Here is a 55,333-nt window from a genome sequence, read left to right on the forward strand (position 1 = left end):
GGCCCAGGGAGATGTGTCCCATGATCGCGCCGGCGATCGAGCCCACGAAGGGCAGCACCCAGATGAACCCGACGATCGAGAGGATCATCGACGCGACCGCGAGTCCGTTCGTCCGCCTCGCCGGTGCGTAGCCGCCGTACCCGTAGGGCATGACGGGCGGGGCCCCGGGCGTGGTCTGCACCGGTTGAGCACCGTACCCGCTCGCGCCGTAGTTCGAGGCGCCGTAGGCCGGCGCACCGTAGGTGGGGGCGCCGTACGTCGGTGCGCCGTAGGTGGGCGCTTCGGCCGCCGGCGGGTAGGGGGTCGTGTCGTACGACAGCGCGGGCGGCGCGACATACGGCGACGCGTCGTAAGCCGGCGGAGCCGGGGGCACGGGCGCAACGGCGTCGCCGGTCTGTCCGGAGTTCTCGGGGGCGTTGGGGTCGGTCACGGGGGGCTCCTCTCGCCGCATATCAGCCTAGTCGGATCGACGCCGCCGACTAGGCTGGTGCGGTCCTCACCAGATCGGAGCACCATGTCCAGCGACAGAGTCGTCCTCGTCACCGGCGGAAACCGCGGCATCGGCCGCGCGATCGCCGAGCGTTTCGTCGCCGCCGGCTACAAGACCGCGGTCACCGCGCGGTCGGGTGAGGGCCCTGCGGGCACACTCACGGTACGTGCCGACGTGACGGATGCCGCGTCGCTGGATGCCGCTTTCACCGAGGTCGAGCAGCAGCTCGGACCCGTCGAGGTCGTCGTCGCGAACGCGGGCATCACGAAGGACACGCTGCTGCTGCGGATGACCGAGGACGACTTCGACTCGGTCGTCGCGACGAACCTTGGTGGCACCTTCCGGGTCGTCAAGCGGGCCTCCAAGGGCATGCTGCGCGCCAAGTGGGGCCGTGTCATCCTCATCTCCAGCGTCGTCGGCCTGTATGGGTCGGCGGGGCAGATCAACTACTCGTCGTCGAAGGCTGCGCTGGTCGGCTTCGCGCGCTCGCTCACGCGCGAGCTCGGCGGCCGCGGCATCACCGCCAACGTCGTGGCCCCCGGTTTCATCGAGACCGACATGACGGCCGAACTGCCCGAGGACACGCAGGCCGAGTACAAGCGCAACATCCCGGCGGGGCGGTTCGCGACGGCCGACGAGGTCGCCGGGGTCGTGACGTGGCTGGCATCCGACGACGCCGCCTACATCTCGGGCGCCGTCATCCCCGTCGACGGCGGCCTCGGGATGGGGCACTGAAGCCTCAGGGAAGTATCAGGGCAGCAGCGGGATGACCTGCCGCAGGTCGACCGGCCCGATCACCATATCGGCCTGAGCGCGCACGGCGGGCTTCGCGTTGAACGCGAGCCCGAGCCCGGCTGCGGCCATCATCTGAAGGTCGTTCGCTCCGTCGCCGATCGCGATGGTGCGCGTCAGCGGGGCGCCCGACGCGGCAGCCCATTCCCGCAGGGCGGATGCCTTGCCCGCGGCATCCACGATCGTTCCGTCGACCTCGCCGGTGAGCGCATCGTCAGCGGCGACGAGCCGGTTGGCCCGCCACATGTCGACGCCGAGGGCGGGCGCGACGGTGTCGAGCACTTCGTGGAAGCCTCCCGACACGACGGCGGTGACGCCGCCGCGCGCGTGGATCGCTTCGATCAGCTCCACGGCGCCGGGCGTCGGCTCGACACGGGCGAGCACGCGGGCGAACGCCGACAGCGGCACACCGCGCAGCGCCTGCACGCGCGAGCGCAGACTCGTCGCGAAGTCGACCTCTCCGCGCATGGCCACCTCGGTCGCGGCGGCGACCTCTGCGCCGCGACCGGCTTCGTCGGCGATGAGCTCGATCACCTCATTGCGCAGCAGCGTGGAGTCGGCATCGAACACGACGAGGAAGCGGGCGTCAGGCACCCGTCCAACCTACCGGCCGCGCCGCTCAGCGCGGGACGCGTGCGTTCTTGCCGACCACCGTGATGCCGCTGTCGGTCACCGTGAACCCGCGCGCGATGTCGAGCGCACGGTCGACGCCCACGGTGGCACCCGGCTCGAGCACGACGTTCTTGTCGAGGATCGCCCGATGCACGCGCGCCCCGGCGCCGACGTCGACGTGGTCGAACAGCACCGAATCGGTGATCGTCGAACCACCCGCCGCGAGGGTCCAGGGGCCGACGACCGACCGCTCCAGATGCGTTCCCGACAGCACCGAGCCCAGCGAGACGATCGAATCGATCGCGTTGCCGATGCGGCCGACGCCGTCGCGGACGAACTTCGCCGGCGGCGAGTTGACCGCCTGCGAGTGGATCGGCCAGTCCATGTTGTACAGGTTGAAGATCGGCAGCGTGGAGATCAGATCCATGTGCGCGTCGAAGAACGAGTCGATCGTGCCCACGTCGCGCCAGTAGTCGCGGTCGCGCACGGTCGATGCGGGCACGTCGTTGCGGATGAAGTCGTAGACGGCGGCCTCGCCGCGTCCGACGAAATAGGGGATGATGTCGCCGCCCATGTCGTGGCTCGAGGTGGGCAGTTCGCCGTCCGTCTCGACGGCTTCGATCAGCGCATCGGTGTCGAAGATGTAATTGCCCATCGAAGCGAGCACTTCGCCGGGGCTGTCCGGTAGCCCCGTCGGGTTCTGCGGCTTCTCGAGGAACTCGCGGATCCGTACGCTGTCGGCCGGGTCGAGGTCGATGACGCCGAACTGGTTCGCCAGTTCGATCGGCTGGCGGATGCCCGCGACCGTCGCCTTGGCGCCGGAGGCGATGTGCGCCTCGAGCATCTGCTCGAAGTCCATGCGGTAGACGTGGTCGGCGCCGATCACGACGACGATGTCGGGCTTCTCATCGTGGATGAGGTTCAGCGACTGCAGGATCGCATCGGCCGAGCCGGAGAACCAGCGCTTGCCGAGTCGCTGTTGCGCAGGGACCGATGCCACGTACGAGTCCAGCAGAGCCGACAGCCGCCAGGTCTGCGAGACGTGGCGGTCGAGACTGTGCGACTTGTACTGCGTCAGAACGACGATCTGGCGCAATCCCGAGTTGATGAGATTGGAGATCGCGAAGTCGATCAGGCGGTATTGTCCGCCGAAGGGCACAGCGGGCTTCGCGCGGTCCTCCGTCAGAGGCATCAGGCGCTTGCCCTCGCCCCCGGCGAGGATGATTCCGAAAACCTTCGGCGCTGCAGGCATGGCACCACACTATGCCCTCCGCGCGGCGTTGTACTAGCGTTCAGGGCATGCGCGTCGACATCGTCACGAAGGAGTATCCGCCGGAGATCTACGGGGGAGCGGGCGTCCATGTGACCGAGCTCGTCAAGGCACTCCGCGAGAGCGTCGACGTCGAGGTGCGCGCCTTCGGCGCCGACCGCGCCGAACCCGCGACGACCTCCTACGACGTGCCGGCGGAACTGGCCACGGCCAACGCCGCCGTGCAGACGCTCGGGGTCGACCTCGAGATCGTCGGCGACGTCGCCGGGGCCGACGTCGTGCACTCGCACACCTGGTACGCGAACTTCGCCGGGCACCTGGCATCCCTGCTGCACGGCATCCCGCACGTCATCACGGCCCACTCGCTCGAGCCGCTGCGGCCGTGGAAGGCCGAGCAGCTCGGCGGTGGGTACGCCGTGTCGAGCTACATCGAGAAGACGGCGTACGAGCACGCGGCGGCGGTCGTCGCGGTCAGCGACGGCATGCGCCGCGACATCCTGCGCAGCTACCCCGACCTCGATCCCGCGAAGGTGCGGGTCATCTACAACGGCATCGACGTCGAGGCGTGGCAGCCGCGCAGCGACGACGCGCTGCTGGAGCGATTCGGCATCGACGCGCACCGCCCGTCCGTCGTCTTCGTCGGGCGCATCACGCGGCAGAAGGGGCTGCCGTACTTCCTGCGCGCGGCGGCGCTTCTGCCTGCCGATGTGCAGATCGTGCTGTGCGCGGGGGCTCCCGACACGCCGCAGATCATGGCTGAGGTCGAGGGACTTGTGCGCGATCTGCAGACCACGCGCGACGGCGTCGTGTGGATCGACGAGTTCCTGCAGCGCGACGAGCTGTGCGCGATCCTGACGTCGGCGACGACGTTCGTGTGCCCGAGCGTGTACGAGCCGCTCGGCATCGTGAACCTCGAGGCCATGGCATGCGGCGCCGCCGTCGTCGGCACGGCGACGGGAGGCATCCCCGAAGTCGTCGTCGACGGTGTCACGGGCCGGCTCGTTCCGATCGAGCAGGTGCAGGACGGCACGGGCACCCCGACCGATCCCGACCGATTCGTCGCCGACCTGGCAGCCACCCTCACCGAGGTCGTGTCCGATCCCGAGCGTGCCAAGGCCTATGGTCAGGCGGGGCGCGAGCGGGCCGCGACGGCGTTCAGCTGGCAGGCGATCGCCGACGCCACGGAGGCTCTCTACCGCGAGGTCACCGCCGACGCCCGATAGGCTGGAGCACATGCCCCAGGTGCTCGAACTCGCCGATGTCGTCGTCCGCCGCAACGCCCGCAACATCGTCGATCGGGTGACCTGGAGCGTCGATGACGATCAGCGCTGGGTGGTCCTCGGGCCCAACGGTGCCGGAAAGACGACGATCCTGCAGTTGGCGGCGACCCTCGTGCATCCGTCCGAAGGCACCGTGACGGTGCTCGACGAACGTCTCGGTCGCACCGATGTCTTCGACCTGCGCCCGCGCATCGGATTCGCCTCGTCGGCGATGGCGCGGCGCGTGCCGCAGGACGAGACGGTGCTCGACGTCGTGCTCACCGCGGCGTTCTCGGTGCTCGGGCGCTGGAACGAGGAGTACGAGCAGATCGACGAGCGTCGCGCGCGCCGAGTGCTGTCGGAATGGAAGCTCGACCACCTCGCCGAGCGCACGTTCGGCACGCTGTCGGACGGCGAGCAGAAGCGGGTGCAGATCGCGCGCGCGGTGATGACCGACCCCGAGGTGCTGCTGCTCGATGAGCCGACGGCGAGTCTCGACCTCGGCGCACGCGAAGAGCTACTCGGCCTGCTCAGCGGATACGCCCAGGCGCCGACGACGCCGGCGATGATCATGGTGACGCACCACGTCGAGGAGATCCCGGTCGGGTTCACCCACGTGCTGCTGCTGCGGGAGGGCGGGATCGTGGCATCCGGCCCGATCGATGAGACCCTGACGGCGCAGAATCTGTCGGACACGTTCGGGATGCCGATCGCCTTGAGCACCGAGGACGGCCGGTTCGCGGCGCGGGCCACCGCCTGATAGAATCGCTCTTTGGTGCATTCTCCCTATGGGATGCGCCGCAGACTTCCCTCGCACTGGCAAAATCCAGCGCATCACGTAAGGAATCCCATGAAGACTGACATCCACCCCGAGTACAAGGCGGTTGTGTTCCGCGACCTCGGTTCCGGCGACACGTTCCTGACCCGTTCGACGGTCACGAGCGACAAGACGATCGAGCTGGACGGTGAGACCTACCCGGTCATCGACGTCGAGATCTCGTCCGCTTCGCACCCGTTCTACACGGGCAAGCAGCGCATCATGGACTCGGCCGGTCGCGTCGAGAAGTTCAACCAGCGCTTCAAGAACTTCGGCGGCTCGTCCAAGTAAGCTTCCGCACCTCGAAAGCCCCGCTTCGGCGGGGCTTTCGTCGTCTGTGGGGTACCTCAGCGAATGGGCCAGCTGCCGTCGATGCGGTCTTCGGGGTCGAGGCGACCGATGCGGATGAAGTAGTCGGTGAGGCTGTCGGCCTGTGTCCGCGCCCAGCCGATCTGCTGTGCGTGCAACTCGGCGACGGGGCCGTTGAGCTCGTAGCGGCGTGCGAGCGCTTGCGCGACGCGGCCCGCGGCGACGGCATCCGCCATCGCGTCGTGGGCACCCTCGAGCGTGACGGCGTAGTGCGCCGCGACGACCTCGAGCGTGCGCTTGCCCTTGCGGAAGCGGTCGTGCGCCTTGTCGAGCACGAGCGGGTCGATCACCGGCGACGGATCGGTGATCGGCGGGATGCCGTGGCGCAGAGCCTCGTACTTGAGCAGCGAGAAGTCGTACGGTGCGTTGTAGGCGACCACGGGGATGCCGGCATCGAAGAGTTCCTGAAGGGCTGCGACGACTTCACCGACCACGTGCGCGGCGGGGCGGCCATGCTCACGTGCATGTGCCGTCGTGATGCCGTGCACGGCCGTCGCGCCCTCGGGAATCTCGACGCCGGGGTCGGCGAGCCAGCCGCGCGACTGCAGCACGGCACCGCCGGGCCCGAGCAGCCCGACGTGCGCCGTGACGACGCGATCGCGCTCGACGTCGACGCCCGTCGTCTCGAGGTCGAACACGCCGACGGCATCCGCCCATGTCGCGGTGGCGACCGGCGCCGCAGCGGCAGCAGACACCTCCGCCTCGGCGGGCTCGGGGTCGTCCTCCCACAGCGGGAGCGGCTGCCAGTTATCCATGCCTTCGACCGTACGGGGAGCCTCCGACAGTCCCGCGGCGCCACGCTGGCTCACAGCGGCAGACTCGTAGACTCGACGGGTGCCTGTGACCTCCCCGTACGCCGCCCGACTCGCCGCGATGCCGGTGGAACGTCACGAGGTCGAGTTGCCCGGCGGGACGACTGCGTACTGGGTCTACGGCGAGCCGGATGCCCCGGTGACCCTCGTCGCGGTCCATGGCTACCGCGGCGAGCACCACGGGCTCGAGCCTGTCGTCGCGTACCTCGACGGCATCCGCGTCATCTCACCCGACCTTCCCGGTTTCGGTGAGACGCCGCCGCTGCGGGCGGCGGGCGCCGCAGAAGCCGACGGCGCGTACGCCGCACACACGATCGAGGCCTACGCCGACTGGCTCACCGGCTTCGTCACCGCGGTCGCGCCCGGGGCGGTGATCCTGGGGCACTCGTTCGGCTCGATCGTCGTGTCGGCTGCCGTCGCGCGCGGGCTACAGACGCCGCGCGTGGTCCTCGTCAACCCGATTGGCGCGCCGGCGCTCGAGGGGCCGCGGGGCATCCTGACGCGACTTGCCGTCTTCTACTACTGGGCAGGGGCGAAGCTGCCTCGGCGCATCGGCGACGGGCTGCTGCGCAACCGCGTCATCGTGCGCGTCATGAGCATTGCGATGGCCAAGACGAAGGACAAGCAGCTGCTCGCCTTCATCCACGATCAGCACGACACCTACTTCTCGCGGTTCGCCGACCGCGACATCCTGCACGAGGGCTTCGTGACGTCGGTCTCCAACGACGTGCGCCGGTTCGCTCCTGAGATCGCCCAGCCGGTGCTGCTGATCGCCGCCGACAAGGACGACATCACCCCGATCGAAGCCGAGCGGCACCTGCAGACGCTGTTCCCGCACGCCGAACTGGTCGAGATCGCCGGCGTCGGGCACCTCATCCACTACGAGAAGCCGCGCGAAGCGGCCTCCGCCATCACACGCTTTCTTCGGCCTTCCGTCGACGGTACGCGATGACGTTCATGCGGTTGCCGCAGTTGCCGGTGTCGCAGTAGCGCTTCGAGCCGTTCTTCGAGAAGTCGACGTAGACGGCGTCGCAGTCGTCCGCGGCACAGATGCGTACGCGGTCCCACTGGTCTGAGCGGATGATGTCGACGAAGGCCATCGCGGCCTCGACGAGCATGCGGACCGAAAGCGCGGCATCCGGCTCGGTCGCGTGGATGTGCCAGTCGAAGGTGTCGTGGATGACGAGCTGGGGGAGGGCCCGCCCGTCGCGCAGCATCGCGTTGACAAGCGGTACCGCGCCGTCGCGATCGACGTTCCACAACTCGCGCAGGCGCGGCCGATTAGCCCGCACCGCAGCGAGTTCTTCGTCGTCGCGGTGGAAGGTGCCGGTGTAGGCGTACTCGTCGAGATAGGCGTCGAAATCGGCCTGCGTGACGAGACGGTCAGCGGCGTCGGGGCCCGTGACGGGGAGGGTGTTCACGAGGGCCGCGGCGGCCCGCAACGACATCTCCGTGTCATGGATGAAGACCACATTGACTCCTGACGTTTCGGGGCGCTACTGTCACCAGTGTAAACAACGGTCGCTCATGACAGCTCGCTGTCCCGTTTCCCGCGAAGGACCGCCGGTGACGCACACCGCTCCGCTTCAGATCGTCGCCCCCGCAGCACTCGCGCCCGCTGCGGCGGCACCCGCTGCGCCCGCGGGCGCTGCGCCCCGCCATCGCACGGCCGGCATCGTCATGGCGGTGTTCTCGGCACTCGCGTTCTCGTCGAGTGGGCCGCTGGTCAAACCGCTGCTCGAGGCCGGCTGGTCGCTGTCGGCGGCCCTCATCATCCGGATGGGGCTCGCCGGTCTCATCCTTTCGCCCGCGTTGGTGGCAGCCATCCGTCGCGAGCACTCCTTCCTGCGCCGGCACTGGCGGTCGCTCGTGGCGTTCGGGCTCATTCCGGTGGCCGGATGCCAGCTGCTGTTCTTCTCGGCGATGCAGCGGATGCCCGTGGCCGTGGCCCTGCTCATCCAGTACCTCGCGCCTGTGCTGCTCGTCGGGTTCGTGTGGCTGCGCACGCGCCGCGCGCCGTCGCGGCTCGTGATCGTCGGCTCGATCGTCGCGATCGTGGGGCTCGTGCTGGTCGTGGACATCTCGGGGGCGCGCTTCGACTTGCTCGGCACGATCCTCGCGCTCGGCGCCGCCGTCACTGTCTGCGTGTACTTCGTCATGAGCGAGCGCACGGGTGACGACCTGCCGCCACTCGCCTTGGCCTCCGGCGGCCTGCTCGTCGGCGCGCTGGCGATGGGCGTGGTCGCCGTCACCGGTGCGATCGGGTTCGCCGCACCCGCCGTGACGGTGACCTTCCGCGGCATCGACGTGCCGGGCATCCTGCCGATCCTCTGGGTCGGCGGTGTCGCGACGACACTCGGCTACGCGCTGGGCGTCATGGCCGTGCCGCGCATCGGCTCGCGCCTGGCATCGTTCATCGGACTCAGCGAAGTGCTCTGCGCGCTCGGCTTCGCGTGGTTGCTGCTGGGCGAGACCCCCGCGCCGATCCAGTTCTTCGGCGGTGCCGTGCTGCTCGTCGGCGTCGTGCTGGTGCGGATGGATGCCGCGCAGGTCGACGCGGTCAGCGTTCCGATCGAGCCGATTCCAGGATCGGTCGCACCCGATAGCCGATGACCTCGCCCATCACCAGTGAGGTCTCGGTGCGCTCGACGCCATCGATAGCCAGGATGCGGCCGTCCACGTCGAACAGGTGTTGCGTGTCGCGCGCGGCGACGCGCACCAGCAGATCGACCTGACCGCTCAGTCCGTGCGCCTGGATGACCTCGGGGATCTCGGCGAGATCGGCCGTGATGCGCGGAATGTCGGCCTGGCGCACGACGACGCTGATCATCGCCTCGATCGGCAGCCCGAGCGCCGCCGGTGACATCGCGCGCTCGAACGACTGGAACACGCCTGACCTCTCCAGCCGCAGCATGCGCGCCTGGACGGTGTTGCGCGAGAGGCCGAGTCGGTCTGCCAGAGCGACGACGGTCGCACGGTGATCGTCGGCGAGCGCACTGAGCAGCTCGAGATCAATGCGGTCGAGGGACGTCATAGTGACCAACCGTAGCAGTGACACGTGGGTTCAGATGCGCAACATGCTCAAGCGCAGCGCGGATGCTTGAGCGAGGTGCGATGTCGACGTACGCTCAAAGCAGTCGGCGACGAGGCCGGCACCGGAAGCGCTGGAGTCCACAAGACCCCGCCGCGCGACCCGAAGGGATGACGATGATGTACACCCTCACGACCCAGACAGCGCACGGCGCCGACACCGGCGAGGTCTCGCGCCTGCTGACTCCCGATGGCGAGCGCGTCGCGGACCCGGTCTTGGACCTCTGGGCGGCGGACCTCGACGTACAGACGCTGCGCACGCTCTACCGCGACATGGCGATCACTCGGCGCATCGATGCCGAGGGTGTCGCGCTGCAGCGCCAGGGGCAGTTGGGTCTGTGGGCCCCCGCGCAGGGCCAGGAGGCGATCCAGGCCGCCAGCGCCCGCGCCTGCCGCGACGACGACTTCCTCTTCCCGAGCTATCGCGAGCTCGGCGTGCTCGTCGTGCGCGGCGCGCGTCCGGCCGACCTCGTCCTCGGTTGGCGCGGCGAGGTGCACGGCACGTTCGATCCGTACGCGCTGAACGTCGCGACGCCGCAGATCATCATCGGTGCGCAGGCGCTGCACGCAACTGGCTACGCCATGGGCATCCAGCGTGATGGCACCGATCAGGTTGCTGTCGCCTACTTCGGCGACGGGGCGACGAGCCAGGGCGACGTGAACGAGGCGATGGTGTTCGCCTCGTCGTTCGGGGCGCCGGTGGTCTTCGTGTGCTCCAACAATCAATGGGCGATCTCTGAGCCCGTGACGGTGCAGTCGCACTTCCCGATCGCCGGTCGCGCACCGGGCTTCGGCATCCCGAGCATCCGCGTCGACGGCAACGACGCGATCGCGTGCGCCGCCGCGATGCGGTGGGCACTCGACCAGGCGCGCTCGGGCCGCGGCCCCGCCTTCATCGAGGCGGTCACCTACCGGATGGGGCCGCACACCACCTCGGATGACCCGACGCGCTACCGCGACAAGGACGAGGTCGAGCTGTGGCGGGGCCGCGACCCGCTCACGCGCCTCGAAGCGCACCTGCGGCACCTCGGCGCCTTCGACGACGCCTTCGCCACCGAGGTCGCAGCCGCCGGCGACGCGTTCGCCGCGGGCATGCGCGAAGCGGCGCTGACCGCGCGCACGCGTCCGGCGATCGAGGTGCTCGACGATGTGTACGCCGAGCCACACTCGGGCATCGATCGGCAGCGCGAGCGATTCGCCGCGTATCTGTCGGGCTTCGACGGCGAGGAGGCGGCGCGATGACCGCCCTCACGATGAGCAAGGCCCTCACCGCGGGGCTTCGCAGTGCTATGACCCGCGACGACCGCGTCGTCGTGATGGGGGAGGACATCGGCAAGCTAGGCGGGGTGTTCCGCATCACCGACGGGCTGCTCGGCGAGTTCGGCCCGCAGCGCGTGATCGACACACCATTGGCCGAATCGGGCATCGTCGGCACCGCCGTGGGCCTTGCGTACCGCGGCTTCCGGCCCGTGGTCGAGATCCAGTTCGACGGCTTCGTGTACCCCGCGTTCGACCAGATCGTGTGTCAGGTCGCGAAGCTGCACTATCGCACGCGCGGCCAGGTGAAGATGCCGATCACGATCCGCATTCCGTGGGCGGGCGGGGTCGGCGCGGCCGAGCACCACTCCGAATCGCCCGAGGCCTACTTCGTGCACACGGCCGGGCTGCGTGTCGTCGCGGTGTCCAATCCGAAGGATGCCTACACCGTGCTGCAGCAGGCGATCGCGTGCGACGATCCGGTTGTCTTCTTCGAGCCCAAGCGGCTCTACCACCACCGCTTCGACGGGGCCGAGGGCGACATCGACCTGTCGGCGGACATCTCCGACGCCCCGCCCATGGGCCTCGCCCGTGTCGTGCGCGAGGGGACCGATGTCACCCTCGTCACGTACGGCGCGCAAGTGCTGACGGCGCTGGATGCCGCGACAGCGGCCGAGGACGACGGCGTCTCGATCGAGGTGATCGACCTGCGCTCGCTCTCGCCCGTCGACTACCGCACGGTCGCGGCGTCGGTCCGCAAGACCGGGCGCGTCGTGGTCACGCACGAAGCCGGCGGTGAGGCCGGGGTCGGCGCCGAAGTGATCGCGAGCATCACGGAGCAGTGCTTCCACTATCTGGAGGCACCGCCGCTGCGGGTGACCGGCCACGACATCCCGTATCCGCCGGCGAAGCTCGAGAAGCACCACATCCCCGACCTCGACCGGATCCTCGACGCGGTCGACCGTGTGCTCGACCGGCCGAACAGCCTGTCGGAGGTGACGCTGTGATGAGCGAGTTCCTGTTGCCTGACCTGGGCGAGGGGCTGCCCGAAGCCGAGCTCGTGCAGTGGCTCGTGGCCGTCGGTGACGAGGTCACGCTCAACCAGCCGATCGCCGAGGTCGAGACGGCGAAGGCGGTCGTCGAACTGCCCTCGCCGTACGCCGGCACGGTGCGGCAACTGCACGCCGCCGCGGGCGACGTCATCGCGGTCGGCGGAGCGCTCATCGCGATCGATGTCGCGGGGGAGTCCGCGGCCCAGCCCGAACCTGTGGCTGCCCCTGAGGCGGCTGCGGCGGCCGCTGAGCTGCCGGCTGCGGATGCCGCGGCCGTGCCGAACCTCGTCGGCTACGGCGCGCAGCCTCGCGCGGCGGGGCGTCCGCAGCGTCGCGCGCGCCACGGGCACGCCAACTCCGGCGCGGCCGCAGACACCGCTGTGCTCGAAGCCGCACCGCACGACGCGGTGGTCGACACGCCCGACGAAGTGCGGCACGAGCGACCGCGGTCGACGCCGCCGGTGCGCCAGCTCGCGAAGCGGCTCGGGGTTGACCTCGCCCTCGTCGAGGCATCCGGCGTCACAGGCGTGATCGGCCGCGACGACGTCGAGCGCTTCGCGGCGCAGCTCTCCAGCGCCACCACGACGGCGCCGGCAGTGGCGCCCACAGTCGCGACGCCGCCCGACGAGCGCGAGACACGCACGCCGATCCGCGGCGTGCGCAAGGCGACGGCCGCGGCGATGGTGCGCAGCGCATTCTCGGCACCGCACGTGACGTGCTTCCTCGACGTCGATGTCACCGAGACGATGCGCCTGATCGCCACGTTGCGGGCCGATCCCCGTCTGCAGGATCACCGCATCGGCCTGCTCGCGGTCGTGGCGAAAGCCGTGTGCCTCGCGCTGCGGGCGGAACCCGTGCTCAACTCGAGTTGGGACGAGGATGCTGGGGAGATCGTCGCGCACCACTATGTCAGCCTCGGGATCGCCGCGGCGACCGAGCGAGGGCTGCTCGTCCCGCACATCTCCGACGCTGACGCACTCAGCCTGCCCGAACTGGCCGAGGCGATCCGCGAGCTGACGAGCACGGTGCGCTCGGGCCGCGCCACGCCCGCGTCGCTGTCTGACGGGACGTTCTCGATCACGAACTTCGGCGTCTTCGGCGTCGATGCCGGCACCCCCATCCTCAATCCGCCCGAAGCGGGCATCCTCGGACTCGGCACCGTGCGGCGCCGTCCGTGGGAGTTCGAGGGCGACATCGCGCTGCGCGAGGTCGTCACGCTGAGCCTGTCGTTCGATCACCGTGTCGTCGACGGCGAGCAGGGCGGCCGATTCCTCGCGACGGTCGGCGACATGCTGCGTGAGCCGGCGCGCGCGCTGCTGCTGGTGTGAGGCGCTGCCCGTCGGGGCACCGGTCAGCGCGCGGTCAGCGCGGCGTAGGCCATGTCGGCGAGGATGTCGTGCACCGTGTCGGCGTGCACGGGGGTGGCGGGTGCGAGCGCACGCACCGAGTACGGCGTCGAGTTGAGCAGTCCGAAGCCCGCATGCGCGCGCACCCGCAGGTCTTCGCGTGGGCGATCGGGGTGCAGGCGGGAGAGCACGCCCACCCACAGGTCGACATACTCGCGCTGCAGGCGGCGGACGCGATGCCGATCCTCATCACCGAGCTGTGCGAGCTCGCCGTCCTGCACGCGGATGACATCGGCATCGGCCAACGCGAACTCGGCATGGAAATCGATGAGCTCACGCAACTGCGCCGCGGGGTCGTGAGTGGTGGCGGTCACCCGCTGGCCACCGGCGAGCAGATCGTCGCTGGCGCGCAGCAGAATCGCACCGAGCAGGGCCCGTTTGCTCGCGAAGTGGCGGTAGACGGCAGGCCCCGTGATGCCAACGGCGGCTCCGAGATCCTCGAGGCTCACGCCGTCGAACCCGTGCGCCGCGAACAGCCGCGCCGCGGCGCGCAGCAGCGCGTCGTGCCGCTCGGCCTTGGCGCGACCGCGCACGGTGGACGTCATTGCCATTCCAGTTAATCCTCGCTAACCTGGAGACACTCGGTTAGGGAACACTAACCCGACGGCGCGCATGCGAGCCAGCGTCGGATGGGTGCTGTGACCGGATCGTGACCGCAACCGCATCGAAGGGGATGCCATGGGCGTGCTGGACCTGTCCGCGTACGAGTTGACGGACGAACACCGGGAACTGGCATCCTTCGTCCGTGCCTTCGCCGACGAGCGCGTGGCGCCGCAGGCCTACGAAGCCGACCGCACGAAGACCCTGCCGCTGGACATCGTCGCCGAGATGGGCGAGATGGGCCTGTTCGGCCTGCCGTTCCCGGAGGATTACGGCGGTCAGGGCGGCGACTACGTCGCGCTGGGGCTTGCGATCGAGGCTCTCGGCCGCGTCGATCAGTCGATCGCCATCACGCTCGAGGCCGGAGTGAGCCTCGGCGCGATGCCGGTGTTCCGGTTCGGCACAGACGAGCAACGCGCGCAGCTGCTGCCCGACCTGCTGGCAGGACGTGCCCTCGCCGGCTTCGGTCTCACCGAACCGGAAGCGGGGTCGGATGCCGGTGGCACCCGCACGACGGCGCGCCGCGACGGCGACGACTGGGTCATCAACGGCGCGAAGCAGTTCATCACGAACTCAGGCACGGCGATCACACGATTCGTGACCGTGACCGCCGTGACGGGGGAGCGGGACGGTCGCAAGGAAATCTCCACGATCATCGTGCCCGCCGGCACGCCGGGCTTCACGGTGGGCCCCGCGTACGACAAAGTCGGCTGGCACGCGTCCGACACCCACCCGCTGACCTTCACGGATGCCCGGGTTCCCGCGGCGAACCTGCTGGGCGAGCGTGGACGCGGGTACGCGAACTTCCTCAGCATCCTCGACGAGGGGCGGGTCGCGATCGCGGCGCTGTCGACGGGCGCCGCGGAGGGATGCCTGGAAGCGGCCGTCGACTATGCACAGACCCGCCAGGTGTTCGGCAACCGGCTCGGGTCGCGGCAGGCGATCCAATTCATGCTCGCGCGTATGCAGCTGCGCGTCCACAATGCGCGGCTCGCGTGGCTGCACGCCGCACGACTGCACGACGCGGGGCAGCCGTTCGGCACGGCGGCGTCGATCGCGAAGCTGACGGCATCGGATGCCGCGATGGACAACGCACGCGATGCGACGCAGATCTTCGGCGGCAACGGCTTCATGAACGAGTACCCGGTCGCGCGGCACTATCGCGACGCGAAGATCCTGGAGATCGGTGAGGGCACGACGGAAGTGCAGCTGCTCGTCATCGCACGTGCGCTGGGCCTGGCGGGATAGCGTGGGGTCATGACAGAGATCGTCGAGCGGGGCCTCTACGTCGAGGAGTTCGAGGTCGGTGCGCGCTACGTGCACCGACCGGGTCGCACCGTGACCGAGGCCGACAACGTCGTGTTCTCGGCGCTCACGATGAACACCCAGGCGCTGCACCTCGATGCCGCGTTCTCGGCGTCGCAGCCGTTCGGCCAGCGGCTGATGAACTCGATGTGGACGCTCGCGACGATGGTCGGCGCGTCGGTGCAGCAGCTCACGCAGGGAACGCTCGTCGCGCAGCTCGGGCTATCGGACATCACCTTCCCGCACCCGCTGTTCCACGGCGACACGCTCTACACCGAGACCACGATCGAGTCGGTGCGGCCTTCGAACTCGCGCCCCGGGCAGGGCATCGTGACGATGCGCCACACCGGTCGCAATCAGGACGGCGAGATCGTCGCCCACGCCACGCGCGCGCTACTGATGTGGTGCGCGCCGAAGGAGCAATCGTGAGCTTTGACCTCGGGCCCGCGCTGCTGTTCTGCCCCGCCGACCGGCCCGACCGTTACGCCACCGCGCTGCAGCGAGCGGATGCCGTCATCCTCGACCTCGAGGACGCCGTCGCGCCCTCCCGGCGCGCCGCGGCGCGCGGTGCGCTGATCGACGCGGAACTCGACCCGGCCCGCGTGATCGTGCGCGTCAACCCCGTCGGCACGCCCGATTTCGAAGCCGACCTGGCGACGCTGTCGCAGACCGACCTGCGGCTCGTGATGGTCGCCAAGGCCGAATCGCCGAAGCGCATCGCCCGCATCGATCCGCGCTTCTCCGTCATCGCGCTGTGTGAGACGGCGCGCGGCGTCGTCGCGTGCGAGAAGATCGCCGCGCTGGACAACGTCACCGCCCTCATGTGGGGCGCCGATGACCTCGTCGCCTCGCTCGGCGGTACCGCGAGCCGCCGTCCCGGGGCGGGTGCGGGCTACCGCGATGTCGCCCGATACGCCCGCGCACGCGTGCTGCTCGCGGCGGGCGCTCGGCGCATCGCCGCGATCGACGCCGTGCACCTCGACATCGCCGACGAGCGCGGCCTGCGCGCCGAGGCCGAGGATGCTGCGGCGAGCGGCTTCGCGGCATCCGCCTGCATCCACCCGCGTCAGGTCGAGACGATCCGCGCGGCGTACCGACCCGATGATGAGACGGTGCGCTGGGCGCGCGGAGTGCTGGCTGCCGCCGAGAGCGAGGGCGGCGTCTTCGCGTTCGAGGGTCGGATGATCGACGAGCCGCTGCTGCGCCAGGCGCGCACGGCGCTCGCGCGCGCTGCGCGCTGAGCCGGCGGGGTCAGCCGATCGGGACGGCGGCGTAGGAGAGCACGCCGATGCGGTCGCGTTCGACGAGGAACGTGTGCGTCGAGGCGTTCGCGAGTCGTTCCCCCGGACGCGGCAAGGTGTCACCGCTCGCGTGCCGCAGCAACTGCCCGATGAGGGCACCGTGCGAGACCGCGATCACCGGGACATCCTGCGGGGCGTGCAGACGCCGGGCGTCCCGCACGACACGGCGGGCGGCGCCCAGCGCACGCGTGCGCAGGTGCTCGGGCGTCTCGGCGCCCTCGACGATCACGCGGTCCCAGTCGCCGAAGCGCTCGTGGTACTCGGTGATGGTGAGTCCCTCCGCGATGCCGTAGGCGCGCTCACGCAGCTGCGGATACGTGCGCTGCAGCTCGACGCCGAGCGCGCCGGCGATGATCTCCGCGGTCTCGCGTGCCCGTGCCAGGTCGCTGGCGACCACGACGGGGCGGACGCCGGCGAACTGCGCGGCGAGCGTCGCGGCGGTCTCTTGCGCTTGGGCACGGCCCGTGTCGTTGAGCGGGATGTCGGTGGACCCCTGAATGCGGTGGGCCGCGTTCCAGTCGGTCTCGCCGTGTCGTACAAGCAGGAGGGTCGTCACGCTACGAGCCTACGCGGCCGCGAGAGGCCCGCCGCCCGGGTCAGACCAGCGCGGGTCAGGCCAGACCGGGCAGCACCGTGGCGAAGTGCTGCAGCACCTCGGTCGTGCCGGCATCGATCTTGACCGTCGCACGCGCATCACCGCGCGTCTCACCACGGTTGACGATCACGACCGGAAGGCGGCGCCGCCGGGCACGCTCGAGCAAGCGGATGCCGGAGTTGACGACGAGCGACGAGCCGGCGATCACGAGCGCATCGCTTGCCCCGAGCAGCTGCTCGGCCTCGCGGAACTTCGTCATCGGGATGTACTCGCCGAAGAACACGACGTCGGGCTTGAGCATGCCGCCGCAGACGCTGCACGCGGGGATCACGAAGGCATCGCTCGAGGCGGGCAGCACGTCGCCGTCGGGGCCGAGCTCGACGGCATCCGGCACCGTGAGCCACGGGTTGTCGCGCTCAACACGCTCGGCGAGGTCGCGCCGATCGAAGACCTGCCCGCAGTGCGTGCACAGCACGCGCCGCATCGTGCCGTGCAGTTCGACGACGCGGCGGCTGCCCGCGCGCACATGCAGCCCGTCGACGTTCTGCGTCACGACGCCCGTCGCGATGCCGTCCCGCTCGAGGGCCGCGAGCGCTTCGTGGCCACCGTTCGGCTGCGCGGCGGCGAAGGCCCGCCAGCCGAGGTGGCTGCCCACCCAGTAGCGGCGGCGCGCCGCTTCGCTGCCGAGGAACTGCTGCACCGTCATGGGCGTGCGCACGGGGGCACCCTTGCCGCGGTAGTCGGGGATGCCCGAATCTGTCGACATCCCGGCGCCAGTCAGCACCGCGATGCGGCGCCCCGCGAGTGCCTCCACGGCGTGCCCGATCGAGGTCGCGGTCTGCGCATCGAACTCCAGCACCGTGGTCATGGCACCCCCTCGCGCCTGCAGACTACGCCCGTTGGTTTTCCGGGATGTTACAAGCGCCCCGCGAAGTGCGATGACGGCCCGTGACACGATGGATCGATGCAGACGCCCGCCGGATCCGACGCACGCCTCGTGCGCATCGACGACCCCGCCGATCCGCGCCTCGCGGACTACCGTGACCTCACCGATGTCGCGCTGCGTCGGCGCACCGAGCCGGCGCAAGGGCTCTACATCGCCGAGTCGGCGAAGGTCATCGCGCGGGCCGTGGCCGCGGGCCACCGCCCGCGGTCGGTTCTCGTGCAGGAGAAGTGGCTCGCGGATGCAGAGGCGCTCACGGAGGATGCCCCGATCTACATCGTGACGGATGCCGTCGCCGAGCAGCTCACCGGCTATGTCGTGCACCGCGGGGCTCTCGCCGCGATGCAACGGCCGGTGCTGCGGTCGGTCGCCGATACGGTCGCGGGCGCGCGGCTCGTGCTGGTGCTCGAGGACATCGTCGACCACACCAACGTCGGTGCGGCGTTCCGCGCAGCGGCGGGACTCGGGGCGGATGCCGTGCTCGTGACGCCGCGCTGCGCAGATCCGCTGTACCGCCGCAGCGTGCGGGTGAGCATGGGTACGGTCTTCCAGGTGCCGTGGACGCGGCTGCCGGAAGACGCGGACGGCAGCTGGACGTCCGCGCGCGAAGCGCTGCGCGAAGCGGGGCTGCACGTGGCGGCGCTCGCGTTGGCCGATGACGCGGTGCCGCTCGACGTGTTCGCCGCGGCCCGACCCGCGCAGGTCGCGCTCGTGCTCGGCGCGGAAGGGGACGGCCTGTCGGCGCGCGCGCTGGCATCCGCCGACACCATCGTCACGATCCCGATGGCCGGGGGAGTGGACTCGCTCAACGTCGCGTCGGCCGCCGCCGTCGCGATGTGGGCGCTGCGCTGACTTCAGGCCGGCTGGCGCTCAGACGGGCTGACCGGGGCCCGCTGTGCGGTCCCTCGCGGGTGCCTCGGTGACCACGGGCAGCGCATCGGGCCGCTTCGCGGTGACGTGGTCGCCGGAGGACTGGTGCCGCAGACGCCGCAGCACCCACGGCACGAGGTGGGCGCGCGCCCACGTGAGGTCGCCGATCCGGGCCTCGCGCCACGTGAGCGTCGGCAGCGGGTCGGGCTGCATCGGCTGCAGATCGTTCGGGACGTTGAGGGCGCGCAGCACCATGCGGGCGACCTCGTGGTGGCCGAGCGCGTTGTAGTGCAGGCGGTCGTCGTCGAAGAAGCGCGGGTCCTGCACCTCTTTGAGGGCCCACTGATCGGCGACGATACAGTCATAGCGGTCGGCGATCGCGCGGATGTTCTCGTTGTAGATCGCGACGCGGCCGCGGATGCCGCGGAAGACGGGCGTGAAGTCGGTGTCGATGCCCGTGAACACGACGACCGTCGCACCCTGCGAGCCGAGGCGTGCGACGGCATCCTCGAACTGCGCCGCGACGGCGTCGGGGTCGCCACCCGGGCGGATCACGTCGTTGCCGCCCGCCGAGAACGTGATGAGGTCGGGGTTGAGCGCGAGGGCAGGCTCGACCTGGTCGGCCACGATCTGGCCGATAAGCTTGCCGCGCACCGCGAGGTTCGCGTACGCGAAGTCGTCCACCTGTGCGCCGAGGACCTCCGCGACGCGGTCGGCCCACCCACGGTGGCCGTCCTCGGTGCCCGGGATCGGGTCGCCGATTCCCTCCGTGAACGAATCGCCGATCGACACCATGCGACGCCACGGGTGCGCGCTCTCGTTCGGGACGTACGGCGAGCGGTGCTCGTCCGGGGTGGACTCGTTCTTGCGCATGGCATCCTCCTGACGTGTGACCCTCACCGAGGCTACCGGGCTGGGCGGACATGTCGGCGGGGTCGTTTAGGGTGGTCAGTCGTGAACGAGGAACAGGACGGTGAGTTGCAGGAGCATTTCGGCAGCTTCGCCGCCGAGCACCTGTCGCCCTCGTTCCCGCAGCGGGCGCCGTGGGGAACCGCGCAGAACCTGCGTGCGTGGCAGGCCGAAGCACTCGAGGCGTACTTCGGTGCCGACGGGCCGGACGGCGAGGGCAAGGGCCCCCGGGACTTCCTCGCGGCGGCGACCCCGGGCGCCGGCAAGACGACGTTCGCGCTCCGCCTCGCCTCCGAATTGCTGCGCCGTGGCGTCGTCGAGCGCATCGTCGTCGTCGCGCCGACCGAACACCTGAAGACGCAGTGGGCGGATGCCGCGGCACGCGTCGGCATCCGGCTCGATCCGCGGTTCAGCAACCGGCAGCACACGCACGCCCGGCAGTACCACGGCGTCGCTGTCACGTATGCGCAGGTCGCGGTCAAGGCATCCGTGCACCGTCGCCTGGTCGAGGAGAAGCGCACGCTCGTGATCCTCGATGAGGTGCACCACGGTGGCGACGCGCTGAGCTGGGGTGACGCCCTGCGCGAGTCGTACGGCCGCGCGACGCGGCGGCTGCTGCTGAGCGGCACGCCGTTCCGCAGCGACACCGCTCCGATCCCGTTCGTCGAGTACCACCCGAACGAGAAGGGCATTCGCCTCTCCCGCACGGACTACGACTACGGGTACGGGCGTGCTCTCGCCGACGGTGTCGTGCGGCCCGTGCTGTTCCTCGTGTACGCCGGCAAGATGCGCTGGCGCACGAAGGCCGGCGACGAGTACGAAGCGCACCTCGGTCAGGACAACACGAAGGACATCACGGCGCAGGCGTGGCGCACCGCCCTCGACCCCGAGGGAGACTGGATCCCCGCTGTGCTGCGCAGCGCCGACCGCCGACTCACCGAGGTGCGTCAGGATGTGCCGGATGCCGGGGGCCTCGTCATCGCGACCGATCAGACGGCGGCGCGCGCGTACGCCGCGATCCTGCGCGAGATCACCGGAGAGATGCCCGCGGTCGTGCTGTCGGACGACAAGGCCGCGTCGGGGCGGATCGAGACGTTCGCCCAGTCGACGACCCGGTGGATGGTGGCCGTCCGCATGGTGTCCGAGGGCGTCGACGTGCCGCGCCTCGCCGTCGGGGTGTATGCGACGAGCGCGTCGACGCCGCTGTTCTTCGCACAGGCGATCGGCCGCTTCGTGCGCGCGCGGCGGCGCGGTGAAGCGGCATCCGTCTTCTTGCCCAACGTGCCCGTGCTGCTGGGACTCGCCGGTGAGATGGAGCGCCAGCGCGATCACGCCCTCGACCGTGAGAGCGGCGACGACGACGGCTTGGAAGACACGTTGCTCGCCGAAGCCGAGCGTGAAGAGAAGGCCTCCGACGAGCTCGAGCAGGAGTTCTCGTACCAGGCCCTCGGCTCGGTCGCGCACTTCGACCGGGTACTGTTCGACGGCCGCGAATTCGGTCAGCTGGCGGTACCGGGCACGCCCGAAGAGGAGGAGTTCCTGGGGCTGCCGGGACTGCTTGAACCCGAGCACGTGCACGAGCTGCTCATGCAGCGCCAGGCGCGGCAGAGTCGGCACCGGCGGGTGCGCGAAGCGCGCGAGGGCGTCGGTGACGCTGTTGTAGGGGCGGCGGGCCTGGGATCGCCGGCGTCGGGCGCGCCGGAGGCCGGGGGAGTCGACCCAGGCCTGCCGCCCGCGCTGCACCGCACCCTGCGCGAGCAGCGTCAGCTGCTGAACAGCCTCGTCGGGCTTTACGCGCGACAGAGCGGTGAGCCGCACGGCTCCGTGCACGCCGATCTGCGCCGCATCTGCGGAGGCCCCGAAGTCGCGCGCGCGACCGTCGCGCAACTGCAGGCGCGCATCGAGGTGCTCCGCCGCCGCGTGCACTCCTGAGGCGCCGCCGCGCGGCGTACACTCGCGGCCATGCGGCACGCGTACGCCTTCACGTCGCGGTGGCACATCGCCGCGACGCGCGAGCAGTGCTGGGCGGGGTTGGCGGATGCCCTGCACACCGGGCCGATCTCGTGGTGGCCAGCCGTGCGGGTTGCCACGGCGCCCGCAGAGATCACGCCGGGCGCGGTGGTGGTGCTCGAGGTGCGCAGCCCCCTCGGCTACCGCCTGCGCGTGCGGCTGACCATCGTCGCTGTCGATCCGCCGACGCGGCTCGAGGCGACCAGTTCGGGTGATCTCGCAGGCATTGGCATCCTCACCCTCACCGACGTCCCCGGCGCCACGACGCTCACCTGGACGTGGCAGGTCGAAGTCCGCCGCCGTTGGATGCGCGCCACCGGCGCCGTGCTGCGTCCCGCGTTCGCAGCCGCCCACCGGGCTGTCATGCGCCGCGGCGAGCAGGGCTTCGCGGCATACGTCGCGGCGGCCGCACCGGCGTAGCCGAGGCATCCGGCAGACGCCTGTTCGGATGCCCGAAATGCTGGCAATCCCGCGCTTTCGGCCGGCGCAGCGGTGGGCCGTGGGTAACGTGTCTGCGTACTGAGGAGGCACGGTGGAGCAGACCGCCATGAACGAACCGACGGCCGCCGACCGGCGTCGCTGGGCACGCTATCTCGTCGAGGAGCGTGCCGAGGCGCGGGTCTATCGCGAGCTGGCGGGTCGCCGCGACGGCGAAGAGCGCGATATCCTGCTCGCCCTCGCCGAGGCCGAAGGGCGGCACGAGGCGCACTGGCTCGACCTGCTCGGCGCCGAGCCGCAGCGCCTGCCGGCGCCGAGCGTCGGCTCGCGCGCGCTCGGCTGGATGGCCCGCCGCTTCGGGTCGATCTTCGTACTCGCCCTCGCCCAGAACGCCGAAGGTCGCTCACCCTACGCGGACGATCCGCATGCGACCGCCCAGATGGCCGCCGACGAGCGCGTGCACCGCGAAGTCGTGCGCGGACTCGCCGCGCGGGGGCGCCGGCGCCTGTCGGGCACCTTCCGCGCGGCCGTCTTCGGCGCGAACGACGGACTGGTGTCGAACCTCGCGCTCGTGATGGGCATCGGCGCGACCGGTGTCGCCCCGCAGTTCGTGCTGTTCAGCGGCATCGCGGGGTTGCTCGCCGGCGCACTGTCGATGGGGGCGGGGGAGTACGTTTCGGTGCGCTCACAGCGCGAACTGCTGGATGCCACCGAGCCGAGCGACTACGCCGATGCGGTGCTACCCGACCTTGACCTCAATGCCAACGAACTCGCGCTCGTCTACCGCACGCGTGGCATGAGCGAGGCGGATGCCGCGGTGCGGGCTCGCCGCGTCATCGAGGCATCCCATCGGTCTGAACCCGCCCCGATCACGGGGCCGATCGAGGCGAGCGGCGCCGACCACGAGGTCGTGGGCAGCGCCGTCGGTGCGGCGACGTCGAGCTTCCTGTTCTTCGCGTCGGGCGCGATCATTCCCGTGCTGCCGTGGATCTTCGGGCTCAGCGGCATCGCCGCGGTCGTAGTCGCGCTCACGCTCGTCGGCCTCGCGCTGCTCGCGACCGGGGCGATGGTCGGACTGCTCTCGGGTGCGCCGCCGCTGCGCCGGGGACTGCGCCAGCTCGCGATCGGCTTCGGCGCGGCCGCGGTGACCTACGTGCTCGGGCTGCTGTTCCAGGTGTGAGCGGCGACGCCGCACGCCCGGGCCACGATTCCTTCTTCCGCGCCGGACGTGGTAATGTCGATCCTCGGTTGCGAAAGCACCGAAACCACTCTGCGCGGGTGGCGGAATAGGTAGACGCGCTAGCTTGAGGTGCTAGTGCCCGTATAGGGCGTGGGGGTTCAAGTCCCCCCTCGCGCACAGAGCGAAAACAGCCCCTCACCAGGGATCTCATGATCCGGGTGAGGGGCTCTTCGATTGCTATGGGGTGAGATGTCGGGCAATCACCCTCGTTCGCCCCATCGCTGGTTCAGATTCCGGCGAGGCGGCCCGCGGCCTGTTCTGCGGCGGCCTCCTTGGCAAGTTACCTTGTGGCAAGTAAACTTGTGACATGGAGTCGGACCCGATCATCCTGGACAGTGCCCACCGGCACGGTGTCTCGAATGCGGCGATGCTCCATGCGCTCCGTTTCCCTGTCCGGCACTTCGTGCAACACGATGCGATGACCATGTTCATCGGCCCCGACGAGACCGGCACCCTGGTCGAAGTCGGTGTCATTGAATGGCACGGTGTGGTCGCCATCGCCCACGCGATGCGTCCGGCCCGACCCAAGTATCTGAGGTGAACATCATGGCTCCACGCTCTATCGACGACATCAAGGCCCGCGCCGACGAGTTCGCGGACGCGTTCGAGAACTACGACCCCCAACCCGGCGACCAGGACGCCCCGGTCCCGCCTGCGATGGCAGTCAAGCTCGCGGCCTGGCGGCGCGACACTGCCGAACGCGAGCTCGCAGACGCCGTGCGCGCGGCCCGGGAGCAGCGGCTGTCGTGGCGGGAGGTTGGTGAGGCAATCGGCACCAGCGGGGAGGCTGCGCGCCAGCGATACAGTGCGTCCGCGTAGCCACGGGACACCGCTGCCGCTCTCGGCGGGTTTTGGAACGCCGGGGAGGGGGTCCGTATTAGCGGGTACACGAGACCGCGGATCGAGTCGCTCGAGTTCCGGGACGATGAGGGCAACATCATCGACTACGGCAACCGTTGGGCGAGCCGTGGGGGCACTCCGCCCGAAGACAGCTACTCAGTGGACGACCACCCGGAACGCTTCGCTCCGCTGCATGCGGTCGCGGCAGCGCTCATCGACTATCTCGTCGGCCACTACGACGTCGAAGTCGACGAAGGGCATCACGTCATGGCCGACGTGCTGCACGCGCCGACCGCCGAGGAGACTGTGCGCGCGGTGCGACTCACGCCGCGCAGTGATGTGTGCGCTCCGCTCGTGTTCATGCTGACGAGCTATCCCGCTCTGCGGGTGCACGCCGGAGCGTTTTTCACGGAGTTCTATCCGTCGTGCGGTTGCAACGCCTGCGATGAGCGATGGGACGATGTCGCAGACGAACTTGAATGGCAGGTGTTCGCGATCGTCGGCGGTGGCTTCGGCGAAGAGGTGAGCGAACCCCGGCGCGCGAAGTGGAGCTACGACCGAGGTCGCGGCCTCGTGCAGGGCATGGGGCAGACCGTCTCCTACCGCCTTCGGGCGCTCGACGGCGGTAGCCAGCGGAGCGGCCAGTCGCGCGCCGAAGACGTGCCACCCGAGGTACTTGCGCGCGCCCGCGCCACACTCGATTCGGTGGCCGCAGCGAGCGCCGAGGGAAACTGGCTGCCCTGGCCGGCCACACCGCTCGGTCGCTGACCAACGCCCGCGAGGCCGCGCACGGTCAGAACGGCGGGGTATCGGGCAGGAGTGGGTTCCGCTCGAAGCCGTCGCAAGAACTCCTGCGCGGCTCGTGTTTCCTCCCGCGCGGGCGCGGTCGTTCCGAAGCCTGTGGGTGAGATCAGCTGAACCGTGCCGTCTTTCCGGCGCCGGTAGCGGAAGCGTGACTTCTCCTTGAACTGATTCTCGGCGGAGCAGAACGGATGCAGATTGCCGATCTCGGTCGGGCCGCGGGTGGATCCGTGGAACGCGTCCCAGTGGTCGACGTCGGTGTCGGCTGCGGGATGTCGGCATCCATCGCGGGTGCAGGTGCCGTGGACCAGCAGCAGCCACTCGCGCTGCTGGCGGGTCGCGGCACGAAAGCGGCGATCCATGTCGAGCGCGACGCCCGTCACGGGATCGGTGACGACACGCGTGAACTTCCCGGCTTCGAGCAGCATCCGCACCGCCGTCACTCTGTCGACGGGCTCGCCGGTATCCAACCTCGGGCACTCGTTCAGGTCGGGCGCGCCGTCAGGCACCGGCAAGTCACGTCGCACCGAGGCCTGTGCGGCGGGGGAGAGCACATCCAAAGGGACAGTGGCGAACACTTTGACCTTGGCCGCAGTTGGTGTACCGGTACCACGAAGCCATGCCGTCGCGATGTCCGCGCGAATCTGGTCGCGCGTCCGACCCGCGCGGTCCCGGCGGGACGTGTGCTTCGCCGTCGACGTCAGGCGACGGAAGATCGCGCGTGCCTCGGCGGCATCCGTCAGCAGATGCACCCAGGCCATGCCGGCCTGCTCAGGCTGCAGGCAGACCGTACGCTTCTCGCGTGCCCGCGCGTGCTCAGTGGCGGGATCGCTGGGCGCGAGGCGCTCGGCCAGCCGCCGGGCCCTCGAGCGGAATGCGCCCGACGTGAGCTCACCGGCGATGGCGGCGAGCTTCGCATCGAAGGCGGCAACTGCCTTCACCGAATCCGCGGTGAATCGGGGCAGGAGATCGATGGCTGACTCGACCTGGGCGAGGGTCGCGAGACCTTCCCGCGCGCATTCCCAAAGCTGAGGCAGTCGTGCGGATGCCTCATCGGCGAGGAACACGAGGTTGCGTACGGCGTTCTCGGAGAGCTGGAATCGCGCCGCCGCCTCCATGACCGCACAGCGCTCCGCCGTCGCTACAGGGTCGTCATCGTTCGGGAGAGCATAGATATGCGGGGCTCGGCGTGCGAACCCGATCGCGTCAGCAAGGGCGACCGCCCGTTGCGCCGCCTCACGGTTCAGAACGTACTGAGAGCGCGTGACCGCACCGAAGAGCAGACCGAGAGCGGCCGTCAGGAGCGTCATCTCAGCGAAGTCTTAGAGCTGGCACCGGTAGCGTGGACAGCATGACCGACGGCTCTGTGACCGACGCCCTCCCCGAAGTCGTGCGTGTCGCCCGCGACCTGATCCGCTTCGATACGACGAACTACGGCGAGGGCCGCGCGCACGGCGAGCGCGAAGCCGCCGAGTACGTCGGTGCGTACCTGCAGGCACTCGGGCTCACACCGGAGTACTACGAGCCCATCCCGCGCCGCACCAACGTGATGGCGCGGGTCCCGGGACGCAACAAGAGCAAGCCCGCACTCGTCGTGCACGGCCACCTCGATGTCGTCCCGGCTGTGGCGGACGACTGGAGCGTTGACCCCTTCGCCGGCGAGATCCGCGACGGCATGCTTTGGGGGCGCGGAGCCGTCGACATGAAGGACATGGATGCCATGATCCTGACCTCCGTCGCCGACCTGCTGCGCGCGGGGGAGCAGCCCGAGCGCGACCTCGTCCTCGCGTTCTTCGCCGACGAGGAGAACGGCGGCGTCGAGGGTTCGCAGCTGGTCGTGCGCGACCGGCCGGAGTGGTTCGCCGGAGCCACCGAAGCGATCAGCGAAGTCGGCGGCTACTCGATCGGCGTGGGCGAGCGCCGCGCGTACCTGCTACAGGTGGGCGAAAAGGCCCTCATCTGGCTGCGCCTGCGCGCCCGCGGGACGGCCGGTCACGGCAGCCGTTTCCACCCCGACAACGCCGTCACGCGGCTCGCCGAGGCTGTGTCGGCTCTGGGCCGCAGCGCCTGGCCGCTCGAGCTGACGGAGACGACGCGGCAGACCGTCGAGGGGCTCGCAGCACTGTGCGGGGTGGATGCCTCTGACCCTGACGCCGTCGCGGCGGAGACCGGCCCGGCATCCGGGTTCCTGCGGTCGACCTTCCGCACCACGACCAACCCCACGGGCCTGACCGCCGGCTACAAGCACAACGTGATCCCGGACGCGGCCGTCGCGACGATCGACGTGCGCACCCTGCCCGGGCAGGAAGACCGCGTGCTCGCGGAGATCCAGCGCATCGTCGGCGATGACGTCGTCGTCGAGATCAGCCACCGCGACATCGGCCTGGAGGTGCCCTTCGCCGGCGAACTGGTCGAAGCCATGGTCGGTGCACTCGACCGGCACGACCCCGGAGTGCCCGTCGTGCCGTACCTGATGGGCGGCGGCACCGACAACAAGGCCCTCGCCGAGCTGGGAATTGCCGGATACGGCTTCGCTCCGTTGCGCCTGCCGGCAGACCTGGACTTCACCGGTATGTTCCATGGAGTCGACGAGCGTGTTCCGCTCGACGCCCTCGTCTTCGGGCAGCGCGTACTGACCGATCTGCTCCGCACCTACTGACCCGCCGCTGGAAAGGCCCCCATGCTGTTCGACGCGATCATCCTCGGCATCGTGCAGGGACTCACCGAGTTCCTGCCGATCTCTTCGAGCGCGCACCTGCGCATCGTCGGCGAGTTCCTGCCCTCCGCAGTGGACCCCGGGGCGACCTTCACCGCGATCACCCAGATCGGCACCGAACTGGCGGTGCTCGTCTACTTCTGGAAGCGGATCGTCCGCATCATCGGGCGCTGGTTCCGCTCCCTGACCGGCTCGGTGCCGCGCAACGACCCCGACGCCCGGATGGGCTGGATCGTCATCATCGGAACGATCCCGATCGGCATCCTGGGTTTCCTCTTCCAGGACGTCATCCGCGACACGTTCCGAAACCTCTGGCTCGTCGCCATCGTGCTGATCGGGTTCGGCCTCATCCTCGGCGCAGCGGATGCCCTCGGACGCCGCACGCGCAACGAGGAAGACCTCACGTACCGCCACGGCCTCGCGCTCGGGCTCGCGCAGTCCCTGGCCCTCATCCCGGGCGTCTCCCGCTCCGGCGCCACGACGACGATGGGTCTCGCCCTCGGCTACACGCGTCCCGCAGCGGCCGAGGTAGCGTTCCTGCTCGCCGTGCCCGCGGTCTTCGGCAGCGGCGTCTACGAGCTGTACCACGCCATCTCGAACCCCGGCGAGGCGGTCTTCACGGGTGTCGAGACCGCCGTCGCGACGGGCATCGCCTTCGTCGTGGGCCTCGCCGTGATCGCGTTCCTGATGCAGTACCTCAAGCGCGGCAGCTTCCTGCCGTTCGTGATCTACCGCGTCGTCCTCGGCATCGTGCTCATCATCCTGCTGAGCCTGGGCGTGCTGCAGGCGTACTGACGCCGCCAGCGGCTACTGACGGCGCGGGCTGTCGGGACCCTTCGAACCGGGGCCCTCGCCGCCGCGGCGGAGGTACCGCTCGAACTCCTGCGCGATCGCGTCGCCCGACGCTTCGGGGGAGTCCCACGTGTCGCGGGTCTGCTCGAGCTGGTGGATGTACTCCGTCATCTCCTCGTCGTCCGAGGCGGCGGCGTCGATCGAGGCCTCCCAGGCCAGCGACTCGGCCGGCAGCTCGCCGCGGGGGATGACGGCGCCGGTGAGCTCGGTCAGTCGGTCGAGAAGCGCGAGCGTCGCCTTGGGCGACGGCGTGTGCCCGGCGACATAGTGCGGAACGCTCGCCCAGAGCGCGGCACACGGGATGCCCGCGGCTTCGGCCGCCGCGGAGACGACCGTGAGGATGCCCGCGGGGCCTTCGTAGGTGGGCTTCTCGAGGCCCAGCGCCGCGCGCAGCTTGTCGTTCTCGCTGCCCGCGAAGACCGAGATCGGCCGCGTGTGCGGCACATCCGACATCATCGAGCCGAGCGCGATGAGACCCGTGATGTCTTCGCGCAGTGCCGCGTCGATCAGTTCGGCCGCGAAAGCCTGCCACGCTCGCGCCGGCTCGACGCCCGACAGCAGCCACAGCCGGGTGCCGTCACTCGGGTGCAGCGGGCGCCACAGCGTGGCATCCGGCCAGACCAGTCGGCGCGAGCCGTCGGCATCCAACCGCACCTGCGGCCGCGTGTACTGGTAGTCGAAGTAGAGCTCGGGATCGACGGCGAACACCTCGCGGTACGCGCCGGATTCACGCAGGTGCGCGATGGCCGCCGATGCCGCTTCGCCGGCATCGTTCCAGCCGTCGAAAGCGACCACGAGCACCCGCTGACCCAGTTCTTCCACATCTCTCCTCTGGTGCGCGAACCGTTCCCTACACGATACGCGTCGACCGCCGCGCGCGGGCCGCGCCTCCGGAGACGCCCGGGCGACCCGTGGCCGCGCCCCTCGACGCCGTAGCATGGAACGATGTCCTCCTCCGGCCTCGCGCCCGACTCCGCGCCCGCCGCCGCTCCCGTCCTGCCCGCGGCCGTGTTGTGGGACATGGACGGCACGATCGTCGACACGGAGCCGTTCTGGATGGCCGCCGAGGGTGACCTGGTCACGAGCTTCGGCGGCACCTGGACGCACGAGCAGGCGCTCACCCTTGTCGGGCAGGGTCTGGAGACCTCCGCGGCGATCCTGCAGGAGGCAGGCGTGCGCATGTCCGTCCCCGAGATCATCGACACCCTCACTGCCCGCGTGCAGGAGATCCTCGATGAGAAGGGACCGCCGCTGCGCCCCGGGGCCGTCGAGCTGCTGACCGCACTGAGCGAAGCGGGCGTGCGCTGCGCCCTCGTGACGATGTCGCTGCGGCGCATGGCGGAGCAGGTCGTATCGGCGCTGCCGAGCGGCCTGTTCGAGCTCATCGTCGGAGGCGACCAGGTCACGCGGCCAAAGCCGTTCCCGGATGCCTACCTGCAGGCCTGCGCGGGCCTGGACATCGACCCCGCCACCGCCGTCGCGATCGAGGATTCGCCCACGGGGGTGCGCGCCGCCGTTGCCGCCGGCATCCCGACGATCGGCGTGCCCCTGTTGGTCTCGCTCGTCGGCACCGGTGCGCACGCGGTCTGGCCGACGCTCGCGGGCCGCACTCCTGATGACATCGCCGCCTTCCACGCGGCGCACGGCGCGAAAGGCCGCGAATGACCACTGACCTCACCCCAGGCGACCCGGGCACCGACCTGCGACCGAGCGGCCCGTTCCGACTCGGCGACCGCGTGCAGCTGACCGGCCCGAAGGGGCGCCTGCACACCGTGACCCTGCGCGAGGGCGGCGAGCTGCACACGCACCACGGCGTCCTCAAGCACGAGCAGATCATCGGCCAGCCCGACGGGTCGGTGCACACCAACTCCGGCGGCCACGAGTACCTCGCACTGCGCCCGCTGCTACGCGACTTCGTCATGTCGATGCCGCGCGGCGCGGCCATCGTGTACCCGAAGGATGCCGCGCAGATCCTGGCATCCGCCGACATCTTCCCCGGCGCGACGGTCGTCGAAGCCGGTGTCGGCTCGGGCGCGCTGTCGATGTGGCTGCTGCGCGCGATCGGACCGAGCGGACGGCTCGTGTCGTTCGAGCGCCGCGATGAGTTCGCGCAGGTCGCCCAGGCCAACGTCGAGACGTTCCTCGGCCACTACCCGGACGCGTGGCAGGTCGTCGTCGGCGACCTCGTCGAGCAGCTGCCGACCGTCACCGAGCCCGGATCGGTCGACCGCGTCGTCCTCGACATGCTGGCGCCGTGGGAGTGCATCGACGCCGTCGCCGACGTGCTGACTCCCGGCGGCGTCGTGCTCTGCTACATCGCGACAGCCACCCAGCTCAGTCGCGTCGCGGAGTACATCCGCGGCACGGGTCTGTTCACCGAGCCGGAGGCGACCGAGACGATGGTGCGCGGCTGGCACGTCGAGGGTCTCGCCGTGCGACCCGACCACCGCATGGTCGCGCACACCGGGTTCCTGATCACGGCACGCCGGCTCGCGCCGGGCGCGGTGCCGCCCGATGTGCGCAAGCGCGCGCTCAAGAAGCCCAGCTACGCCGACTCGGACGTCGAGGTGTGGACCCCCGGCGCCGTCGGCGACCGCGAGATCACCGACAAGAACCTCCGCAAGCGCGTACGTGAAGCGCAGCGCGCCGTCGACGGCGCGCGCGTGGCATCCGGCACCGGGGCGACCGACGACGAGGACGGCGCACTCGGCGACGTAGACTGATCCGGTGCATCGGATCCCTGCTGTCCTCGCCGTTCTCGGCCTGTCCGCGCTGACCCTCGTCGCCTGCTCGTCAGGGCCGGCCGTCGCGTCGTGCGAGCGGGCCACGTCCGACGCCTCGGTGCTCGACTTCGCGCAGGCCTCGGGCGACTTCGGATCGCCCGCGCTGACGCTTGAGGCCCCCGTCTACGTCGACGAGACGACGTTCACCGACCAGGTCGTCGGCGACGGGATGCGCGTCACGAGCGACGCGCAGGATGTCGTGTTCAGCGTCTCGTTCGTCAACGGTGCGACGGGGGCGGCGATCCTCTCGTCGGGCACGCAGGTGCAGGCTCTCTCGACGTGGCGCGACAACTACGACGGCCTCGCGCAGATGATGTCGTGCGCGACCGAGGGCTCGCGCGTGGTCGGTGCGATCCCCGCGTCCGACGTCTCCGAGGCGGCCGCCACGCAGCTGGGCATTACGGCCGACCAGTCGGTCGTCGTCGTCCTCGACCTGCAGAAGGTGTATCTGGCCGCGGCTGACGGCACGCCGCAGTACAACGACCGCCGCGGGATGCCCTCGGTCGTCCTCGCGCCCGACGGACGCCCGGGCGTCATCGTGCCCGACTCGGCTGCACCGAGCGAGCTGGCCGTCGAGGTGCTCAAGAAGGGCGACGGCACCCAGATCACCGATGCCGACACGGTCCGCGTGCACGTGACCGCGGTCAACTGGAACACGCGCGAAGTCATCTCCTCGACGTGGGAGGACGGCGCCACTCAGGCGGTCACCGCGTCGTCCAGCACGCCCTACGCGCCGGAACTCGTCGGTGAGACGGTCGGCTCACAGCTGCTCGTCGTCTCACCCGGCGCCACCGACACCGACGCGGCCACGGTCTACGTCGTGGACATCATCGGCATCGACACGCCGACCGCGCAGTAGTCCGGCGCGGGCGCGGGCCCGACGCACGTGCCTGACCATAGGATGGGCGGGTGGCTACCGAGACGACTCGCACCGCTCCCGAAGAGCGGCTGGTCAACCTCGTCGTCGCCCTCATGGCGACCGAGCCGGGGCTGACGAAGGACACGATCCTCTCGTCGGTCGCGGGCTACCGCGAGCAGAGCTCGGCGGGTGCCTCGAAGGACGCGCTGGAGAAGATGTTCGAGCGCGACAAGCAGACGCTGCGCTCCCTCGGCATCCAGGTCGAGACGATCGGCGACTATGCCGACCCCGATGACCTGCGCGAAGCCCGGTACCGCATCCCGACGGCGGAGTACGAGCTGCCCGCCGACATCGAGTTCACGCCCGCCGAACTCGCGGTGCTGAACCTGGCCGGCGGTGTCTGGAGCGAGAGCTCGATGTCGGCCGATGCACGCAGTGGGCTGCGCAAGATCCGCGCCCTCGGCATCGACGTCGACGCGCCCATCATCGGCTACTCGCCGCGCATCAACCTGCGCGACAGCGCGTTCGTGCCGCTGCAGCGGGCGATCGAGCAGGGGCGCGTCGTGTCGTTCGCGTACCTGAAGGCGGGGGAGGATGCCTCGAAGCGCCGCCGCATCCGGCCCCTCGCCCTCGTCGACTACGAAGCGCGCTGGCACGTGTACGGCTTCGATCTGGAGCAGGATGCCCCGCGCACCTTTCTGCTGTCGCGCATCGTCTCTGACATCGAGATCACCAAGACCGCGTTCGACCTCGCCGAGCGCGAGGGAGCGGGGGAGCGGGCCCTGGCTGGGCTGGCGGAGGTCGCGGCACGGCAGCAGGCGCTGCTCGAGGTCGAACCCGGCACCGAGGCCGCCCTTCGGCTCAGCCGTCGTGCGGCGCCCGCCGAGCAGGGCATCCGCGTGCCGTACGTCGATCTGCACATCTTCGCCGATGAACTCGCGTCGTACGGACCGGAAGTCCGCGTGGTCGAGCCCGCCGACCTGCGGGGTGCCGTGATCGCGCGGCTGCAGCGGGTTCTCGACGCGCACGGAGGACACGCATGACCCGGCCGCTCGTCGCCACCGATCGCGCAGCGCTGATTCTGCAGCTCGTGCCGTATCTGATCGGCAAGGGCGAAGTCTCCGTCGCCGAAGCAGCGGCAGACTTCGACGTGTCCGTCGATCAGATGCGCGGCATGGTCGAGAAGCTCACCGTCATCGGCTTGCCCGGTGACGGCGGCTTCTGGCAGATGGCCAACGACCTGTTCGACATCGACTGGGACCTCCTCGACGAGCAGGACCTCATCGTCATCACCAACGCCGTCGGGCTCGAGCGCACGCCGCGGCTCAGCGCGCGCGAAGCCGCCGCACTGCTCGCGGGACTGCAGGTCGCCGCGTCGTTGCCCGGTGTCGGCGACAGCGGCATCGTGCAGGGGCTGCTCGCCAAGCTCGCCCGCGGTGCCTCGAGTGCCCCGGCCGACGTCATCGTGGCCCCCGAAGCGGTCGACGAGGTGCGCGTCGCCGTCGCCGATGCCCTGCAGCGCGGTGTCGCCCTTTCGTTCACGTACCGCGCCCCGGATGCCGCGGCCACGACCCGCACCGTCGACCCGGTGAAGGTGCACATCGCGAACGGCCAGTGGTACCTGCAGGGCTGGTGCCACCTGCGTGACGCGATGCGCACGTTCCACCTCGATCGTGTGTCAGACGTGCGGCTGACCGACGTCGCCATCACGCACGCGGCCGAGACCGTGCCTGACCTCTTCGAATCGGCGCCGTCAGACGTCGAGGTCGAGGTGCGCTACCGCGTCGGGGCGGCACCCCTGCTCGCGGACTACATCGTGGTGGATGCCACGGAGCACGATGGCGTGCGCAGCGGCGGCATCCGGCTCGGCGACGCGCGCAGCCTCAAGCGCATCGCCGCGCGCCTCGGCGGCGAACTCGAGGTCGTCGGCCCCGCCGACGTGCGCGAGGCGACCGCCGCATGGGCGCGCGCGGGTCTCGAACTCTATCGCTGACGCGCCACGCGCGCACTGCCGTGACCGTGCGAGGCGGCGGGTAGACTTGTCGCAAGCTTTCCGACAAAGGGGACACAATGCCCAGCAACCTGCTCGCCGGTCCGCACCTGTGGATCCTCCTGATCGTGATCCTGCTGTTGTTCGGTGCGGCCAAGCTTCCGGCTCTCGCGAAGAGCATGGGTCAGTCGGCCCGTATCTTCAAGGGCGAGATGAAGGCCATGAAGGACGATGACTCGCCCGCTGCGACGACCGAGTCGACGGCGGCGCCCGCCGACACGACCGGTGTGCAGCAGGCGACGGCAGCACCTGCCGACCCGGCGAAGCCGGGCGCGACAGACGCCTCCTGACCGCGTCCGTGGCTACGGCCGAACACCCGCCGCTCCCTGCAGGGGAGGCTCCGCGCGGCGACAAGCGGATGTCGCTCGGACAGCACCTGGGTGAACTGCGCCGCCGCGTCATCATCGCGGCGATCGCGCTCGTCGTCGGGATGGTCGTCGCCTACTTCCTGACCGACTGGATCATCGCCGCGATGACCGAGCCGATCCGCATCGTCGCGGAGCGCCGTGGTGACGACCCCGACGCGATCGTGCGGCTCATGTACTCGACGATCACGGGACCGTTCGACATGCGTCTGCGCATCTCGTTCGTCGTCGGCATCATCCTGTCTGCACCCGTGTGGCTCTGGCAGCTGTGGGCGTTCCTCATGCCGGGCCTGACCCGTAAGGAGATCCGCTACACGATCGGGTTCGTCTCGGCGGCCGTTCCGCTCTTCTTCGCCGGGTGTTATGTCGGCTGGTGGATCATGCCGCACATCGTCGAGCTGATGGCGACGTTCTCGGCCGAGGGATCGGTCAACCTGTACGAGGCGAAGTACTACTACGACTTCGTGTTCAAGCTCATCCTCGTCGTCGGCATCTCGTTCGTCGTCCCGGTGTTCCTGGTGGCACTCAACCTCGCCGGCATCATGAGTGGCAAGGCGATCCTGCGCTCGTGGCGGGTCGCCGTGATCATCGCGGTCGCCTTCGCGGGCCTTGCGCCCCCCGCCGCTGAGCTGGTCAGCATGCTGCTGCTCGCAGGCATCCTCATCGTCCTGTTCTTCGCGGCCGCGGGCCTGTCCATGCTGTTCGACTACCGCCGCAGCAAGCGTGCGGCCGCCGAGCTCGGACCGCTCGCGTGAGCGACCCCGCCGCGCGGTACGCGGCCGCGCAGTCGGCGCGCGCGCACCCGATCACCGCCGCGTTCGCGGCCGCGCAGCGCTTCGACCTCGACCCGTTCCAGACCGCCGGATGCCACGCGCTCGAAGACGGTCGCAGCGTGCTCGTGGCCGCCCCCACCGGCGCGGGCAAGACGATTGTGGGCGAGTTCGCGATCCACCTCGCCATGCTCACCGCCGACGAGAAGGCCTTCTACACAACGCCGATGAAGGCGCTGTCGAATCAGAAGTTCCGCGAGCTGCAGGAGGTCTACGGCGAAGACCAGGTCGGCCTGCTCACCGGCGACACCAACATCAACGGCAACGCGCGCGTCGTCGTCATGACGACCGAAGTGCTGCGCAACATGCTGTACGCCGACTCTTCGGCACTGCGGGGTCTGCGTTACGTCGTGATGGACGAGGTGCACTACCTCGCCGACCGGTTCCGCGGCGCCGTGTGGGAAGAGGTCATCATCCACCTGCCGCCGGATGTGCGGCTGATCTCGCTGTCGGCGACGGTCTCCAACGCCGAAGAGTTCGGCGACTGGCTCGACACCGTCCGCGGCGACACCGAGGTCATCGTCTCTGAGACCCGCCCGGTGCCGCTCGAGCAGCACGTCCTCGTGCGCGGCGACCTGCTGCCGCTGTTCGACGACCGTGCCGGCATCGCGACGGCGCAGGTCAATCAAGAGCTCATGCGCATCCGCGGCGGCAGCGGCGCCCGTTACGAGAACAACCGGCAGGCGCAGCAGTCGCGTGCGCACGGTGTGCGGGATGCCGCGCGGCGCCCCCACCGGGGCGGCAGTCGGCCCGTACGGTCGGCGAACATGCAGCGCATCGAGCGGCTCGACCGGCCCCAGGTCGTGGAGCTACTCGAGCGCGCCAACCTGCTGCCGGCGATCTTCTTCATCTTCAGCCGTGCCGGCTGCGACGGGGCGGTGCAGCAGGTGCGCCGTTCGGGCCTGCGCCTGACGACGCGCGAAGAACGCGATGAGATCCGTCAGATCATCGATGAGCGCATGCGCACGATGCCCGACGACGATCTCGACGTGCTGGGCTTCGGCGAGTGGCGCGACAACCTCGAGCGCGGCGTCGCTGCGCACCACGCGGGGCTGCTGCCGGCGTTCAAAGAAGTCGTCGAAGAGCTGTTCCGCCGCAAGCTCGTGAAGGCCGTCTTCGCGACCGAGACGCTCGCACTCGGCATCAACATGCCCGCCCGCACCGTCGTGCTCGAAAAGCTCGAGAAGTTCAACGGCGAGGCGCGTGTCGCGATCACCTCGGGGGAGTACACCCAGCTCACCGGACGGGCCGGGCGTCGCGGCATCGACGTCGAGGGGCACGCCGTCATCCAGTGGACCGAGTCGCTCGATCCGCAGGCGGTCGCTGCTCTGGCATCCCGCCGCACGTATCCGCTGAACTCGAGCTTCCGCCCGACGTACAACATGGCAGTGAACCTCATCGACCAGTTCGGCCGCGAGCGGGCGCGCGAGATCTTGGAGTCGTCGTTCGCGCAGTTCCAGGCCGACCGCGCCGTCGTGGGCCTCGCCCGCGAGGTGAAGGATGCCGAGGAGTCCCTCGCCGGCTACGCGAAGGCGATGGCCTGCGACCGCGGCGACTTCGTCGAGTATGCGGGGCTGCGCGCGGAGCTCAGCGAGGTCGAGAAGCTCAATCGCGCCGACCGCACGGCGCCCGCCCGCATCAGGGCGCAGCGCCAGAACGACATCCAGTCGCTGCGCCGGAGACTGCAGCGCCACGCCTGTCATTCGTGCCCCGACCGTGAGGCTCACGCGCGCTGGGGCGAGCGTTACGCGAAACTGCAGCGGCGCGTCGACAAGGTGCGGCGTCAGATCGAGGCCCGCACGGGGACGGTCGCGCGCGTGTTCGACCGCGTCGTCGACGTGCTCGTGAGCCTGGACTACGTCCGCATCGCGGGCGACGAGACGGCGACACTGACACCGGCCGGCAAGACGATGAAGCGGATCTACGGCGAGCGCGACCTGCTCGTCGCCGAGTCGCTGCGGCAGGGCCTGTGGACGTCGCTGGATGCCCCGGGCCTGGCCGCCCTCGCCTGCTGCCTCGTCTACGAGCCGCGGCGCGATTCGGATGGTCCTGGCGAGCACGGGCTGCCGCGTGGGCCGTTCCGCCAGGCGCTGACGGCGACGCAGGAGCTGTGGGCACGGCTCGACGACCTCGAGCGCGATCACTTCCTTCCCGGAAGCGAGCCCGTCGCGACGGGGCTCGCGACCGCGATGCACTCGTGGGCCCGCGGCGCGACGCTCGATCGTGCACTCGACGAGGCAGATCTCGCCGCGGGCGACTTCGTCCGATGGGCGAAGCAGACGATCGATCTGCTCGATCAGCTGTCGATCGTCGCGGACGGGCCCGTCGCGGTCACCGCGCGCAAGGCACTCGAAGCGGTCCGACGCGGCATCGTCGTGTACGGGTCGCTGTGAGCGCGGCCGCTGTGAACGAGGCCGCTGCGAACGAGGCCCCTGCGAACGAGCCCCGGCCGCTGCTGCCGCTGTGGGGAGCCGTACTCGCCGCAGCCGCGGGCGGGCTGGTGCTCACGCTCGCGTTCCCCGCCGTCTCGTGGTGGCCGGTCGTGTTCGTCGCGGTGCCGCTCGCGCTCGTGAGCCTCATCGGCCGCCGCGCGTGGGGAGCCGTGCTCGTCGGCTTCGTCTTCGGTGCCGCGCTGTTCTTCGTCAACCTGTCGTTCACGGCGCGCTACCTGGGGCCGGTCCCGTGGATCGCCCTGTCGACGCTCGAGGCGCTGCTCACGGCGGCGATGGCGGTGCCGATCACGCTGGCGTACCGCTGGCTGCCGCGCATCGCACCCGGCGCGTGGGGACGCCTGCTCGCATTGCCCGCGCTCGTCGCGGGCCTGTGGGTCTCGCGCGAGGAGCTTCTCGGCACCTTCCCGTACGGCGGGTTCCCTTGGGCGCGACTGGGCGTCACGCAGGCATCCTCGCCCCTCGCCGACGTGGCGTCGTGGACCGGCATGAGCGGGCTCTCGTTCCTGATCGCGTTCGCCTGTGCTGCCGGGCTCGAGTTCGCGCGGCGCCGCCACCGGCGCGACGTGCGCGACCTGCGCGGCGTGATCCCGGCGGTGGCGGCGCTGGCGATCCTGTTCGCCCTGCCGCAGTTCCCGACGACGGATGCCGGGACGATCCGCGTCGGCGCCGTGCAGGGCAACGGTCCGGCGGGCTACTTCGACGAGCGCCAGCCGTACGACGTCCTGCGCGCACAACTTGCCGCGACGGAGCCCATCGAGGACGAGAACCTCGACGTGCTGCTGTGGCCCGAGGGCGGCGTCGACGCCGACCCGACGCAGAACGAGTCGGTCGCACGCACGCTCGATCAGCTCAGCGCCCGCATCGATGCGCCGCTGCTGATCAGCGCCGTCACTCAGCGCGGCGAGGACTACTTCAACTCGTCACTGGTCTGGGAAGCCGGCGCCGAGAACCCGACGCAGACGTACGACAAGCGGCATCCGGTGCCCTTCGGCGAGTACGTTCCCGACCGGTGGCTCTGGCGGCAGTTCGCGCCAGATCTGATCGATCTCATCCAGCGCGAGTACACGCCGGGCACCGCCGTGCCGTTCGTCGACATCAATGGTGTGGGGGTCGGCCTCGCGATCTGCTTCGACGTGATCTACGACGACGTCATCCGCGACGGCGCGCTCGCGGGCGCGCAGGTCTACATGTTCCAGACCAACAACGCCGACTTCCGCGGCACCGACGAGAATCTGCAGCAGCTCGCCTTCGCCCGCATGCGTGCGATCGAGTCGGGGCGCGCCGTGGTGAACCTCTCGACCGTCGGCACAAGCCAGGTCATCGCGCCCGACGGCAGCACGCTCGACACGTTGCCCGCCGATGAGGCCGGTGCGATGGTCACCGACGTGCCGCTGCACACGGGGCTCACACCCGCGATGATCGCGGGCCCGGCCGTACAGACGACGCTGGGGTGGGGGAGTGTGCTCGCCCTCGCCGTGATCGGCCTCCTCACGCGGCGGCGCGGGCGAGTTCCGGGTACGACGAAGACGTCGGCCCCCGAATAGTTCGGGAACCGACGTCCGGGGGATCGTCGACGCGGGTGCGGACTCAGGCCGTGAGGCGAGTGTCGCCGGCGCCACGACGGGCGCGCAGCAGAGCGAGACGCTCTTCGAGGAGTTCCTCGAGCTCGGGAACGGTGCGGCGCTCCAGGAGCATGTCCCAGTGGGTGCGGGCGACCTTGTCGCCGGAGTGGTCGACCTCGACGACGGTGTCGCCGATGCGGCGCACGGCCTCGGCGCCGCACGTGCGGCACTCCCAGGCCTCGGGCACCTCTGCGTCGGCGGCGAATGTCATGGTGGTCTCACGTCCGCACTGCGTGCAGACGTACGTGTGGTTGGCGCGCTCATGGAACACGACGCCTTCTTCGCTCTGTAGGCTGGAAGCGCCGAGTCGGATGCCGCGCAGGCTGCGATCTGCCATTGTGTGGTCCTCTCGTCCGTACAGGTATAACGCGCTCACCTGTGTGCATCATCCGAACGGATGCCGCGTCGCGCCCTTTCACAGCCGATGCTCAGCGCCCGGCCCGGTGTTTCAGGCGGCCCGGTGGTTCAGGATCCGCGGTGCGCGGCGATCGCCGCCAGGGCGAGGTCGGCGCGGTCGGTCACGAGACCGTCGACGCCCAGAGCGAGCAGACGATCCATGTCGGCGCGCTCGTTGATCGTCCACACGTGCACCTCGGTGCCTGCGGCATGCGCTGCGCGCACGAGCCGCGGTGTCACGACACGCAGGGCGCCCGCGCGCTCGGGGATCTGCAGCGCGTCGATACCGCGCAGCGCACGGCGCACCAGCGCGTGCGACCCCGTCGCCACGGCGGCGAGCACGCGTGCGACGGTCGCCTGTCCGGCGGAGGTGGCGGGCGTGCCGCCCGCGGCGTGCGCGGCCTCCATGGCGGCGCGGCGGCGGGCATCCGAGAAGCTCGTCAGCAGCACGCGATCCGCGTTGCGCCCGGCGAGGCGGCCCAGGGGGAGGGCGGCGCCGGCGGCTTTGACATCGAAGTTGAACCTCAGCGTCGGGAACGCGCTCAGCGCTTCCGCAGCCGTGACAAGCTCGCCGCGATCGGCCATGATGTGGCGCAGATCCGCGAGGCGCACGTCGGCGATGGCGCGCGAATCACCCGCGACGCGCGTCAGGTCGTCGTCGTGGAACAGCACCACGACGCCGTCTGCGGTCAGATGACAGTCCGACTCGACGTAGCTCGCCCCCGCGGCATGGGCGGCAGCGAAGGCCGCGAGCGTGTTCTCGACAACGTCGGTCGCTCCGGGTGGGACGAACCCGCGATGCGCCAGCACGCGCGGCGCACGCGCGTGGAACCACGGGTGCGTCACGGCAGCGTCGGGGGTGCCGCCGGCGGTTCCTGCTCTGCCGGCGGGCTCTGGCGCACACGCGTCGCCGGCGGCGCCGTGACCGTCGAAGCCGCGTTCGCTGTGGCACCCGCACCCGCGGCGAACGCCGAGCCGAGGCCCTTCATCGCCTCGGTGAACTCGCTCGGGATGATCCACATCTTGTTCGACGAGCCTTCACTGATCTTCGGCAGCGTCTGCAGGTACTGGTAGGCGAGCAGCTTGTCGTCGGGGCGGCCCTGATGGATCGCCTCGAACACGTTCTGGATCGCGGCAGCCTCACCCTCGGCACGCAGGATCGCGGCCTGCTTCTCACCCTCGGCGCGCAGGATGTCGGCCTGGCGGCGCCCCTCGGCCTCGAGGATCTGCGACTGCTTCGAGCCCTCGGCGGTCAGGATCGTCGCACGACGCTCGCGCTCGGCGCGCATCTGCTTCTCCATCGAGTCCTGGATAGAGTGCGGCGGATCGATCGCCTTGAGCTCGACCCGCGAGACGCGCAGGCCCCACTTGCCGGTCGCCTCATCGAGCACGACCCGCAGCTGTCCGTTGATCTCGTCGCGGCTCGTGAGGGCCTCTTCGAGGTTGAGGCCGCCGACCACGTTGCGCAGCGTCGTCGTGGTCAGCTGCTCGACGGCACCGAGGTAGTTGGCGATCTCGTAGGTTGCGGCACGGGCATCCGTCACCTGGAAGTACACGACGGTGTCGATCGACACGACGAGGTTGTCTTCGGTGATCACCGGCTGCGGCGGGAAGGACACGACCTGCTCGCGCATGTCGACGAGCGGGCGCAGCCGGTCGATGAACGGCACGAGCAGGTTCAGGCCGGGGGAGAGGGTGCGCTGGTAGCGGCCGAGTCGCTCGACGATGCCTGCGTACGCCTGCGGAATGATCCGGATCGAGCGGAAGATCACGACGATCACGAAGATCGCGATGACGATGAGCAGGATGATCACGAAGATCTGTCCCGCGAAGGCTCCGATGTCGACCATCAGTCGGTGCTCCTGTCGGTGGATGCGTCGGGTGTGTCGGCTGCGGCAGCCGGTTCGTGGATGACTTCGACCATCGCTCCGCGCACGGCGGTGACCACAACGCGGTCGCCGACGGCGAGGTCGTCGCTGCCTGGCGAACGGGTCACCGACCAGAGCTCGCCGTTGTCGAGGCGCACCGAGGCGACGTCGTCGGTGAACGGCGCGATCAGGCGCCCGCCGAGGCCGTAAATGGCATCGACATTGGTCGGGTGCAGCGCGCTCGAGCGGTGCAGGGCACGCAGCAGCAGCGGGCGGATCGTGAACAGCAGCAGAGCTGAGACGGATGCCGCTGCCAGCACCTGCAGCCACCACACGCCGCCGAGCAGGTTCACGCCGAGGCCGCCGATGAGGGTGCCGGCGGCGAGCATGAGGAAGGTGAACTCGAGGGTCAGCAGCTCGATGATCACGAACAGCAACGCCAGAACCAGCCATGCGATCCACATGTACTGGGTCAGATCCGGCAACATCTTGACGCTCCTTCGGCGCTTCTTTCTGCACCCTAACACCGCGGTGCGCGCGTGCCGGGCTGGCGGCGCCGTGGTTGCCATGTCGGCGGCGCCCTGGTTGATAGTGTCGATGCGTCGCCCGGATGCCCCGGGAACCCCCTCACGCACTGCAGGAGTACCCATGTCTCAGCCCCTCGCCGCCGGCTCGCTCACCGGAAAGACCGCCCTCGTCACGGGCTCGTCGCGGGGCGTGGGCGCCGACACGGTGACCTACCTCGCGCAGGCGGGCGCGAACGTCGTCATCAACTTCCGCAACAAGGCCCCGCGGGCAGAGAAGCTCGCCGCACAGTTGCGCGAACTGGGTGTCGAAGCGCTCGTCGTCGGCGCCGATCTCACCGACCCGGCATCCGTCGCCGACATGATGACGCAGATCCACGACACGTTCGGCGGGCTCGACCTTCTGGTACTCAACGCCTCGGGTGGCATGGAGAGCGGCATGGCCGAGGACTACGCGCTCGTCCTCAACCGCGACGCGCAGTTGAATGTGCTCGATGCCGCGCTGCCGCTGCTCGGTGACGGGTCGCGTGTCGTGTTCGTCACGAGCCACCAGGCCCACTTCATCCGCACGACGCCGACGATGCCCGAGTACGAGCCCGTCGCGCTCTCCAAGCGCGCCGGCGAAGACGCACTGCGCGAGCGGATCCCCGCCCTCACTGAAAAGGGCATCGAGTTCGTGGTCGTCTCGGGCGACATGATCGAGGGCACGATCACGGCGACGCTGCTCGAGCGCGCCAACCCCGGTGCGATCGCACAGCGCCGCGAGTCGGCCGGCAAGCTCTACAACGTCGCCGAGTTCGCCGCCGAAGTCGCCCTCGCCGCCGTCGATCCGGTCCCGAGCGACAACACGCGCCTGGTCGGAGATGTGAGCTCGTTCGGAGGGGAGTGAGCGTGCGCGCCGTCGACATCGAGAAGCTCGTCGCCGTCGGCCGGCCCACGATCGCGCCCGACGGTTCTTTCGCAGTGTTCGCGACATCTCGTCCCGACATCGCGGCGAATCGCAACGTAGGACAGCTGTGGCGCGTCGAACTGGACGGCGGTGCTCTGCGCCGCGTGACCCGCGGTATCGCGGACCGACAGCCTGCGCTGTCTCCGGACGGGTCGCTGGTGGCGTTCGTGCGAGCGGATGCCACCGGTGCAGGCCAGATCTTCGTCGTGCGCGCGACCGGTGGTGAGCCGGTGCAGGCGACGGCAGCGCAGGGTGGCGTGGGTGAGTTCGCCTGGTCACCGGACGGCACGCAGCTCGCGTTCACCTCCCGTGTCGCCGAGGCGGGCCGCTACGGCACGGTCGAGAAGCTGGATGCCGCGAGCGAATCGCCGCGTCGTGTCACGGGCATCCGCTGGCACGCGAACGGACTCGGCTACGTGGCCGACCGCCCGTCGCACGTGTTCATCGTCGCCGTGCCCGATGTCGACGCCGAGCCGTTCTACGACGCCGCTCCCGTGGTCCGTCCCGAAGGCGAGCAGGCACCCGCGCCCCGGGTCGTCACCGCCGAGGCCCGCGCCTTGACGAGCGGTCCCGTCTCGCATCATGGTGTGACCTTCACCGCCGACGGTTCCGAGATCCTCACGGTGCTCGATGAGATCGAGGATGCCCGGCGCGACCTGCGCACGCCGCTGATCGCGGTGGCCGTCGACGGATCGGGGTCTCGCGACCTGATCGCTCGCGACGCTGACCTGTCGATCGGCGATGTGGCCATCGCCGCCGACGGCACGATCGCGGTCCTCGCCGACGGCGTCGGGTCAGGCGGTGTCGACTTCATCGCTCCCGGCGTCGCACTGTACCTGCTCGAAGAAGACGGACTGCGTGCCCTCACCGACCCCGAGACCGTCGACCTCGGCGAGGGCGGCTCGCACATCGGCGTCATCGGCGACGACTTCCTCGTGCAGAACCGGTCGCGTGGCACGGTGTCGCTGCTGCGCGTGACCCGTTCCGGTGACGTGAGCGCCGTCCTCGACGGACTCGTCGAGGTGAACGGACACGCGTCGGCGGGGGAGCGGATCGTGGCATCCGTCGCGACACCCGTCTCGTTCGGCGACCTGGTGCTCGCCGGTACCGGTGCGCTCACCGACTTCGCTGCACCCCTGCGCGAAACCGGCATCGTCGTGCCGGAGGAGCGTGAGATCACCGGCCGCGACGGCTACCCGATCCACGGGTGGGTGGCGACACCAGCAGGGGAGGGGCCGTTCCCCGTCATCCTGCAGATCCACGGCGGGCCATATGCCAGCTACGGCATACATGTGTTCGACGAGACGCAGGTGCTCGTTGACGCCGGCTACGCGGTCGTGTACTGCAATCCGCGGGGGAGTGCCGGGTACGGACGTGCGCACGGCCGCAGCATCCGGGGTGCGATGGGCACGGTCGACTTCCACGATGTCATGGACTTCCTGGGCGGCGCCCTCGCCGGCGACGCCCGGCTCGACCCCGAACGGGTCGGCATCATGGGCGGCTCGTACGGCGGGTACCTCACGGCGTGGACGATCGCGCACGAGCACCGCTTCGCCGCGGCGATCGTCGAGCGGGGGTTCCTCGACCCGGTGACGTTCCAGGGTACGAGTGACATCGGCTCGTTCTTCGGCGACGAATATGTGGGCACAGATCCCGCCCTGATGGCCGCACAGAGCCCCATGGCCGTCGTCGGCCAGGTGCGTACGCCGACACTCGTGCTGCACTCGGAGCTCGATTTCCGTTGCCCGCTCGAGCAGGCGACGCGCTACTACACGGCGCTGAAGCGTCAGGGGACCGAGGCCGAGATGCTGATCTTCCCGGGCGAAGACCACGAGCTCACTCGATCGGGGCGACCGCGGCACCGCGTCGAGCGGTTCGAGGCGGTGCTGGAGTGGTGGCAGCGTCATCTGCCGGTCGGCTGATCGGCGGCACTTTCGGCCGTCAGGCATGAAGAAGCGCCCCGAGGCATCCTGTGCCGCGGAGCGCTTCTTCTGTGTGTCTTACTTGCCGAACGAGAAGGCGCGGAAGATCTGGATGACACCCAGCACGATGGCCGAGATGCCCAGCAGCCACCACAGCGTCACCGCACCCATGATGGGCGAGAACAGCAGGACGATACCGGCGATGATCGAGATGATCGCGAAGAAGAGCGTCCAGCCCTTCGACGGGGCGAGGCTGAGCGTGCTGAGCGAAACGACGCCCTCGATGATCCACATGACTCCCACGAGGATGCCGAGGAAGGCGGCCAGCCACACCGTCGTCGCGCCCAGGTTCATGAACGCGACGATGCCGGCGATCACGAAGAGCACGCCGAGCAGGATGTGTCCGAGACGCGACCAGCCGCCGCGACCGGCCGTGAAGATGCCGAGGCCGGCGTAGATGAGCCCGGCGACGATGGCGTAGATGGCGATGATGGCCGTGACGACCATCGCCGTCTTGCCCGGCCAGACGAGGATGAGGATACCGAGGATGACCGACAGCACGCCGCCCAGACCGAGTGCGGTCCGGATGCCGTTCTTGGCAGCCCCTTCGAGTGAATCGGTGGTCATGAGAAGCCCTTTCTGGAAGTCTCCTGTGAAGGAGCTGACCTCAGGCTAGCGCTGTGTTCGCCCGATCCGGGGGATTTCCGCCGATCGTTCACCCGCCGAGCAGGAGAGTGATCGCGATCAGCACCGGAACGCAGCCGACGGTCGTCAGGAACACCGAGTCGCGGGCGATCGTCTCGCCGACGTCGAACCGCTGCGCATAGTTGAAGACGTTCTGCGCCGTGGGCAGCGCCGCCAACACCGTCACGATCAGCACTCCCTGCGCGTCGAGGTGGAAGACGAACGCGGCGGTCGCCCAGGCGACGAGCGGCATCGCGATGAGCTTGAGCGCGGACGCGAACAGGATGTCGCGGCGCCGGCCGGATGCCCCGAGCACACGCTGACCGTGCAACGAGATCCCGTAGCTGATCAGCAGCACCGGCACGCACGCGTTGGCGATGAGCTGCAGCGGCTCGATCACGATGGGCGGCATCTGCCATCCGGTGAGGGCGACAACAACGCCGAGTGCCGAGCCGAGCACGATCGGGTTGGTGACGGTGCGCCGCAGGATTGGGAAGGCGCTGCGCTGCCCGGCGGTCACGGACTCGAAGATAGCCATCGACACCGGCGTGAAGGCGAGCAGCTGCAGCAGGATCACGGGGGCGGGATACGCCGCGCTGCCGAGCAGATACAACGACAGCGGGATGCCGATGTTGTTGGAGTTGACCTGCCCGGCCGAGAGTGTTCCGACGAGCGTCTCCGCGACATCGCGGTGCCATACGAACCGCGCGACGAACGCGTAGATCGCGAAGATCACGAGGGCGGCGATCGCCGACACAGGAAGCAGCGCCGAGAACAGCGTGTGGACGTCAGCCTGCGCGAGCACGACGAACAGCAGGAACGGCGAGAGCACGAAGAACGTCAGCCGACTCAGCACATGGCGTGCGTGGGGTCCGAGCAGATCTATGCGCCCGAGGATGTAGCCGACGACGATGGCGACACCGACCACGACGAACCCGGTGAGTGTCTCCAGCATTATTCGAGCCTACGGCCCGCTTGGCGTTTCTTCCTGCTCTTCCTCCTTTCTTCCTAGCCGGGTAGACTCGTCCGCATGGCGCTCAATATCAAGGACCCGGAGACCGACCGCATCGCGCGCGAACTTTCGGCTGCAACGGGGGAGTCCATCACCGTCGCGGTGCGCATCGCGATGGAAGAGCGCCTGCGGCGCGTACGAGCCAGTGGCGCCGAGGCGGCGATGCGCGCCGAGATCGACGGGATCATCGCACGTGGGCGTGCACGGGCTGTCGTCGACGAGCGCGAGCCGGACGACATCGTCGGCTATGACGAGAATGGGCTGCCCGCCTGATGGCCATCGTCGTCGACAGTTCAGCCATCGCCGCGATCGTCTTCGGTGAGGCCGACGCGCCGGCGCTGTCTGCCGTCATGCGTGCGCACGCAGGAGCAGTTCAGGTGAGTGCCGCCACGGTGCTCGAGGCGAGGATGGTCGTGCAGGCTCGTCAGGGCGATGCCGCAACGACCGATCTCGATCGACTGCTGCACAGCGTGGATGCCGAGGTGGTGGCATTCGACGATCGTCAGTCGGCGCTGGCGTTCGCCGCATGGCGACGATTCGGTCGCGGCCGTCACGCGGCATCCCTGGACTTCGGTGACTGCATCTCCTACGCACTGGCGAAGAGCGTGGACGTGCCACTGCTGTACAAGGGCGACGATTTCGCGCAGACCGACGTCTCGTCGGCGCTGTAACGCCGTTCGGCATAACGCCGATAATGCACATTATGTCAGCTCACGTCGAGAACACCTCCTCTGCGGGACGGCCGGTGTCGTGACGCTGCGTGCGACGTAGACTGCGCGCCATGTCGTTCGACGTCGCCGCGGAGGCGTACGACACCTTCATGGGCCGGTTCTCGGTGCCGCTCGCTGTGCTGCTGGCGGACTTGGCCGGCGTCGCGCCGCCGGGTCGAGCGCTCGATGTCGGCTGCGGCACGGGCGCGTTGACGCGCGAACTCGTGGCGCGCCTCGGCGCGGGCGGCGTGGCCGCTGTCGATCCGTCCGATTCCTTCGTGTCCGCGGTGCGCGAGCGCTTCACGGGCGTCGATGTGCGCCACGCGTCCGCTGAGTCGCTGCCCTACCCCGACGATGCCTTCGACGTGACGCTCGCCGAACTGGTCGTGCACTTTATGACGGATGCCGCGGCCGGTGTCCGCGAAATGGTGCGCGTGACGCGCCCAGGCGGTGTGGTCGCGGCGTGCGTGTGGGACTTCGCGGGCGGCCGCGCGCCGCAGACTGGCTTCTTCCGCGCATTCGCGGCCGTGCATCCCGATGTCGAAGACGAGACCGAGCGGGTCGGCAGTCGCCGGGGCGAGCTCGACGCGCTGCTGCGGAGAGCCGGATGCCGCGATATCGCCGCAACGGAACTGTCGGTTCAGGTTGCGTTCCCGACGTTCGACGAGTGGTGGGAGCCGTACACGCACGGCGTCGCTCCTGCCGGCCGCCAGCTCGCCGCGCTCTCCCCCGCTGACCGCGAACGCGTCAGTCAGCGCGCACGGTCTGATCTCGGCGCCGGCCCGATTCACATTGCGGCGACAGCATGGGCCGCACACGGCAGTTGCCCGTGATCAGCGCGCGACCGTCCATACTCGGAGACACCGGCGCTACCGTGGGTGGGTGACGAGTAGTGAACCGGAACGTTGGCGGGGCGTTGTGGCTGCGCTGCTCAACGATGACCTCCGTGCCGTGCTGGCCGAGACGGTGCCAGATGCCCCGCTGACGCCCGCGCGCCGCGAACGCGCGGTGGCGCGGCTCGAGCAGCTGGGGCTCGTCCGCACAGAGCAGGATGCCGTCGTCTTCGACAGCGACGCCGTGCGAGCCCTGCTCACGCCCAAGCCGCGACCGGCCGGGCCGGAGCGCTTCCTCGACCGCGAAGGACGCATCGACCGCTACCCACTCAGGGACGACGATCGCCGCGGCCTGCTCGAATGGGTGGCCGAGCGCGCCTTCTCCCCCGACGACATGCTCACCGAAGCCGACGTGAACACCCGACTCGAGCCGTATGCACCCGGCGGCGACGTCGCCGTCCTCCGGCGGTACCTGGTCGATCACGAGCTGCTCGAGCGCACACGCTCGGGCTCCGAGTATGCACCGGTTCCGCCGACGGCCACCGAGCCTCGGTAGCGGCCTCAGCGCAACGGCGTCCATCCGCTCGGCAACGGACCGTCGCCGAGTGCGCGCTCGCGGTCGACGGCGGCCGACCAGCCCTGCGCCTCGTCCACGGCATCGAACCCACCGCGGGCCAGCCGCAGGCCGACGTCCTCGTGGTGCATGCGCGGTGCTCCCCCGCGCCGCGTGCCCGCCCGCGCGCTCCACGCGTCGTCAGCGAATCCGCCGCCTCGGAACACCCGGTAGTCCGCATACCGACCAGGATCGAGCAGATCCCAGCACCACTCCCACACGTTCCCGAGGGTGTCGAACAGACCGTTGAGGTTCGGCAGCTTGCCGCCGACATCCTGCGGATGCCCCACGCCGTCGGCGGCCGTCCAGGCGATCTCGGCGAGTGGACCATAGTGCGCCCCGGTCGATCCGGCGCGGCACGCGTACTCCCACTCCGCCTCGGTCGGCAGGCGGAACCCGTCGGCATCCACGTGCCACGTCACGTCCTCGCCGTCGAACGAGTACGCCGGGTCGAGTCCCTCCCACTCGGAGGCCGCGTTGCACAGACGCACCGCGCGCAGCCAGCTCACGTCGGCGACGGGACGGCGCGGATGCCGCGCCGACTCCCCCAGCATTTCGGCAGCCTGCTCCTGCATCACCGCGAAGGTGCCGATCTCGAACGGTTCGAGCTCGACCGTCCGACGCAGCTTGCGGCGAGCATCGTGCAGCGTCACCGCACCAGCGGGAAGCGTCACCATCTCGAAATCGCGCACCCGAGAACCCTCCCACACTCGCGCCCACGCGCTGGCGCAGCTGCGGGACATAGCGCCTCGTAGACGCGAGTAGCGTAGGAGGGTGAGCGTGAATCGGGTCCCTGTCGTCAGCTCCGGACCCGGATGGCGCGGCTGGCTCATCTGGACGGTCGGCGTCATCGCGTACATGCTCGCCGTCGTCAACCGCAGCTCGCTGTCTGCCGTGGGGGTGGATGCCGCCGACCGGTTCAACGCCGACGCCGCGACCCTCTCGATGTTCGCCGTCGTGCAGCTCGCGGTGTACGGCGGCATGCAGATCCCGGTGGGCCTGCTACTGGATCGCTACGGCGCGCGCCCGATCATGACGGTCGGCATGCTGCTGATGGCCGTCGGGCAGCTGACGATGGCCGTCTCCCCCAGTGTCGGCGTCGCGATCCTTGCCCGCGCGCTGCTGGGTGCCGGCGACGCGGCGATCTTCCCCGCCGTCCTGCGCCTGGTCGCCACGTGGTTCCCCGCTCAGCGCGGCCCCGTCATGAGTCAGATGACGGGCCTCGTGGGCCAAGCGGGGCAACTGCTGTCGCTCGCGCCGCTTGCGGCGCTCCTGCACGCGACGACCTGGTCGATCACGTTCGGGTCGATTGCGGGGCTGTGCGTGCTGTTCGCGATCCTCGTCGCGCTCGTCATCCGCAACCACCCGCCCGAGCGCGACGCCGACGTCACCGTCAACACCGACACGGGCGTGATCCGCGTCGTGCAGTCGTCGATGGACACCGGCGTCGGCATCCGCGCCGCCTGGGCGCACCCGGGCACGCGCCTGGCGTTCTGGTCGCACTTCACGGCGCCGTTCGCCGGCACCGCGTTCATCTTGCTGTGGGGCGTGCCGTTCCTCACCGCCGGTGAAGGGCTCAGCCGCGCAGACGCGACGGCCGTCACCTCGGTATATGTCGCGATCGGCATGCTTCTCGGCCCCGTCATGGGCGCTTTGTCGCAGCGGATCCCGAACCGCCGCTCGCGCGTCCTGGTGCTGCCCGCGGTCGCGACACAGGTGATCGCCTGGACGGTCGTGATCCTCTGGCCGGGCCCCGCTCCGGTGTGGCTCATGTACGTGCTCGCCTTCGCGCTCGCGATGGGCGGGCCCGCGTCGATGATCGCCTTCGACCACGCGCGCACCCACAATCCCGCGCACCGCCTCAGCACCGCAACAGGCATCACGAACGTGGGCGGATTCCTCGCGGCGCTCATCGCGATCTTCCTGATCGGGCTCGCCCTCGACCTGCAGGGCGCCGGCACTCCCGCGACCTACCGGCTCGACGCGTTCCGCCTCGCGTTCCTCACGCAGTTCCCGCTGTGGATCGCCGGGTGGGTCTTCATCGTGATCGAACGCCGCAAGACCCGCGTGCACGTCGGCATGGATCAGCCGCGCAAGCCCCGTCGCACCCACTGACGGCGCCAGGCCGGTCCCAGGCCGGCGCGCGTCAGCGCGGCTCGACCGCGATCCACCCGCCGCCGAACTTCGGCTCCCGCCCGTCGCCGGACGACGTGCCGGTGAGCCGCCGCTTGACCCACGGTCCGAGGTGCTCGCGCAGGTAGTCGCGCCGGCCGAGTGCTGTGGCATCCGGCAGTTCCGGCTGTGACCACCACCCGTCGGGCACCCGCTCCCCCAGCGCGTCGAGGACCCGCGCGGCGACGCGGTGGTGCCCACGGCTGTTCATGTGCAGGCGGTCCTCTGACCAGAACGAGGGGTCCGACAGCTCGGCATCCGGCCAGTTCAGCGCGCGCACGACATCGGCGCGCCCGTCCATCCGCTGCACGACCGCCTCCGACATCAGATCGCCGCGGCGCTGGATCACACGGGCCAGCGGCAGCTGCGCCGACGGGTTCGCGCCCGACAGCAGGATCAGCCGCACGCCCTCCTCGTCGCAGCGGCGCAGCACCTGGCTGAAGGCATCGGCGATGTGCGAGATCGACGTGCGCGGCCGCAGCATGTCGTTGCCGCCGCCGTTGAAGGACAGGTGCGTGGGCTTCAGGGCGAGCGCGGGTTCGAGCTGCTGCTCGACGATCGACCAGACGAGCTTGCCGCGGATCGCGAGGTTCGCGTACTCGATCGACTCGCCGCGCGAATCGGCCCAGCCCTGAGCCACGAGGTCGGCCCAGCCCCGCACGTGTCCGTCGGGGAGCTCATCCCCGACACCCTCGGTAAACGAGTCGCCGATGGCGACGAAACGAATGGATGCCACCAGAAGAGCCTACGACCGTAAAACCATTGCGCCGGTCGGCACCGATCAGCGGTCGTCGAGCGCCGCACCGCGCCGATCCGCCAGTGCCCAGGCTGCCGCCGCCGCGAGGACGAAGAACCCGGCGAACACCGTGAACAGCAGGGGTGCACCACCGAGGTCCAGCAGCGGCGGGACGCTCAACGGCGCGATGATCGACGCGATGCGTCCGACACCGGCGGCCCAGCCCGCTCCCGTCGCGCGCAGCGAAGTCGGGTACGTCTCGGGCGTCACGGCGTACAGCGCACCCCACGCCCCCAGGTTGAAGAACGACAGCGCCATTCCTGCCGCGATGATGCCCCCGGCACCGGTTGCCGTGCCGAACAGCACCGCCGACACGGCCGATCCGACCAGGAACACCGACAGCGTCGTGCGTCGCCCCCACACCTCGATGAGCCACGCCGCGACGGCGTATCCGGGCAGTTGCGCGAGGGTGATGAGGAGCGTGAACCCGAACGAGCGGACGAGGTCGTAGCCCTGCGAGAACAGGATCGTCGGGATCCAGATGAAGGCCCCGTAGTAGGCGAAGTTGACGCAGAACCACACGATCCACAGCGCCAGCGTGCGCATGCGGAACTCGCCCGAGAACAGGTTCGCCACGCGACCACCGGCAACGCGGACCGGCGCCGTCGACATCGTGACCGGTGCCGCGCGTCGACGCTGCGCATCGCTGACCGCCGCCGAAGCCTCGAACTGCGCGACGACCACCTCGGCCTCCGCGCGACGCCCGCGGCGCTCGAGCCAGCGCGCCGACTCGGGCAGGCCCCAGCGCACGATCAGCGCGTACGCGGCGGGGATGGCACCGAGCGCGAATGCCCAGCGCCAACCGTCGTCGAGGTTCGGGATGACGAAGTAGCCGATCAGTGCCGCGGCCGTCCACCCGACCGCCCAGAAGGCCTCGAGGATCACGATCACACGCCCTCGGATACGCGCCGGGGCGAACTCGCTCACGTACGTGCTCGCGACGGGCAGTTCCGCGCCGAGGCCGAGCCCCACGATGATTCGCAGCACGATGAGCGCGGCGAGTCCTCCGACGAGGGCGCTCGCGCCGGTTGCGAGCCCGTACACGAGCAGCGTCACGGCAAATACTGACCGGCGTCCGAACCGGTCAGCGAGAAGTCCGCCCAGGCTCGCCCCGATCGCCATGCCGATGAAGCCCGCCGACGCGAGCCACGAGGCCTGCTCCCCCGTCAGTGACCACTCGGCGACGAGCGCCGCGAGGACGAACGAGACGAGGCCGACGTCCATGGCATCCAGTGCCCAGCCGAGCCCCGACCCGGTGAGCACCTTCAGGTGCGCGCGCGTGAACGGTAGTGCGTCCAGTCGGCCTGCGACAGTGGATTCGGTGCGTTCGGGGGCATCCGTCATGGATGCATGCTACTCACGCGGATGCCAGCAGGTCATGCACCAGGGGCAGGACCTTTGTGCCGTAGAGCTCGATCGAGCGCAGCATCTTGCCGTGCGAGAGCGTGCCGTTGGCGTACTTCAGGTCGAACCGGTCGGCTCCGAGGGTCGCGACCGTCGCCGCGATCTTGCGCGCCACGGTCTCGGGCGAACCGGCGTAGATCGCGCCCTCGGGCCCGACGTCGTGCTGGAACTGCAGGCGGCTGTACGGCGGCCACCCGCGCTCGGCGCCGATCGCGTTGCGGTTGGCCTCCATCGCGGGGTACAGCTCCTCCCATGCCTGGGCGTCGGTGTCGGCGATGTGGCCGGGTGAGTGCACGCCCACCGGCATCCGGTCGCGTCCGAACGAGTCGAGCGAGCGGTGGTACAGGTCGACATACGGGCGGAACCGCTCGGCGGATCCGCCGATGATCGCGAGCATGAGGCCGTACCCGTAGCGCGCCGTGCGCACGACCGACTCGGGCGAGCCGCCGACGCCCACCCACGCCGTGATGCCGCTCTCGGTCTTGGGGAACACGTCGGCATCCGTCAGCGACGCGCGCGTCGTGCCCTGCCAGGTGACGGGCTTCTCTGCCATCAGCTGCGAGAAGAGGTCGAGCTTCTCTTCGAACAGCACCTCGTAGTCGCTCAGGTCGTAGCCGAACAGCGGGAACGACTCGATGAACGAGCCACGCCCCAGGATGACTTCGGCGCGGCCGCGTGAGAGGGCATCCAGCGTCGCGAAGCGCTCGTACACGCGCACGGGGTCGTCGCTGGAGAGCACCGTGACGGCCGTGCCGAGGTGGATCCGCTCGGTGCGCGCGGCGGCCGCGGCGAGCACCAGTTCGGGGCTCGACACCGCGAACTCGTGCCGGTGGTGCTCCCCCACCCCGAAGAACGACAGGCCCACCTGGTCGGCGAGGACGGCCTGATCCACGATGTCGCGGATCGTCTGCGCGTCGCTGACGCGCTGTCCGTCCTCGCCGATGGTGATGTCGCCGAACGTGTCCAGACCGAGCTCTACTGTATGCATACGAATAGGAACTCGCCGGGACCTGCGGGCATTCCCGTCAGCTCTGGGCCAGTGCCATCCGCAGCGTCTCGAGGCCGACGCCACCCAGGCGCAGGGCGCGCATGTGGAAGCGCTTGATGTCGAAGCCTGCGCCCTCGCGCTGCGCAGTCTCGTCGCGGATCTGCTCCCAGATGCGCTGGCCGACCTTGTACGAGGGGGCCTGCCCCGGCCAGCCGAGGTAGCGGTTCACCTCGAACTGCACGAACTCGTCGGGCATGTTGACGTTGCGGCGCATGAACTCGAGCGCGTAGTCGGCATCCCACGCGCCGTTTCCGTCGGGACGCGGCTTGCCCAGGTGCACCCCGATGTCGAGCACGACGCGCGCGGCGCGCATGCGCTGTCCGTCGAGCATGCCCAGGCGGTCGGCCGGGTCGGCGAGGTAGCCGAGCTGATCCATCAGGCGCTCGGCGTAGAGCGCCCAGCCCTCGGCATGACCGCTGGACCCCGCCAGCAGGCGGCGCCACGAGTTGAGCTCGCTGCGGTTGTACACGGCCTGCGCGATCTGCAGGTGGTGTCCCGGCACACCCTCGTGGTAGACGGTCGTCAGCTCGCGCCAGGTGTCGAAGGAGTCGACGCCCTCCGGCACCGACCACCACATGCGACCGGGGCGCGAGAAGTCGTCCGTCGGGGCCGTGTAGTAGATGCCGCCCTCGTGCGTCGGCGCGATCATGCACTCGATCGTGCGGATCGGCTCGGGGATGTCGAAGTGGCTCTTGCCGAGCTCGGCGATGGCGCGATCACTCGTGGCCTGCATCCAGCGCTGCAGCGCCTCGGTGCCGTGCAGCTTGTGGCTCTCGTCCTGCTCGAGGAAGGCG

The 55,333-nt window shown here is 69.8% G+C and carries 59 protein-coding genes, 1 tRNA gene and 1 pseudogene (1 of these 61 cut by a window edge); 38 read left to right on the plus strand and 23 right to left on the minus strand.

Going from position 1 to position 55,333, the window contains the following annotated elements:
* Window positions 1-430 (minus strand): hypothetical protein (locus BGO46_RS06020; protein ID WP_299985516.1); only part of this gene is annotated, 430 nt, incomplete at its 3' end.
* An 84-nt stretch (window positions 431-514) separates the two neighbouring features.
* Between BGO46_RS06020 and fabG the strand changes: the two genes are divergently transcribed.
* Window positions 515-1,225 (plus strand): 3-oxoacyl-ACP reductase FabG, encoded by a 711-nt coding sequence (fabG, locus tag BGO46_RS06025; RefSeq protein WP_292677123.1) that lies wholly within the window; start codon window positions 515-517, stop codon window positions 1,223-1,225.
* A 15-nt stretch (window positions 1,226-1,240) separates the two neighbouring features.
* Here the strand turns inward: fabG and serB are convergent, their stop codons facing one another.
* Complete coding sequence (gene serB / locus BGO46_RS06030) at window positions 1,241-1,876, minus strand: phosphoserine phosphatase SerB (RefSeq protein WP_292677121.1); 636 nt, start codon at window positions 1,874-1,876, stop codon at window positions 1,241-1,243.
* Between the two features lie 25 nt (window positions 1,877-1,901).
* Entirely contained in the window at window positions 1,902-3,146 is a 1,245-nt protein-coding gene (gene glgC, locus BGO46_RS06035) for a glucose-1-phosphate adenylyltransferase (protein WP_292677119.1), read from the minus strand.
* A gap of 47 nt (window positions 3,147-3,193) precedes the next feature.
* Between glgC and glgA the strand changes: the two genes are divergently transcribed.
* From glgA to BGO46_RS06050, 3 genes are all read left to right on the plus strand, one after another.
* The gene (glgA, locus tag BGO46_RS06040) at window positions 3,194-4,387 is read left to right on the plus strand and encodes a glycogen synthase (RefSeq protein ID WP_292677117.1); all 1,194 of its coding nucleotides are present in this window, start codon (window positions 3,194-3,196) and stop codon (window positions 4,385-4,387) included.
* Window positions 4,388-4,397: 10 nt separating this feature from the next.
* The gene (locus tag BGO46_RS06045; protein WP_292677115.1) at window positions 4,398-5,183 is read left to right on the plus strand and encodes an ABC transporter ATP-binding protein; all 786 of its coding nucleotides are present in this window, start codon (window positions 4,398-4,400) and stop codon (window positions 5,181-5,183) included.
* Between the two features lie 90 nt (window positions 5,184-5,273).
* A complete protein-coding gene (locus tag BGO46_RS06050) occupies window positions 5,274-5,531 on the plus strand; it encodes a type B 50S ribosomal protein L31 (protein ID WP_292677113.1) in 258 nt (85 codons plus the stop codon).
* A 56-nt stretch (window positions 5,532-5,587) separates the two neighbouring features.
* Here BGO46_RS06050 and BGO46_RS06055 read toward each other — a convergent pair whose 3' ends face one another.
* Window positions 5,588-6,364, minus strand: coding sequence for a 3'-5' exonuclease (locus tag BGO46_RS06055; RefSeq protein WP_292677111.1), 777 nt, complete (start codon window positions 6,362-6,364; stop codon window positions 5,588-5,590).
* Between the two features lie 79 nt (window positions 6,365-6,443).
* On the opposite strand from BGO46_RS06055, the gene BGO46_RS06060 reads away from it, so the two are divergent.
* Entirely contained in the window at window positions 6,444-7,373 is a 930-nt protein-coding gene (locus tag BGO46_RS06060) for an alpha/beta hydrolase (protein WP_292897309.1), read from the plus strand.
* Here the strand turns inward: BGO46_RS06060 and BGO46_RS06065 are convergent.
* Window positions 7,333-7,893 carry a CGNR zinc finger domain-containing protein gene (locus tag BGO46_RS06065; protein WP_292897307.1) on the minus strand — a complete coding sequence of 187 codons (561 nt, stop codon included), beginning with the start codon at window positions 7,891-7,893 and terminating at the stop codon, window positions 7,333-7,335. The two genes, BGO46_RS06060 and BGO46_RS06065, sit on opposite strands and share 41 nt — an antisense overlap.
* Window positions 7,894-8,101: 208 nt before the next feature.
* Here BGO46_RS06065 and BGO46_RS06070 point away from each other — a divergent pair, with 208 nt between their 5' ends.
* Window positions 8,102-9,034 carry a DMT family transporter gene (locus BGO46_RS06070; protein WP_292677201.1) on the plus strand — a complete coding sequence of 311 codons (933 nt, stop codon included), beginning with the start codon at window positions 8,102-8,104 and terminating at the stop codon, window positions 9,032-9,034.
* On the opposite strand, the gene BGO46_RS06075 is transcribed toward BGO46_RS06070, so the two are convergent.
* Window positions 8,982-9,455, minus strand: coding sequence for an Lrp/AsnC family transcriptional regulator (locus BGO46_RS06075; RefSeq protein ID WP_292677105.1), 474 nt, complete (start codon window positions 9,453-9,455; stop codon window positions 8,982-8,984). The genes BGO46_RS06070 and BGO46_RS06075 overlap by 53 nt on opposite strands.
* 173 nt (window positions 9,456-9,628) lie before the next feature.
* Between BGO46_RS06075 and pdhA the strand changes: the two genes are divergently transcribed.
* The 3 genes from pdhA to BGO46_RS06090 are packed head-to-tail and all read left to right on the plus strand — an operon-like array spanning window position 9,629 to window position 13,148.
* On the plus strand, window positions 9,629-10,753 hold the full coding sequence (pdhA, locus tag BGO46_RS06080) for a pyruvate dehydrogenase (acetyl-transferring) E1 component subunit alpha (RefSeq protein WP_292677103.1): 1,125 nt from the start codon (window positions 9,629-9,631) through the stop codon (window positions 10,751-10,753).
* Window positions 10,750-11,775, plus strand: a complete 1,026-nt coding sequence (locus tag BGO46_RS06085; RefSeq protein ID WP_292677101.1) for an alpha-ketoacid dehydrogenase subunit beta — start codon at window positions 10,750-10,752, stop codon at window positions 11,773-11,775. The genes pdhA and BGO46_RS06085 overlap by 4 nt, the downstream gene beginning before the upstream one ends.
* Window positions 11,772-13,148 carry a dihydrolipoamide acetyltransferase family protein gene (locus tag BGO46_RS06090; protein WP_292677099.1) on the plus strand — a complete coding sequence of 459 codons (1,377 nt, stop codon included), beginning with the start codon at window positions 11,772-11,774 and terminating at the stop codon, window positions 13,146-13,148. Before BGO46_RS06085 ends, BGO46_RS06090 begins: the two co-directional genes overlap by 4 nt.
* 23 nt (window positions 13,149-13,171) lie before the next feature.
* Here BGO46_RS06090 and BGO46_RS06095 read toward each other — a convergent pair whose 3' ends face one another.
* Entirely contained in the window at window positions 13,172-13,777 is a 606-nt protein-coding gene (locus tag BGO46_RS06095; protein ID WP_292677097.1) for a TetR/AcrR family transcriptional regulator, read from the minus strand.
* A gap of 127 nt (window positions 13,778-13,904) precedes the next feature.
* Here BGO46_RS06095 and BGO46_RS06100 point away from each other — a divergent pair, with 127 nt between their 5' ends.
* The 3 genes from BGO46_RS06100 to BGO46_RS06110 are packed head-to-tail and all read left to right on the plus strand — an operon-like array spanning window position 13,905 to window position 16,372.
* Window positions 13,905-15,074 (plus strand): acyl-CoA dehydrogenase family protein, encoded by a 1,170-nt coding sequence (locus tag BGO46_RS06100; protein WP_292677095.1) that lies wholly within the window; start codon window positions 13,905-13,907, stop codon window positions 15,072-15,074.
* 9 nt (window positions 15,075-15,083) lie between these two features.
* The gene (locus BGO46_RS06105; protein WP_292677094.1) at window positions 15,084-15,560 is read left to right on the plus strand and encodes a MaoC family dehydratase; all 477 of its coding nucleotides are present in this window, start codon (window positions 15,084-15,086) and stop codon (window positions 15,558-15,560) included.
* The gene (locus BGO46_RS06110; protein ID WP_292677092.1) at window positions 15,557-16,372 is read left to right on the plus strand and encodes a CoA ester lyase; all 816 of its coding nucleotides are present in this window, start codon (window positions 15,557-15,559) and stop codon (window positions 16,370-16,372) included. The genes BGO46_RS06105 and BGO46_RS06110 overlap by 4 nt, the downstream gene beginning before the upstream one ends.
* Before the next feature lie 10 nt (window positions 16,373-16,382).
* On the opposite strand, the gene BGO46_RS06115 is transcribed toward BGO46_RS06110, so the two are convergent.
* Window positions 16,383-16,988, minus strand: a complete 606-nt coding sequence (locus tag BGO46_RS06115; protein ID WP_292677090.1) for a histidine phosphatase family protein — start codon at window positions 16,986-16,988, stop codon at window positions 16,383-16,385.
* Window positions 16,989-17,043: 55 nt separating this feature from the next.
* Window positions 17,044-17,895: a Sir2 family NAD-dependent protein deacetylase gene (locus BGO46_RS06120; RefSeq protein WP_292677088.1), complete on the minus strand. Its 852-nt coding sequence runs from the start codon at window positions 17,893-17,895 to the stop codon at window positions 17,044-17,046.
* Window positions 17,896-17,991: 96 nt separating this feature from the next.
* Between BGO46_RS06120 and BGO46_RS06125 the strand changes: the two genes are divergently transcribed.
* A complete protein-coding gene (locus tag BGO46_RS06125; RefSeq protein ID WP_292677086.1) occupies window positions 17,992-18,822 on the plus strand; it encodes an RNA methyltransferase in 831 nt (276 codons plus the stop codon).
* Window positions 18,823-18,840: 18 nt separating this feature from the next.
* On the opposite strand, the gene BGO46_RS06130 is transcribed toward BGO46_RS06125, so the two are convergent.
* Window positions 18,841-19,713, minus strand: coding sequence for an SGNH/GDSL hydrolase family protein (locus BGO46_RS06130; protein WP_292677084.1), 873 nt, complete (start codon window positions 19,711-19,713; stop codon window positions 18,841-18,843).
* 81 nt (window positions 19,714-19,794) lie between these two features.
* On the opposite strand from BGO46_RS06130, the gene BGO46_RS06135 reads away from it, so the two are divergent.
* From BGO46_RS06135 to BGO46_RS14620, 7 genes are all read left to right on the plus strand, one after another.
* A complete protein-coding gene (locus BGO46_RS06135) occupies window positions 19,795-21,681 on the plus strand; it encodes a DEAD/DEAH box helicase (RefSeq protein ID WP_292677082.1) in 1,887 nt (628 codons plus the stop codon).
* A gap of 30 nt (window positions 21,682-21,711) precedes the next feature.
* Complete coding sequence (locus BGO46_RS06140; RefSeq protein ID WP_292677080.1) at window positions 21,712-22,179, plus strand: SRPBCC family protein; 468 nt, start codon at window positions 21,712-21,714, stop codon at window positions 22,177-22,179.
* A 127-nt stretch (window positions 22,180-22,306) separates the two neighbouring features.
* Entirely contained in the window at window positions 22,307-23,377 is a 1,071-nt protein-coding gene (locus tag BGO46_RS06145; protein ID WP_292677078.1) for a VIT1/CCC1 family protein, read from the plus strand.
* A 92-nt stretch (window positions 23,378-23,469) separates the two neighbouring features.
* Window positions 23,470-23,554, plus strand: a tRNA-Leu gene (locus BGO46_RS06150).
* 190 nt (window positions 23,555-23,744) lie between these two features.
* A complete protein-coding gene (locus BGO46_RS06155; RefSeq protein WP_292677076.1) occupies window positions 23,745-23,978 on the plus strand; it encodes a hypothetical protein in 234 nt (77 codons plus the stop codon).
* Between the two features lie 5 nt (window positions 23,979-23,983).
* Complete coding sequence (locus tag BGO46_RS06160; protein WP_292677199.1) at window positions 23,984-24,256, plus strand: hypothetical protein; 273 nt, start codon at window positions 23,984-23,986, stop codon at window positions 24,254-24,256.
* Window positions 24,257-24,376: 120 nt separating this feature from the next.
* Entirely contained in the window at window positions 24,377-25,045 is a 669-nt protein-coding gene (locus tag BGO46_RS14620; RefSeq protein ID WP_366246805.1) for a DUF6226 family protein, read from the plus strand.
* 359 nt (window positions 25,046-25,404) lie between these two features.
* On the opposite strand, the pseudogene BGO46_RS06170 reads toward BGO46_RS14620, so the two are convergent.
* Window positions 25,405-26,388: pseudogene (locus BGO46_RS06170) on the minus strand (DUF222 domain-containing protein); the annotation flags it as partial.
* 41 nt (window positions 26,389-26,429) lie between these two features.
* Here BGO46_RS06170 and BGO46_RS06175 point away from each other — a divergent pair.
* Window positions 26,430-27,737, plus strand: coding sequence for a M20/M25/M40 family metallo-hydrolase (locus BGO46_RS06175; RefSeq protein ID WP_292677070.1), 1,308 nt, complete (start codon window positions 26,430-26,432; stop codon window positions 27,735-27,737).
* Window positions 27,738-27,758: 21 nt separating this feature from the next.
* Window positions 27,759-28,589 carry an undecaprenyl-diphosphate phosphatase gene (locus tag BGO46_RS06180; protein WP_292677068.1) on the plus strand — a complete coding sequence of 277 codons (831 nt, stop codon included), beginning with the start codon at window positions 27,759-27,761 and terminating at the stop codon, window positions 28,587-28,589.
* A 12-nt stretch (window positions 28,590-28,601) separates the two neighbouring features.
* Here the strand turns inward: BGO46_RS06180 and BGO46_RS06185 are convergent, their stop codons facing one another.
* The gene (locus BGO46_RS06185; RefSeq protein ID WP_292677066.1) at window positions 28,602-29,468 is read right to left on the minus strand and encodes a PAC2 family protein; all 867 of its coding nucleotides are present in this window, start codon (window positions 29,466-29,468) and stop codon (window positions 28,602-28,604) included.
* 123 nt (window positions 29,469-29,591) lie between these two features.
* Here BGO46_RS06185 and BGO46_RS06190 point away from each other — a divergent pair, with 123 nt between their 5' ends.
* From BGO46_RS06190 to lnt, 9 genes are all read left to right on the plus strand, one after another.
* The gene (locus tag BGO46_RS06190) at window positions 29,592-30,311 is read left to right on the plus strand and encodes an HAD family hydrolase (RefSeq protein ID WP_292677065.1); all 720 of its coding nucleotides are present in this window, start codon (window positions 29,592-29,594) and stop codon (window positions 30,309-30,311) included.
* Window positions 30,308-31,369: a tRNA (adenine-N1)-methyltransferase gene (locus BGO46_RS06195; protein WP_292677063.1), complete on the plus strand. Its 1,062-nt coding sequence runs from the start codon at window positions 30,308-30,310 to the stop codon at window positions 31,367-31,369. The genes BGO46_RS06190 and BGO46_RS06195 overlap by 4 nt, the downstream gene beginning before the upstream one ends.
* Before the next feature lie 4 nt (window positions 31,370-31,373).
* Window positions 31,374-32,288, plus strand: a complete 915-nt coding sequence (locus BGO46_RS06200; RefSeq protein ID WP_292677061.1) for a peptidylprolyl isomerase — start codon at window positions 31,374-31,376, stop codon at window positions 32,286-32,288.
* Window positions 32,289-32,338: 50 nt separating this feature from the next.
* Entirely contained in the window at window positions 32,339-33,331 is a 993-nt protein-coding gene (locus tag BGO46_RS06205; protein WP_292677059.1) for a WYL domain-containing protein, read from the plus strand.
* A complete protein-coding gene (locus tag BGO46_RS06210; RefSeq protein WP_292677057.1) occupies window positions 33,328-34,281 on the plus strand; it encodes a WYL domain-containing protein in 954 nt (317 codons plus the stop codon). Before BGO46_RS06205 ends, BGO46_RS06210 begins: the two co-directional genes overlap by 4 nt.
* 77 nt (window positions 34,282-34,358) lie before the next feature.
* Entirely contained in the window at window positions 34,359-34,628 is a 270-nt protein-coding gene (gene tatA / locus BGO46_RS06215; protein ID WP_292677055.1) for a Sec-independent protein translocase subunit TatA, read from the plus strand.
* A gap of 68 nt (window positions 34,629-34,696) precedes the next feature.
* Window positions 34,697-35,458 (plus strand): twin-arginine translocase subunit TatC, encoded by a 762-nt coding sequence (tatC, locus tag BGO46_RS06220; protein WP_299985694.1) that lies wholly within the window; start codon window positions 34,697-34,699, stop codon window positions 35,456-35,458.
* On the plus strand, window positions 35,455-37,926 hold the full coding sequence (locus BGO46_RS06225; protein WP_292677052.1) for a DEAD/DEAH box helicase: 2,472 nt from the start codon (window positions 35,455-35,457) through the stop codon (window positions 37,924-37,926). The genes tatC and BGO46_RS06225 overlap by 4 nt, the downstream gene beginning before the upstream one ends.
* Window positions 37,923-39,530, plus strand: a complete 1,608-nt coding sequence (lnt, locus tag BGO46_RS06230; protein ID WP_292677050.1) for an apolipoprotein N-acyltransferase — start codon at window positions 37,923-37,925, stop codon at window positions 39,528-39,530. Before BGO46_RS06225 ends, lnt begins: the two co-directional genes overlap by 4 nt.
* 43 nt (window positions 39,531-39,573) lie before the next feature.
* Here the strand turns inward: lnt and BGO46_RS06235 are convergent, their stop codons facing one another.
* From BGO46_RS06235 to BGO46_RS06250, 4 genes are all read right to left on the minus strand, one after another.
* Complete coding sequence (locus tag BGO46_RS06235) at window positions 39,574-39,945, minus strand: RNA polymerase-binding protein RbpA (protein WP_292677048.1); 372 nt, start codon at window positions 39,943-39,945, stop codon at window positions 39,574-39,576.
* A gap of 128 nt (window positions 39,946-40,073) precedes the next feature.
* Complete coding sequence (locus BGO46_RS06240) at window positions 40,074-40,850, minus strand: glycerophosphodiester phosphodiesterase family protein (protein ID WP_292677046.1); 777 nt, start codon at window positions 40,848-40,850, stop codon at window positions 40,074-40,076.
* Window positions 40,847-41,854 (minus strand): SPFH domain-containing protein, encoded by a 1,008-nt coding sequence (locus BGO46_RS06245; protein WP_292677044.1) that lies wholly within the window; start codon window positions 41,852-41,854, stop codon window positions 40,847-40,849. The genes BGO46_RS06240 and BGO46_RS06245 overlap by 4 nt, the downstream gene beginning before the upstream one ends.
* Window positions 41,854-42,360: an NfeD family protein gene (locus BGO46_RS06250; protein ID WP_292677042.1), complete on the minus strand. Its 507-nt coding sequence runs from the start codon at window positions 42,358-42,360 to the stop codon at window positions 41,854-41,856. The genes BGO46_RS06245 and BGO46_RS06250 overlap by 1 nt, the downstream gene beginning before the upstream one ends.
* A gap of 160 nt (window positions 42,361-42,520) precedes the next feature.
* On the opposite strand from BGO46_RS06250, the gene BGO46_RS06255 reads away from it, so the two are divergent.
* Complete coding sequence (locus BGO46_RS06255) at window positions 42,521-43,285, plus strand: SDR family oxidoreductase (protein WP_292677040.1); 765 nt, start codon at window positions 42,521-42,523, stop codon at window positions 43,283-43,285.
* 2 nt (window positions 43,286-43,287) lie between these two features.
* Entirely contained in the window at window positions 43,288-45,267 is a 1,980-nt protein-coding gene (locus BGO46_RS06260; RefSeq protein ID WP_292677038.1) for a S9 family peptidase, read from the plus strand.
* A gap of 78 nt (window positions 45,268-45,345) precedes the next feature.
* Here the strand turns inward: BGO46_RS06260 and BGO46_RS06265 are convergent, their stop codons facing one another.
* Window positions 45,346-45,894: a DUF308 domain-containing protein gene (locus BGO46_RS06265; RefSeq protein WP_292677036.1), complete on the minus strand. Its 549-nt coding sequence runs from the start codon at window positions 45,892-45,894 to the stop codon at window positions 45,346-45,348.
* A gap of 88 nt (window positions 45,895-45,982) precedes the next feature.
* A complete protein-coding gene (locus BGO46_RS06270; protein ID WP_292677034.1) occupies window positions 45,983-46,906 on the minus strand; it encodes an AEC family transporter in 924 nt (307 codons plus the stop codon).
* 75 nt (window positions 46,907-46,981) lie between these two features.
* On the opposite strand from BGO46_RS06270, the gene BGO46_RS06275 reads away from it, so the two are divergent.
* The 4 genes from BGO46_RS06275 to BGO46_RS06290 all read left to right on the plus strand — a co-directional run bounded on the left by BGO46_RS06275 (window position 46,982) and on the right by BGO46_RS06290 (window position 49,062).
* Complete coding sequence (locus tag BGO46_RS06275; RefSeq protein WP_292677032.1) at window positions 46,982-47,236, plus strand: type II toxin-antitoxin system VapB family antitoxin; 255 nt, start codon at window positions 46,982-46,984, stop codon at window positions 47,234-47,236.
* Window positions 47,236-47,634 (plus strand): type II toxin-antitoxin system VapC family toxin, encoded by a 399-nt coding sequence (locus BGO46_RS06280; protein ID WP_292677030.1) that lies wholly within the window; start codon window positions 47,236-47,238, stop codon window positions 47,632-47,634. The genes BGO46_RS06275 and BGO46_RS06280 overlap by 1 nt, the downstream gene beginning before the upstream one ends.
* A 110-nt stretch (window positions 47,635-47,744) precedes the next feature.
* Entirely contained in the window at window positions 47,745-48,506 is a 762-nt protein-coding gene (locus BGO46_RS06285) for a methyltransferase domain-containing protein (protein ID WP_292677028.1), read from the plus strand.
* An 85-nt stretch (window positions 48,507-48,591) separates the two neighbouring features.
* Window positions 48,592-49,062, plus strand: a complete 471-nt coding sequence (locus BGO46_RS06290) for a DUF2087 domain-containing protein (protein WP_292677026.1) — start codon at window positions 48,592-48,594, stop codon at window positions 49,060-49,062.
* Window positions 49,063-49,067: 5 nt separating this feature from the next.
* On the opposite strand, the gene BGO46_RS06295 is transcribed toward BGO46_RS06290, so the two are convergent.
* Window positions 49,068-49,811 (minus strand): SUMF1/EgtB/PvdO family nonheme iron enzyme, encoded by a 744-nt coding sequence (locus BGO46_RS06295; protein WP_292677025.1) that lies wholly within the window; start codon window positions 49,809-49,811, stop codon window positions 49,068-49,070.
* A gap of 166 nt (window positions 49,812-49,977) precedes the next feature.
* Here BGO46_RS06295 and BGO46_RS06300 point away from each other — a divergent pair, with 166 nt between their 5' ends.
* Window positions 49,978-51,234: an MFS transporter gene (locus BGO46_RS06300; protein WP_292677194.1), complete on the plus strand. Its 1,257-nt coding sequence runs from the start codon at window positions 49,978-49,980 to the stop codon at window positions 51,232-51,234.
* A gap of 31 nt (window positions 51,235-51,265) precedes the next feature.
* Here the strand turns inward: BGO46_RS06300 and BGO46_RS06305 are convergent, their stop codons facing one another.
* The 4 genes in view from BGO46_RS06305 to BGO46_RS06320 are tightly spaced (at most 45 nt apart) and all read right to left on the minus strand, a layout consistent with a single transcriptional unit that may run on beyond the window.
* Window positions 51,266-52,027, minus strand: coding sequence for an SGNH/GDSL hydrolase family protein (locus tag BGO46_RS06305; RefSeq protein WP_292677023.1), 762 nt, complete (start codon window positions 52,025-52,027; stop codon window positions 51,266-51,268).
* 45 nt (window positions 52,028-52,072) lie between these two features.
* On the minus strand, window positions 52,073-53,431 hold the full coding sequence (locus tag BGO46_RS06310) for an MFS transporter (protein ID WP_292677021.1): 1,359 nt from the start codon (window positions 53,429-53,431) through the stop codon (window positions 52,073-52,075).
* A gap of 13 nt (window positions 53,432-53,444) precedes the next feature.
* Window positions 53,445-54,479, minus strand: a complete 1,035-nt coding sequence (locus BGO46_RS06315) for an LLM class flavin-dependent oxidoreductase (protein ID WP_292677019.1) — start codon at window positions 54,477-54,479, stop codon at window positions 53,445-53,447.
* Between the two features lie 37 nt (window positions 54,480-54,516).
* Window positions 54,517-55,333, minus strand: partial view of a DUF885 domain-containing protein gene (locus BGO46_RS06320; protein ID WP_292677016.1) — the end only. It continues 860 nt past the right edge of the window; only the last 817 of its 1,677 coding nucleotides appear in the window; its start codon lies off the right edge, out of view — the gene reads right to left on this strand; the stop codon is at window positions 54,517-54,519.

The organism is Microbacterium sp. 70-16, assembly GCF_001898315.1.
In the GTDB taxonomy this organism is placed as follows: Bacteria; Actinomycetota; Actinomycetes; order Actinomycetales; family Microbacteriaceae; genus Microbacterium.

Coding starts and splice junctions, on each gene's coding strand:
- fabG (WP_292677123.1), top strand. CDS start 515: ATGTCCAGCGACAGAGTCGTCCTCGTCACCGGCGGAAACCGCGGCATC.
- glgC (WP_292677119.1), bottom strand. CDS start 3,146: ATGCCTGCAGCGCCGAAGGTTTTCGGAATCATCCTCGCCGGGGGCGAG.
- glgA (WP_292677117.1), top strand. CDS start 3,194: ATGCGCGTCGACATCGTCACGAAGGAGTATCCGCCGGAGATCTACGGG.
- BGO46_RS06045 (WP_292677115.1), top strand. CDS start 4,398: ATGCCCCAGGTGCTCGAACTCGCCGATGTCGTCGTCCGCCGCAACGCC.
- BGO46_RS06050 (WP_292677113.1), top strand. CDS start 5,274: ATGAAGACTGACATCCACCCCGAGTACAAGGCGGTTGTGTTCCGCGAC.
- BGO46_RS06055 (WP_292677111.1), bottom strand. CDS start 6,364: ATGGATAACTGGCAGCCGCTCCCGCTGTGGGAGGACGACCCCGAGCCC.
- BGO46_RS06070 (WP_292677201.1), top strand. CDS start 8,102: ATGGCGGTGTTCTCGGCACTCGCGTTCTCGTCGAGTGGGCCGCTGGTC.
- BGO46_RS06075 (WP_292677105.1), bottom strand. CDS start 9,455: ATGACGTCCCTCGACCGCATTGATCTCGAGCTGCTCAGTGCGCTCGCC.
- pdhA (WP_292677103.1), top strand. CDS start 9,629: ATGATGTACACCCTCACGACCCAGACAGCGCACGGCGCCGACACCGGC.
- BGO46_RS06085 (WP_292677101.1), top strand. CDS start 10,750: ATGACCGCCCTCACGATGAGCAAGGCCCTCACCGCGGGGCTTCGCAGT.
- BGO46_RS06095 (WP_292677097.1), bottom strand. CDS start 13,777: ATGGCAATGACGTCCACCGTGCGCGGTCGCGCCAAGGCCGAGCGGCAC.
- BGO46_RS06100 (WP_292677095.1), top strand. CDS start 13,905: ATGGGCGTGCTGGACCTGTCCGCGTACGAGTTGACGGACGAACACCGG.
- BGO46_RS06105 (WP_292677094.1), top strand. CDS start 15,084: ATGACAGAGATCGTCGAGCGGGGCCTCTACGTCGAGGAGTTCGAGGTC.
- BGO46_RS06120 (WP_292677088.1), bottom strand. CDS start 17,895: ATGACCACGGTGCTGGAGTTCGATGCGCAGACCGCGACCTCGATCGGG.
- BGO46_RS06125 (WP_292677086.1), top strand. CDS start 17,992: ATGCAGACGCCCGCCGGATCCGACGCACGCCTCGTGCGCATCGACGAC.
- BGO46_RS06130 (WP_292677084.1), bottom strand. CDS start 19,713: ATGCGCAAGAACGAGTCCACCCCGGACGAGCACCGCTCGCCGTACGTC.
- BGO46_RS06140 (WP_292677080.1), top strand. CDS start 21,712: ATGCGGCACGCGTACGCCTTCACGTCGCGGTGGCACATCGCCGCGACG.
- BGO46_RS06145 (WP_292677078.1), top strand. CDS start 22,307: ATGAACGAACCGACGGCCGCCGACCGGCGTCGCTGGGCACGCTATCTC.
- BGO46_RS06155 (WP_292677076.1), top strand. CDS start 23,745: ATGGAGTCGGACCCGATCATCCTGGACAGTGCCCACCGGCACGGTGTC.
- BGO46_RS06160 (WP_292677199.1), top strand. CDS start 23,984: ATGGCTCCACGCTCTATCGACGACATCAAGGCCCGCGCCGACGAGTTC.
- BGO46_RS06175 (WP_292677070.1), top strand. CDS start 26,430: ATGACCGACGGCTCTGTGACCGACGCCCTCCCCGAAGTCGTGCGTGTC.
- BGO46_RS06180 (WP_292677068.1), top strand. CDS start 27,759: ATGCTGTTCGACGCGATCATCCTCGGCATCGTGCAGGGACTCACCGAG.
- BGO46_RS06190 (WP_292677065.1), top strand. CDS start 29,592: ATGTCCTCCTCCGGCCTCGCGCCCGACTCCGCGCCCGCCGCCGCTCCC.
- BGO46_RS06195 (WP_292677063.1), top strand. CDS start 30,308: ATGACCACTGACCTCACCCCAGGCGACCCGGGCACCGACCTGCGACCG.
- BGO46_RS06210 (WP_292677057.1), top strand. CDS start 33,328: ATGACCCGGCCGCTCGTCGCCACCGATCGCGCAGCGCTGATTCTGCAG.
- tatA (WP_292677055.1), top strand. CDS start 34,359: ATGCCCAGCAACCTGCTCGCCGGTCCGCACCTGTGGATCCTCCTGATC.
- tatC (WP_299985694.1), top strand. CDS start 34,697: ATGTCGCTCGGACAGCACCTGGGTGAACTGCGCCGCCGCGTCATCATC.
- BGO46_RS06235 (WP_292677048.1), bottom strand. CDS start 39,945: ATGGCAGATCGCAGCCTGCGCGGCATCCGACTCGGCGCTTCCAGCCTA.
- BGO46_RS06245 (WP_292677044.1), bottom strand. CDS start 41,854: ATGGTCGACATCGGAGCCTTCGCGGGACAGATCTTCGTGATCATCCTG.
- BGO46_RS06250 (WP_292677042.1), bottom strand. CDS start 42,360: ATGTTGCCGGATCTGACCCAGTACATGTGGATCGCATGGCTGGTTCTG.
- BGO46_RS06255 (WP_292677040.1), top strand. CDS start 42,521: ATGTCTCAGCCCCTCGCCGCCGGCTCGCTCACCGGAAAGACCGCCCTC.
- BGO46_RS06265 (WP_292677036.1), bottom strand. CDS start 45,894: ATGACCACCGATTCACTCGAAGGGGCTGCCAAGAACGGCATCCGGACC.
- BGO46_RS06270 (WP_292677034.1), bottom strand. CDS start 46,906: ATGCTGGAGACACTCACCGGGTTCGTCGTGGTCGGTGTCGCCATCGTC.
- BGO46_RS06275 (WP_292677032.1), top strand. CDS start 46,982: ATGGCGCTCAATATCAAGGACCCGGAGACCGACCGCATCGCGCGCGAA.
- BGO46_RS06280 (WP_292677030.1), top strand. CDS start 47,236: ATGGCCATCGTCGTCGACAGTTCAGCCATCGCCGCGATCGTCTTCGGT.
- BGO46_RS06285 (WP_292677028.1), top strand. CDS start 47,745: ATGTCGTTCGACGTCGCCGCGGAGGCGTACGACACCTTCATGGGCCGG.
- BGO46_RS06300 (WP_292677194.1), top strand. CDS start 49,978: ATGCTCGCCGTCGTCAACCGCAGCTCGCTGTCTGCCGTGGGGGTGGAT.
- BGO46_RS06310 (WP_292677021.1), bottom strand. CDS start 53,431: ATGACGGATGCCCCCGAACGCACCGAATCCACTGTCGCAGGCCGACTG.
- BGO46_RS06315 (WP_292677019.1), bottom strand. CDS start 54,479: ATGCATACAGTAGAGCTCGGTCTGGACACGTTCGGCGACATCACCATC.